Here is a 56083-nt window from a genome sequence, read left to right as displayed (position 1 = left end):
ACGGTGACAGGTGAGCATCGAGGCGATCAACTGGGCGCTCAACCACGCTCCCATCCCCGCCGACCGCAAGGACGGGTCGACGCTGGCGATCACTCTGATCGCGCTCGCTAACCACGCCGGCCCTGATGGCCGTGACGCGTTCCCTTCGGTCGAGCGGATGATGCGCTACACCCGCCTATCCCGACGGACCGTCCAGCGCTCGCTGCGGTCGCTGGAAGAGCTGGGCCTGGTCCGCAAAGGCAACACCCGCGTGCGGGACGCCCACATCGAGGAAGCCAACTCGCGGCCACAGGTCTACAACCTCGTCCTGTCCGCCCGGCAGTCCACAGGTTCCGAGGACGGGCGCCAGGATGACGCCCCATCGACCAGCGAGGGGCGTCAGCAGAGGCCCTTGGGGGCGTCAGCATCAACCGGTCGGGGCGTCAACACGACGCCCGAAACATCCTTTAACCGTCCAAGAAACCGTCCGTTGTCGAGCGCGCCCGCTGGGCCCTCGACGGCACAGCCGGAATGCGGACAATGCGACGCCCGTCCCGGCGACCCAATCTCCGCCCGCGTGATCTGGACCGACATAGACCACACGAACTCGACTCCTTGCCCTCGCTGCGCTCCACGGCGGTTCGGAGGCACCCGATGAGCACCGCCATTCCGATGCCCGACCCAAGCGATGACGAGATGGAGCGCGCAGTGGCGCAGGTGGAGAAGTACGTAGCTGGTCAAGCCTCGATCGCCGAGGTCGCAGTCACCAAGCGAGTCCGAGAGCTGCGTGCCGAAGTCGACGAAGCCCACGCCTTGCTGACGCTCCAGGCTGACAACGCACCGCTAATGGTCGACACCGATCGCGTTCGGCGTACTCGGAAGCGCGCCGCAGAGGCGGCCCGGCTGCATGCTCTCGCCCAAAACCCGGCCGCACGAGCCTGGCAGGCAGCACGAGTTCGCCTCTCGTTGACCGCTGTCGCGCTGACCGCTCTCGTTGGTGCGCTCGGTTGGTCCACGACCGGGGTACACCACACGCTCACCCGCACCATGATCGAGCGGGACGCTGCTTGGTGGGGAGCATGGGCGGTCGAGCCGATGATCTCGGCCGTTCTGCTGGTCGTGGTGGCGGCCAAGGCGTACCTCGCAGCACATGGCCATACGTTGAAGCACCGACACTTGACCGCGGTGGAGATCGGCGCCCTGGCGGTGACACTGACGCTCAACATCTGGCCATACGCCCCGTGGCAGGGCGACCGCTTCGAGCCAATGCAGCTCCTGGCTCATGCCATCGGCCCGTTGGTCGCTATCGGCGCCGTCACCGTCATGCCAATCATCTGGACCGCGTTCGCCAGCCTCGATCACGGCCTCCTCACCGTAGGACCTACTCCTGCCGGGTACAGGCAAAACATTCCTGACGGGCCGTCCATGACCAAGCAGCCTACCGATGTTCGTACTGCCCTACTGGTGAAGCACGCACGACAGCTGATCGCCGATGGAAGGCTGCCCATCACGCCGTCTGCCACCCGCCTGCGAGCGGCCTTGCAATGTGGCACGGACATCGCTCGTGCGGTCCGTGATGCCCTTCGTTCAGAGGGCACAACGTGACCAAGCAATGGAGGCGAGCGTGGCACCACAGCGTCAGATTGCTCGCCGACCCCAACGCGGCGCTGCGCTCTTAGCTGAAAAACCCGACTTTCGGATCGCTCATCGTGCCAACGAGCATCGCTCTGTCGAGAAAGCGATTGAATTCCTCGCACGCCGTCTCAGGGAGTAGGGCGCAGCTGTGGCATGCCGCGAGGTTGCAGGACTCCGGTCCCTGTCCCGAATCCCCGACATCCATACACACCGGATCTGACGCGCACCAGGCTGCGTTCTCCCGGGCCGCGCGCAACACAGGTTCCAAGCGACCAGGCTCTCCCATACGAACCAACCCACCCATAGTTCCCTCAGAGTCTCCGGACGCCGTATAGACGAGCAATCCGGCCATGGCATCGGGGGCCTGTGATACGAAAAGCCGCTCACGGAGCGCGGCGGAGCTGTACCCGCACTCAAACACCAACTGATTAACCAGCAGGTGCGCGAAGGTGTGGATCATTATCATCCGAGCCGTCAGCGGCCCCGTTCGCGTGTCGCCACGCACGGCGGCCGTACTCTGCTGAACGAGCTTCGCGACCCGCCTGGCGACGCTGGGTCGTGACTCCCATTCTGCGAGCTTTTCGGCGTCAAACTCTAAATAGATCCCCTCCCCATAGACCTCGTAGGCCGGCAGCCACTGGTCGGAGTAGTCAACCGGCTTGGCGCGCAGCATCGCCTTGCCTGCCTCGCGCGTCGGTGGTCGGGGATAGACCCTGGAAAATCCCCAAAGCACACGGGTCTCGCGGAGGCGGTCGACAAGTGTGACACGGTCCAGCCACTCGTCGAGGTCGTCGTCATAGGCGTCGCGGTCAACGGTGCTGATGCGCAGCGACTCATTCGAGCTTTTTGCGCGCAGCATCTGAAACTCTGGGCGGCGAAACTCCTGCTCTCCAATGTCCGCGCCGTCCGTGTGGCCCTCGGCCGCCTTCTCCCGTTCAAGCTCACGGAGCGCTGCTCGGATGTCGTCGTCGGACATGCCCGCGCTCTGTGGACCGGCGTACTTCCTCACCATCTCTGGAGTCACTTCCTGGCCCACGTCCAGAAGCGCGCTCACGACAGAGCCGACGGTTGGCTGGTGCAGCACGTCGAGTGCATCCTGGACGCCCGTCGTGTGCTGAGGGAGATAGATCGAGCTGGCCACCTGCGCGAAGTAGACGTTGGATGCTCCCCGCAGACTCGCCCGAATCGGTGCACCGCAGGCTTGCGAGCTGTGGGCACCATGCCATGGCATGAGTCCCTGACACGGGAACTGTTCTCCAGGCTGGAGATTGCTGGTAAGGCGGGACGAGCCGTCCGGGTTGACCATCGTTACGTCTCGCAGGGTTCGTGGCTTGACTCCACAGTCGCATTCAACGCGCTGCCCCTCGAGTGTTCCGCCTCCGGTCGATATGAGCTTCAACTCGCCGCGACAGGTGGGGCCGACATCCCGGTGAACCCATTCACGCCACGGGAAGTCCGTAATGTGCCCGTTCTCACAAATAGCTACGAACGATACCTGCACCATAAGGCTCTCATACTTCTGGTTCGCATGGACCTGCGCGTCGCACGCCGGTTTCTCCTGCAGCGAAAGTGGATGTTGCGTAAGCCTTTTACAGCCAGAGAAAGGACAGAAGCTCCATGTCGGAAAACGGAGAAATGGCACCGTGAGGCCAACGTTGACCGGATGAGTCCCAGACGATTCACGCACGCGAAAGTCCGGCGGTAGACGAAACTTACTGACCTTCAACCGCTGCTGCAGACGCCACTCGCTCAGCTCGAACTCCGACAGATCCAGATCACTGTGCTCCGGCTTAGCGAACCAGTGATCCAGTCCAGCACCAATCACCGACGTGCCGTTCGCGAGGACACTCATCGATCCGACGCCAAAAGGTGCGATGAGCTGGGAGCGCCGGATGGCCCCTTCCATCGCCCGCCTCATTGGTCAACACCGCCGTCCGAGTCACTGCCAGGCCTGTAGGCGTAGCACGACGTCACTTCGATCCTGCAGTTCGCGTCAACATTTCGCATGGATGTGGGTATCTCCCACGTTCGTCCGCGCACCTTCTCCTCTACTGACGTGCCTGGATAGCGGATGAGGCCGTTGCTGGGGTCGCCATACTCAGGGTTAGCATCCCACTTGGTCCGTTCCCAGTGCTCCCACTGACCAATTCGCCTCTGAAGGATCTTGTCGAGATCGCTGAGGTCGACTCCGTCGAGGCATTGAGCGCGCTGTCGCAGTAATTCGGCAGCCTCGTTGATCACGTCGATCGGCACCGGATAGGGCTTGAGGTTCTGGGGCCCTCGCTGCCGTACATACGCCACCAGCGCTGCGTGGACCGCCCTCTCCAGCACGGGAAGCGCGAACGGTGTCACGCTGGTCGGTTCAACCTGGGCATACAGCCGCTCGTGGTAGGTGCGGAAGCGCTCATAATGCGAGCGGTCACGTGGCTTGGCGGCACCATAGAGCGTCACCACAAGCCCCGGACGTTCCTCCCACCGCCTACCGACCCGACCGGTTACCTGAATGTACTGAGAAGTGGTCTTCGGCTGGCCGACCACCGTCATCAGCGATAGGCGATCAATGTCGATACCAACCTCGATGATGTTGGAGGCGAGGCACACGTCGACACACCCCTGTTCTCCGAGGCGGATCTCCAGGTCCGCAATGGCCCGCGGTACCTCATCGTTCCTCAGCCGGCTCGTCAGTTCGAGCGGACGACGAGGCCACCGCTGCCGCGTTCGGTCGAGACCGTCGCGATTGTTGACGCCACCTAGATACGTCGGAATATCGGCCTGGAACAATGTCAGTGTGTTGCCCAGCTCTCGCAAACTGTTGAAAAACGTCAGGCACGTCCACCATGGATCGCGCTCGTCATGGGTCAGTTCCATGGGCGCCTGAAGAAGCGCCGATGCAGTCCGCACCTGCGCGGTCTGCATGGATCCCAGCCCTGGACCATGAACACCGACGTACTTGCGACCGCGTCGCAAGCTTCCGTCCTCATTTCGTGCCCACGTCGCGAAGAAGGAGTTATCTGCCGTCAAGCCGTGTGGCGGAAAAAGTCGGGTCTCTTTGCGTCCATAGAGGTTCCGGACCTGTTCTCTATATCGGCGGATGGTCGCGGTCGAAGCCACGATCTTCGGCTTTCCCGAGGAAAGCCCGCTCTCCGTACAGAGGTTTTCGATCACAGCCTCGTATAGCCCGGACATCGACCCAAGCGGACCCGAGATAAGGTGCAGCTCATCCTGGATGATCAGCCCTGGAGGCGATGCAGCGCGCCGACCGTCGCTATCGATGCCGAACAGCGCTCGCGCTTCAGGCTTCCAGGCAAGCAGTGCAAACTTGTCAATCGTCCCGATGACGAGAGTTGGTCGTGCTGCGTATAGGTCATCGTCCACGACGTGAACCGGCAGTGGCTTCCGGGAGAAGCGACAGGTGACATCCGAGCACTGGAAGCGCACGCTTCGACCGATCTTGCGGTAGCCTGATACGGCGTACTTCTTTCGGCGGCCGGCCTGCTGATCTCGGATCGCGCCGAATGCCGCATTGCACCAGGGGCAGCGCAGTAGGAGGAAAGGGTTCTCACCGCCTCCTGACAGCCTCTCGAGCTTTGCGGTGGCCTCCTTGCGGTTGTTCGGAGTACTGGCACTTCCTACCCAGATCCCGATGGAAAACTCACTGTCGCCGAGCTCTGGTGTGCGCTCTCTGAGCTCCTCTATAGCACACATAAGTGCTGACGCCCTGAGGAACTGCTGGGTGGTGAGAAGCCTCAGGGTGTAGCGCATGAGGACTTCTGTACCGACATCGCCGTTGTCGCGCAGGCGCCGCAGAAACATGCTAAACGCCGCGACGGCCAGGTAGGCCTCGGTCTTTCCACCGCCAGTAGGGAAGAAGATCAGCTCGACGGTGTCCCTGTGCTCGCTGCCGCGGTCGGACACCGACTCCAAGACTGCGAGAAAAAAGGCAATCTGGAACGGCCTCCAGAAACCGCGGTCACTGTCTGGCTCCGACGTCGGCGGGCTGCCCGCGAAGACGAAGTTCCCGTCCGGGTCGAGCTCCGCCTTCCGGATCGAGCTACTCGATCGCGCCTGCTGGGTGAGCATCGCTCGATTGGCGAGCTGGAAAGCCTTCCTCACTTGAGGAGCCGCTTGCACCATCTGCCAGCCCACCCGCATCCGTTGCAGGGCTACTTCGCACTCGATCAGGTGGCTGCGTGCAGTCTCCCTCATCTGCTGAGGCAATGTCGCGATCTCCGCACGCCGGCTGGCTATCCACGACTCGTACGCGTCTAGAAGGCCACCGATTTGCCGACGAGCATCCTGCATACGACAGTCGTCCGCGAGCACGCGCATGTCAACAGTCAGATCATCGCCAGCCGGACTTTTGATCACCGATGTGATACTGGGTGCTTCGAATGTCGGCAGGACCGCTGCCTCAACCCAGGCGACACCGTTGCCGTCGATGTCGCCGCCCCAGTCCGCAGCACAGCCGTGTCCGACCGCGTACATCTCGTGGTGACGGTAAAGCATTGCAATGCTTGCCTTTTCTGGGTCATCGGAGAAGTCGTCCCCGGCTGACCTGTAGGGCAAGATCACCGCCCCGTCCTGGGCAACGACCTTGAACTTACTCTGGAACAGGCTGGCAAGATCTTTCCGTCCTGGGGTTCGGTTCTCGACGTAGAACGTGACGAGGCGGTCGCCGGTGTCATCATCCATCGGCCTGCTGTACGCGGCGACGCCAATGTTGAGGCCTTCGTCGCCCGACCGCTCACCTGCCGAGGTGTCTTCATGGACCGTCCGCCGACCAGAGTGCGCAGTGAGATCAGCAGCTGTGAAAACCGCACGAGCTGTGACCCGCTCGCGCCGGTACCAAGATCGCTCAGCCGTGCCGATGCTGACCGGCAGCTCTCTGTAGCGCCCGAACGCGCCCACGACTTCCACACGGCTGCCCGCAGGAAGCCTGACCCTGCAGGTAACTCCCATTGAACTAGGCCTGTAGGTGTTGGCGCTACCCAGGTCGAAGTCGTCGTCGTCGGCCGACTTGGTGTTCGCGCTCTGCAATGAATCCGCAATGCTGGCGCTCAGCTTTGCGAAGTCTGTTTCGGGCATGCGCTTGTCATCCGGAATCTCGTCCTCGCCAACCTGGTCCTCGTCCTCACGTGTGCCGTTCCCTGCGGACGGCTGCGCGTTGAATAGGACTCCAACTCCGTAGCGTGTGGCAGGCCCCGCCTCGGTGAGGATTTCCTCGCCGGTTGACTGGTCGTGCCACGGACCACGCGCCTGCTCCCAGCTGGCGAACCGGAGCGCGGCCGATGTGTCGAGTGGCTTCCCGGCCGGTTTCGGGCCGACGAGCTCGGCAACCAGCGCTGCCTCGACTCGATCTCGGGATTGAACGAAGTCAGGCATCGGTGGCTCCTCTCGTGATGAGATCTACGATCGTCGGCCCTACGCTGCGACTCACAAGGAGGCAGAGAGGACCCGTGCTCCGAGTCATGGCGATGTAAAGGAGGTCTTGCGACGAGCGCCCTTCCAGACTCTCGATGTCCGTGATGATCACAGCAGGGGCGTCAAGTCCTTTAAAGGCTTGCACTGTGCAGTACCGCACGCGTTGGGGCGTCGCATCCCCGAAAGGAGCCAGCCGCCGGGCAAGGGCAACATCCTGACTGCTTGCTGCAGCACCATTTGCCTTGGCCGACAGGATGACGATGTCATCAGCTTCATAGCCATCCTGGTAGAGTCTCTTCAACTGAGTCAGCAAGAGCCGTTCCTGGTCGCTCGCGCTCGCGTAGAGCAAGAACGCAACGTTGACCCCGTCATCGGGCCGGCGGAACCCCTGATACCCCGGCTCCAGGCCAGCGAGGATTGCCGCCATGCGGCCGACCCGCGGCGTATTTCGACAGTTGCGTCCGAGAAGTGCTTCGACCATACCTGCGGCACGCGAGCGCAAACCAACCCGTCCGGCGGTGTTTCCGAAGATCGCTTGGCGCTCGAAGTCACCGAACATGCGCCACGTCCCGGACGACAGACCACCTTTCAACGTGAGATCAAGAACGTCGAGGTAGCCCGGATCCATAAGGTCCTGCGCCTCATCGACGAGGAGTACATCGGTCGGCGGAGCGGTACTGTCAAGCATTGCCTCGAGCGCCAGCTCTGGAAGTTCTTGACTCCACCACGTCGCAGGTGCGTCGTCGGCAGGGCGTGCGCCCGCTTCCCGGCGCATGAGAGCATGCAACGTTTCGACTCGAACGCCTTCCGGGACGACCCCCTTCAGCCATTCGGACAAAAGCCTGTTGTAGCAGATGAGCAGGACCGATCTGCCTCGGACGACGTTTCTCCGCGCCTCCTCAAGTGCAAGGAATGTCTTGCCAGTACCAGCTGCGCCCGTGAACAACACTCGGGGTTCGCGTTCCATGGTGTCCAACGCGTCGTACTGGTCCTCAGTAAAGCGGAGTACGTGCTGTGCGCGTCTGCTCCGCAGTGATTCGACGGAAGCTGCGAGTTCGAACTCAGGCCTTAGGGTGTGAACTACTCTGTCGCACGTTCGCTGGTCCGGGCCTTCTAGTCGGATGCCCCTTGCTTTTTGCACGAGGTGCAAACGCCCTTTTGTCAGGACCTCGACGACCGTGGCGGCGATAGGGCGTGCCACGTGATCCTGGTCGAGCAGTTGCCAGTCGTGCCATTCCACGCTGGGCGGCAGTTGTGCACGACAGTTGGTGAACCAGACCGCGCATAGCACCGGCACGTTTGCAAGGCTGGGGTCGGACTTACGGAGAAAGTCCATGATGCTTCGCATCTGGTCATCTGCCTGTTTGAACGGGCTGCGTGGAGTCGGCCGTTGGCGGCCGAGGAGCCAGTTGCCGTCGACGTCCCGTGCGATCCGCTTGTGGGCCTTAACCTCTATGCATAAGACACCGAGCTGTGGCACGACGACGACGAAGTCGACTTCGCCGCAAACCTGACTCGGATGATCAGCAAGTTCAAGCGAGTGGAGTACGGTCCAGTCGTCGGTGTCTGGCGCGCTCTGGAATCGCTCGAAGAGTCGAAGTTCACCTGGACTGGACATCTCCTGGTCAAAGATCGAGGGGATCATGCGAGCCATTCGGCACCTCTGAGCTTCAGGGCAGTACGTAGGACGGCCGCCGGCACTGTAGTCACGTCGGGCGAGACTGCCACGACTTTGAACAGCGTGATCTGAAGTGAGCTGACACCGCTGCCCACTGAGAGAGTCACCGAGTTCTCGGTCTCCAGTCTGCGTACGACGGTGTCGTCAACGCTGGCTCCTAGTTCCTTGACTAGCTGCTGGCCAGCCTTGTGGTGAGCGGAGTAAAGCTTCCTGGCCGCGCTAATGCACGACTGGATGCTGTCGATGCCGAGATACGCCAGCAGTGTTCCGAAAACCGGCTGGCGCGGACTAATGCAGTTCCTGCCAGCCCAGTACGAGGCGTAGGCGTGGGTGAGTCGAGGCATGTCGAGCGCGCGTTGGAGGGTGGGCAGTGCGCCTTCTGCGAGGCGCCGGCGCAGGGCGCTCTTCCAGAGCTCCTGCAGCCTGCGCACACCCTCTTCCTCGTTACCGAGAATGGCGCGGATCCTGGGCAACAAGGTGTCGCGCTCACTAAACCCCTTGCGTAGCATCACAATGCTTCCTGCGCCGAGGTCAGAGGCCGGAAGCTGCCGGACCCAGTGACCAGCTGCCCCGCCTGGGTCGATGCCGCGGATGGTGCCGGCGTCAGCGTCCAAGTAAAAGCCGTATCCACCAGCCAGCACGACCAGTCTCGCTGGGACGTCGTCGGAAGGATCGTTGTCCCTGGGCTTGCCTCCAACTGGCTCCACCACCGACCAATCAACCGTTTCCTCCGGCGGTCTGATGCTGTCCGATGCAATATCGGTGGCGCTCTGCGCGGGTAACGTAAATTGCATTCCGGTGGCTTCAGCCGATGAGAACAGCCCATAGGCTCTGGCCCTATCCCGCAGCCAGGCGTGGTGAACCAGCCTGAGCTCAACGCACCGCGGAGCTGTAAAGAGCTCGTCGGCGTACCACGACGAGATGCCGACGACTACCGCTCGACTCCACACTGGCCCGTTCAAGAACTGGCGAGGCCCTAGGAACACAACCCCTGGAAGTCGCGGCCCTAGTACCCGCTGGGCTTCCTGCCGGGCAGATAGCCCGGACGAGACGACACAGACACCTCCACTTGCGCCCTGTGCAGCGGAGATGACCAACTCGCCGAGCCTGTCCTGCGTATGGTCCAGTCCTTTGACTACCTCGACCACGCGCCGCAACAGTTCCAACAGAGCCGGGTCCACCCGCTCTTCAAGGCATCGAGCCTGGTTACGCAGAACGCCCAACGCCAGGTTCAGGCCTTGCGATCCGCCTGGTGGGCCAAGTGGCCGGGTAAGCAGAAGCCACCGCAGCGCGACGGCGGCATTCCTCGCCTCTGCCCACACAGGTGGCCGACCACGATCATCCACGCGGGTAACAAACGTCGAGACAATCGCACAAACCTTGCGCACGATTGGATCATCGACAACGAGCCTGCCGACCCCAAGACCCGCAGCTGCATGGTATTTGGCTACCGCACTCGCCAGCCTGCTCATGCGGGCTCCCCGAATGCGACAACTTCCACCGTCGGCGATGGGGTCCAGTCGATCTCGCGCAAATCCAACCGCAACGCGCTGCGTCGCTGGTTAAGCACAGCCTCTGCCGCAGCGGCCGCCGAGGAGTCGCTGCGATGCACGAGCGCGAGCACAACGTCGGCGTCGTGGATGTTACCGACCCAGCGGTTCACCGCCGCAGCACCGTCAAGGATGAGCAGGCGTCGCCCCTTCTCCGCAGCCGGGAGAGGCCAATCGAATGACTGCGTCCCACAGATCACGCTGTGCCAGCCTCGTGCCTTGTACATGTCGAACGGTCTGAGGATCTCGTAGACAGGGCCGAGCCGAGCGCCGTCACCGGGCCTGGCGACGCGCAGCTTTAGCTCCTCCTCTAGGTCGCCGGTCGGGCCCATAACCACACAGGCGGTTCGTCCTTCCGTGGCGAACAGTTCAGGCCGCGCGGAGGGCACCATGTTGCGGATCAAGGCGGCGTCATAGGCAATGTCGTACTTACGTTCTCGATAGTCATGGGATGCCCACGGGGCCAAAGTGATGTCGGCGCAGTGTGATGGCTTCAATGACTTCCGACCGAACCTCAGGTTGCCTCTGGGGTCCGTGCCCATCACCGGACCGACTTCGACCTTCCCCCCGCCAGACATGACAGCTCGCACCATTGTGCGCGGCGGCAGGGCGGCCAAGCGGCGGAAGTTTTCTTCGCCGCCAGGAAGAACCCGGTCTCGATACGAGACGCGCACCATGCCAAGCGCAGCCATGACGGCTGCGTACTCGCGTGTCGGCGTTGTGACCGCTACGACTACCTTGCGAAACCTGCTTGGTACGTAGCCAGCGATGGTTCTTGCCATTCGTGCCCCGAGCATCTGCCATGAGTCCATCCACGTCGGCGAGGGCTGCTCGTTTCCCGACTCATCGCAGATGGTGAGAAGGGACCTGGCGGCACGCTCCACCGTCTGGCCCGCCTCCTCCCTGCCTATACGACGGCTCCCACGGGCAGCGACGGCTTGGGAGCTCCGCAAACCGCGAACACCAGCGAGGTCATAGTCAAGCAAACCGCTCACCTCCGAGTGATCGCCAACGACCCGGAGTTCGCTACACCAATTACAGCCACTACAACTGCACTTGATCACCCTGTGAAGCCATACGAAAGATCAATGACAGCGAGACCAGCCGATATTGCCACGAAAATCACCCATTTGGCCGAGCGGCACGCCCGTAAGCCGTAGACTCAGCACACGATGTATCTGCACTAATCGATGCCGAAACGATACAAGTCCAGGCTTGCTTATTCCACGCCTCCTGCAGCCGAAGGTCATAGGGCCCGCAGTCTGACTCCACAGTGCGGAAGGCGGCGCCGAGGTGACGCCGTCTACCGCACACCCGCCCTCTGAGAGCACAGGCAGCGGCCACATAAGCTGCCCTAGGATCGTGGCCGCACCCGCACGGCTGTGGAGGTTGATCAATTGTCTCGCCCCCGCGAGAGCTGGGCGTCGAGCGACGCCATCCGGCGGACGATGCTGGGCTGCCGGAGCAGGGACACCAGGCCAGAGAAGGCCATCCGTTCCTTGCTGCATGCGAAGGGCTTGAGGTTCCGCGTATGCACTCGGCCCGTTGCTCAGGTACGCCGTACTGCTGACATCGTATTCACAAAGGCACGAGTCGCGGTCTTCGTAGATGGCTGTTTCTGGCATGGCTGCCCGCAGCACTACCGTGTCCCGCGGACCAACACTACCTACTGGACGAACAAAATCTCCGGCAACCAGATGCGGGATCAGGAGACCGACTCGATACTGCAAAATGCAGGCTGGACAGTCGTTCGCGTCTGGGAGCACGAGGAGCCTCCCATCGCCGCTGCCACCGTAGTGCGCACCGTGGCAGATGCACGCGACCGCGGTACCTCCGGTTCGCAGACTTCATGAACAGCGATTTTAAATCGGAGAGCAATCGCGTATACTTCGGCGACGCACACGCCTTCGCCTGCGGTTCATGGCGAGACTTGAGGAGAAACGTTGGCCCCCTTGCGCGCTGTTTCCCTATTCTCCGGATGCGGCGGCTTCTGTGAAGGGGTGCGCCTAGCCGGGTTTGAGGTCCGTGCCGCCGTCGAGTTGGACCGGTACGCAGTGGAGACCTACCGGCACAACTTCCCCGATGTTCCGCTCTTCCACGGCGATGCCTGCGACTTTCTGCGCGACGACTCGCTTGCGTGGCAGCAGGAGCGGTCACGCTTCCGCCACCTTATCGACACGCCGACGGACCTCATCTTCGGCGGACCGCCCTGTCAGGGATTCAGCCAGATCGGACCGAGGGCGGTCGACGATCCTCGCAACACCCTCTATCTGGAGTTCGTCAGAGTCCTGACTACGTTACAGCCCAAGGTGTTCCTGATGGAGAACGTTCCGAACATGCTGCTACTAGCCGGTGGCCGCTTCAAGGACGACGTGTTGGCAGCACTTTCCTTGGCTGGTTATTCAAACGCGGGCGTGGCGGTCGTCGCCGCGAGCGACTACGGAGTCGCGCAATTGCGTCGTCGTGCGATCTTTTTCGGCGTACACGACACACACGACCTCGGCATGGACGCGCACGACTTTCTTGTCAAGAGCCTAGAGTGCGAGCGCGCGCCAACGCCGACGGTGGGTCAGCTGCTAAGAGACCTGCCTGCAGACGTATCAGAAGACGACGGGCCGCTCCCATACCCGTCAGGAAGACGGGTCACCAGGGCGGGGCGGGAATATCGGCTTGACCGTGACGGCCTGCGTTACTCCCGTGAGCGCAAGGTGGAAGCTCTAGGCGAGCTGCCAGCACTCCTCTACAACCATCACACCAAAGGAATGCTGGCCCGCCGCCGTGAACTGATTGAGGGCCTGAAACCTGGCGCCAACGGCAAAACTCTAGAGCCAGAGATTTGGTCGGGTACACGTGCGGAGAAGTGGCGCCGCCTCCACCCTGACAAACCATCGCATACAATCCTCGCGCAGATGCACAGGGACATGTCCGAGTGGGTTCATCCGTGGCTACCCCGCTGGATCACTGTACGCGAAGCAGCGCGCCTGCAATCGTTCCACGACGGGTTCGTGTTTAAATCGAGCGAGTGGCAGATGCTCAAGCAGGTAGGTAACGCCGTCCCACCGCTCATGGCACGTGCGCTAGCCGCTGTAGCGACTGGTGCAATATCCCGCTTGAATAGCGGGGAGGCGCAGGGCAACCGGAAGCCGCGCCCTCGGCAACCACCTAAAAGGTTTTCGACCCCGACCAACAGCTAATAGCATCCAATACCAAAGGATGACCAGCAGCATAAAACGCCTGATTACCCGGGCGAACGAAATTCGCCTATACCCTTAAGTGCGCCTAGATCAGACCTGAACAACGAATCCTTTCACAGCGGTCACCGCGAACACAGCCTGCACAATCCGTGTTCGCGGCGCCCTTCTTGTTGTCGGGCCGCTTTACCCAAGAACTGGCCAAAAGCTCAGCAGGCACACCAGGGCGAAATGCTGGCGCTGATCACGTCGAAACAGTCAGGCTGGTCCAACGCTTCGCGATGACCAAGCCCATGTCGAGTTGGTCGTGAGGCTGATTAGCTGGGTAGGCCATGATTGTGGATTCAGCGGTACGGACGTTGCCCCACGCGCGAATCTGATCGCACAGCCGCTTCGCGAGCTGCTGAGCGGCTGGCCCGTGGCCGATCGCGCCGAGCTCCGCGCCGCCATCGACCCGGCAGTAAGTTAGGTAAGCCAGCGAGCTGCCCTCGACAAGAGCAGGGCTGCGATCACGGATCGCTGGATTGCAGAGGTTCTCAGCGACCGCGGTGGCGTCGGCGGCAATTCGGCAGGTACCCGGCTCCGCCCCCGTCATACGCAGCCAGATGGCATCGAAGGGCTCTTCTCCTCCAACGGTGACGCCGGACCAGACAGGCGTTTTGGGCTGGCTGAGCACGCCGTAGAGGTCAGCGAGGGGGATGTCCTGGTCGGAATCCCAATACAGGGTTACGTGCCCGGCGGCGTCGAGGTTGCCGGACACCTCGTTGTCCTGGCCGATCATGGGCACGAAGCCGCACAACCGCACCGAGTCCGAGCGCAACACCTCCCCGTCGCGAACGAAGGCGACACTGCGTGTCTGACCTCGCCAACGCAGCGGCACAATGAGCCGGCCGCCGGGCTTGAGCTGGTCGCGCCAGGCGGCCGGGATGTCGAACGCGCCGACAGTGACGACGATCCGGTCGTAGGAAGCGTTCTCGGATGCCCCGAGCGAACCGTCCCTGGTGATCACCTCCACCTGCGGGAAGTCGTTCTCGTCGAGCGCTCGCCGAGCCTCCGCAGTGACTTCGGGGTCGATGTCGACAGTCGTAACGTGACCAGCCGGGCCAGCGAGCTCTGCCAGGAGGGCGGCGTTGTAGCCGGTTCCGGCGCCGATCTCGAGGACGTTGTGGCCGGGCTGGACGTCGAGCTGGTCGAGCTGCATGGCGACCACGGTGGGCACGGAGGCGCAGCTGAGCGGAGTGCCGTCGTCATCGCGCTTGGTGATCACTGCGACGTTGGCGTACGCGTCCTCGGTGGTCGCCTCCGGGACGAAGAGGTGACGGGGAATGGTGCGGAGCACCTGTTCCACCGCGGGGGTTCGGGCGTGGCCGGCCTTCTTGATGCGGTCGACCATGGCGGCGCGCAGCGCCTCGGGCGTGGTGTCGGTGGTGGCGTTCATCGTTTCCTTCTGTGCGGGCGGCCGGATGGTAGCGGGTTGCGATTGGTCAAGAGCGGGTTCTGAGCTGCGGGTCAGCCCTCCAGCAGCAGGCAGGCATCCCATCGGGTGACGAGGTCTGAGGTTGTAGTCGCGTGCAGTGCGAGCAGCACTCCGGCGGCGCCTTCCAGCAGGCCGGGCTCGGCGGATTGGCCGTAGTAGTTCAGGTGCTTGGTCAACCGTGAATGCAGTGCGGGTACCTGCTCGGTGAGGCGATCGTCGATGGCATCGGCGGCCGTGCGGCGGGTGGCCTGCAGAAGCCCGGCCCAGCCATGACAGAGCGACAGATCGCTCAGCAGCGCGAGTTGTTTCTCGTCGCTGATACATCCGGCGAGGGCATCTTCGGCTGCGCGCTGCCGTGTTGAGTTGTCGAGCGCGATCGCCGCGAGTTGTTGTGCCCGTGCGAGTCCTGGGGTGCCGTAGCACCAGGACGGGCGTTGTGGTCCCGATTGCCGCAGCGTCTGGTCGTGCCATTCGGCGCGGGAGATCATGCCCGGCCACCAGGCGTCGTAGCCGGTGCCATTGCGCCAGCGGTCGAGCCAGCGGGTGATGTGGCTGATCGCCTCGGTCTGTCCGGCAACCGCAATTCCTCGCCTGCGTGCGGTTGCCAGCAGCGCCAGCGGCCCGGCAACTCCGTGCGCGATCCCGAAGTTGGCGTGGCCGCCAGGCCAGTCCTTGGAAGGCTGCCCGCTGGGACTGTCCTCGCTCCACCATCCAGGCAGGTGCTCGCCGTTGGTGGTGATCGGCTCGGTGAGCCGCACCAGGTAGGCGAGGACATCACGCAGCAGCTCGGGGTGACGGTCTCGGTGTAGCAGCCCGACGCCGAGGCCAGTGAGTCCGCTCATCAGGTCGAACTCTCGAAGCCGTGGAAGCTGTCCGCGGTCGATGCGGTCGTGTGCCTGGCACAGCCGGTGGCGCGTGATCGCGGCGATGTGCTCGTCGAGTACGCGAAGAACTTCGGCGTAGGCGGGTTGCCGCGCCGAGTGCAGAGTGAACGCGACAGCAGGTACTCCTCGGAAGAGCCCCGCAGTGTCAGGGTCGGCGGTCACTGAGTCGCGGATCATGGCACGAGCCCACTGGTGAGCCACGCTCCAGTCACCCGCACCTGTGTGCACGTTCTCCAGGTGCAGCAGGGTGATTCCGGCTGCACCAGTGGACAACGACTGGCCCCAGCCCGGCGCGGCGTCGCCCGGTGGAAGGTCGAGTTCAGCGAGGTTCATCGGCTGGTCTCCGGCTGACGGGCGTGGACGGCCTGCGCGAGGTGCCGTGCCATGCGCCGCGTTGCCTTATCAGCGTCACGGTCGATGCCGGCTGCACGGTTGTGGTGCATGTGCAACAAAGATTCCAAAACGGCGTCGGTATCGGTGTCGGCTGATAGTTGCGTCCGGTACGCGGCAAGCGCGGCGGCGCGTCGTGCCCAGGTCTCGGCGACTTGTCCGGTCCATCCAGGCCGGTCGTCGACATCGCCCTGGACGAGGCGGATCGCGTCCGAGAGCACGGCGCGGTCAGCTGGGACCGTGCCTGGAAGGACGGGCCGGGTGCGAAGCCAGGTCATCGCGGCGGTCTGGTCACCGAAGAACCCGGCCACGATGTCCACCAGACCGAGTAGAAGTCCGACGGCGGTACCAGCACCCAGGATCGAGTCGTGCCTCAACTGAGCGGCCACAGCGGCAGAGTCGGCGGCGAACACGTTCTCAGCGGCGGTCATCTTCGCGCCGCAACCGTAGCGGCCGATCTCCGGCAGGTAGGTGTCGGCAGCTAGGCGGCCGGCGACGCCGTCAACGCGGAGTTGCTGTCCCCAGTCGCCGAGCGCAGCCAGGCTGCGGGCATAGGCGTCACGATCAGAGGTGGCCAGGCGGAGGCGAATGTGGTCGGTTTCATGCGGGCTGCGGTAGCGCACGAACCACCAGCGGGTCTCGGAGCCAATCGCCTGTAGAAGGTGTGGGATCCGGTCGGCGATGATCTCGTTGATTCGGTCGGGGTGGGTGAAGACCTTGGCATAGAGCCAGGTGCTGTTCACTGCCCCTGGCGGCTGGCCGTGGCCGCCGTTGGTCAGCACGGGCCTGCTCGCAACCGGTGGCGATGGTGTCTGCGGCTGGGTGGAGAACAGGGGCACGGCGATCTCGTGAACGTGGCCGCCCGCCCATCCGAACGCCTCCGCGGGGGCAGCTTCGAGCAGCATGGCGTGGCCGTGCTTGCGTAGGTGGGTGTGAAGAATCGCCACGTGGGCTGGTTCATCAAGAGTGAGTCGCAAGGAGCGGTCGGCGTCGCGTAGTTCCACCGTGGCAGGGCATCGCCACCGGCGACGCCACTGACCGAGGCGCGCCGTCCACTGGTCATCGTCGAGGCTGGTGGGAAGGTCTGTGGCGTCGAGCCGCCAACGGGCAGGGCTGAGTACCGCGCGGCCGTGCCGTACACGCGGCAGCACCGGCAGTTGCTGAGCGTGCGAGCCCCAGTCGAACTCGTGCCACGTGGCTCCCAGCGCGCGGGTGAGATTGGCGAGGAATCGGGCCAGTGGCGGCGCCTGCTTGTCCAGGGCGAGTGCATGAAAGACCTGGGGCTCGATCAGCCTCCCCATGGAGAGACTGACCAGGTGCAGCCCGTCGCGGGTCGCAATGATCGCAAGGTCGCCGGGTGCGATCACCCGTTGTTCGGGGTGCTGTGCCCGGTGTTCTCCCAGGGACAGCAGGTGAGGCAGATAGGCAGGGACCCGGCAGACGTTCTCACCAGTCGCGTAGATCGGCGGGAACGACAACTGCACCGGCAGCGCGCCGCTGACGCTGGCAGGAGCGTCCGCGTACAGGTGCTCCAGCCCGCAGTCGGACGCGATGGTGGCGAAGCGCGAGGTGAACGTTCCAGCTGACCGGGCGGGTGCGACGGTGAAGGTGTATTCCCCGCGGCGCAGAGCGTCCGCGCTGGCTGCGTGCACGCGGGCTGCGAGCTCGACGTGTGCAGGGATCCGCCGCTGCGTGGCAGGGTCGCCCACGGTGAGCGCGGTGATGGTGTCCTCGGTGAGGACGATCTCGCCGGTACCATCGGCCCACGCGGTCCAAGAAAGTGCGAGAAGCTTCTGCTCGCGTTCGGACGAACCTTCAGATGGCGGCTGCAGGACACTGCCGGGATAGGTGTGTGGCAGGCCAAGTCCTGCATCCGGGTCGACAACGTCGGCCAGCGGCACGAGAGCACCGGTGCCGAAGCGTTCGCAGAACGCGATGTAGAAGTCTCGCCAGACCGGGTTCCCGGTCGGCTGGTTCGACAGGCGCGCCAGCACGCTGGCAGCCTGCTCGACCTCGTGCGCAAGCTGTTCGGGAAGCCGTACTTCGGCGTCCAAGCGGAGGTCGAGAGACAGTGGGACGCGCCCGGCCGTCGACAGTGTCCGCATCCGTCCGGTCAATGCCTCCCGCAGGTCGCGCTGCGCCGCCTGGTCTGTGCCGGGTTGGTTGTGGCTGCGCAGGTCTTCCTGCACTCGCTCCAGCTCGACGAGGATCGCTGTTATAGAAGGAATCGCGCCGGCGTTGGCGGTGCGCAGGCGATCAACCAGGTAGCTAAGGGAGTCGGTGACGGTCAGCGGCGCTCGCAGGTTGGTGGTGAGAAAACCTTGGCCCACAAGAGTTGTGAGCATGGCGCTGATGGTGTCGAGCTCTACATCCGGAAACTCTGCGGCCAGCTTGTCAATGAGGTCAGCAACGTGGATGGGTGTGCTTGCAGCATTCTGGACCGCTTGCAGGGCACGGGTGTTGCGTGCGGTCGCCGTTTTGGGGCCCTGCGGGACTTCCAATCGCCCGCCACGAGTGGTCGCGAGATTGGTGAACGCGACGTCGAGCTGGCGCAGCAACTCCGGGCACGCTTCAAGTCGGTCGATGAGATCTGCGAGCCACACCGCATCGACGCGAGCGAAGACGTGGTGTTCTGAACCCCATCGACTCTCAGTGGCTGGTCCACCAACAGCGACCGGCGCGACTCCCGCGAACAAGCCGAACGGGGTGTGGCGACCAGTGATGCGTAGCAGGTAGCGGATCACGGACAGGGTGACGCGCCGAACCTGCTTGGACTCAATGGTGTCGGTCAGCAGCTGAGCGGCAAGGCCTGGGCTCGCATGGCCGATCGCGTCGGCGAGTTCGGTGTGCGTCGACATCTCCAGCAGCCATTCGCGGCACGCCTGGGTGTCGGACAGGTCTGGCCACTGTGCGGGCAGTTGGTGAAGCGGGACTGCCGCGGCGCGAAGCAAGGCAATTCCGCGGTGCCTGTAGGTCCACGCGCTCTTCCGAGTACTCATCCTGTCCTCGCGTTCGTCATCCGGTGGCGAAGCTGGGGCACGGACAGCGCGGCCCGTGCCCCGGCTCAGGTGCAGTCAGGTCAGACGGCGCTGATGCACGAGGACGCGCACGTCGGATCGCAGCCGTCGCTCGTGTCGCAGGCGGATGCCACGCCTGGAGTGGCCGTGGTGGTGATCCGCAGGTCGAGGTCGAAGTCCGAGTCGGCGACGGTGTCGATGGTTGGTGCAGACATCAGTGGTTCCTCCATGTACCTGCTTGCTTGTCAAGCAGGGGTTTCCCTTGATACGAAACGGTTGCGGCGGCACTACAGCCGGTCACAGTGGTGGGACTTCGCCTCCTTGCGGGGTATGGACATCGGTGGCTCAGTTCCTCCCGGCGTCGTGCCCAATACAGGGCAGGTAGCCGCCGGTGACGGGATCGCGAACATCGGTCTCGTCGCGATCGCAGCCAGATCGAATGCAGCGCGGGACCACTCCGTGAGGCAGGTACTTCCACACGAACCAGTGGCCGGCTCTGCACGGCCAGCACACCGGGCAGTGCGGCCAGGCCGGTTGCATCACGTCGGGTATTGGAGGTCGGACGGCGAACTTGCAGGCGGCGAATTGGACAGTCCTGCCGTCTCGCGTGACCAGCGTGCGCGGAAACACCCGGTCCACTAGGTGCAGATAGTGCTGGAACCAGCCAGCGGCGATCTTCGAACCGTTGCTGTTCGCTTGTTGATTACCCACGGCTGACAGGACGACCGTCTGCTCAACGTCTTCGGCCGCGGCGATCATGACGCGAGCTCGTTGCACTGGCCTGTGCGACGCCTGCCAGCGGCCGCCCTGTCTTCCGGATCCTCGTAATCCCAACCCAGCGGCATGTCCTCGTGGCTGGTGCACAACGACCCATGCACGCTGTGGTCCCACCTGACAGGGAAAGAGTGCTGGTGCGGCCAGATGCCCTCGTAGTACTGCACGGTCCCGGCCTGACGCACGTCCCCGTTGCGGTTACGGACAAGTACACGTGTGCCGGGGCGGGGACGGCCTTGGGTACCTTCCGCATGGGTGTCCCACCACTGAGTCGGGTGTTCACCCAACTGGCCAGGTTGAGGCCTCTCGCTCATGGCCGCTCCCTTGTGGACGAGTTCGGACACGTTGCCCGTGCAAGCGAGGTGTCACACGGCGTCATCGCAGACGCTAGGTACGCCCAGCGGTGTGAACCGGGAGGATTTCTCTGGGGTCCTCACCTGCGCGGATGCGAGGGTGGACGCCATGCGAGGAATGACCGACGGCATGACGATCGGGGAACGCGTCGCGTTCTACCGGCAGCGGCGGGGCCTGACTCAGGTCGTCCTGGCCGGGCTCGTGGGTCGCACCGAGGACTGGCTGCGAAAGGTTGAGCACAACGTGCTCCCGCTGGACCGACTCTCGGTGCTGCGCCGCCTTGCCTACGCGCTCGACGTCGCCCTCGGCGATCTGATCGGCGAACCGGTACTGATGGCCTGGGCGGACGAGCCCGGTCGGCGGACTGTCCCCGCACTCAGGGTGGCGCTCATGGACCACCGCCAGTTCCTGACCGGGTCGCGGCCAGGAGATCCGATCCGGCTGGACACTCTGGCCCTCAACATCGACGAGCAGTGGAGCGACTACCAGAACTCTCGCTACGCCCGGCTCACCCAGCGCCTGCCACTCCTGATCACCGATGCCCAGGCTGCCTGTCAGCACTACGGCACCACCAGCGACGACGGGCTCCGCGCGCACGCGCTCGCGGCTGCTGCCCACCAGTTGGCCACCGCGTTGCTGACCAAGCTCGGCGAAGCCGATCTCGCGGCGATCTCTGCGAGCCGTGGCCTTGCCGCCGCCAACACCAGCGGCGACATTTTGATGATCGGCTCGCTGTATCGGTCGGTGGCACACGCGCTGTTGTCCATCGGCGAGTTCGAGCAGGCCATCGCACTGACCCGAGCCGCCGCAGACCACCTCGAGCCCGGCCTCGGCAATGCGACCCCGGAGTACCTCTCGGTCTACGGAATGCTGCACCTGGCCGGCGCGGTCGCCTCATCCCGCCGAGATGACCGCGCCGACACCACGGCATTCCTCACCGAGGCCGACCAGGCCGCAAACAGACTCGGCCGAGACGCGAACTACCTGTGGACCGCGTTCGGCCCCACCAACGTCAAGATCCACCGGGTCACCGCCGCGATGGAACTCGGGGACGTTCAAGTCGCGGTCGACCTCGGTCCCCGCGTCGACACCCGCCGTCTTCCGACCGAACGGCGCGTCCGCCACGCCATCGAGACCGCTCGCGCCTACGTCCGGTGGAACCGCGTTGACGAAGCACTCGCTGTGCTCCTTGCCGCTGAGCAGGACGCACCTGAACAAGTCCGGTACCACCGGCTGTCCCGCATCCTCGTCCGCGAGATGATCAGACTGCCCCGTCCCGCCACCCGCGCCGTAGAACTGGCTTACCGGATGGGTGTTCGCGGCACCGACCCTCGTCAGCCGTAAGGTGCCTCGACATGGCGACCACCATGCTTCCCCCAGACTTGCGCGCGGATGTCGAGACCTTGTGGGGCTACCACGACATGGGTCATGAACCTCGACGCTGCGACGTTGGCATCGGACTGGGCAGTCACGACCTCGGTGTCGCCACTCATACCGCCGAGCTTTATCACCAGGGCATGTTTCCGCGCATTGTGTTCACCGGCGCCAATGCACCCACCACGATCGAACGATTCCCTCGCGGTGAAGCCGTTCATTACCGCGAACACGCCATCAGCCTTGGCGTACCCGCCGAGGTGATCAGCATCGAGACCCAGGCCACCAACACCAGCCAGAACCTCACCAACAGTCGACAGATCCTTGCCGAGGCGGGAGTCCGACCCGAGTCGGTCATGCTGATCTCCCGGCCCTACCAGCAGCGACGAGCCTATGCGACCTGCCGCAAAGTGTGGCCTGAGATCAACGTCGTGTGCTCGTCCCAACCGCTACCGCTCGACGAGTACGTCGCCGGTATCGGCGACGTCGACCGCGTGATCAACATGTTGGTCGGCGACACCCAGCGCATCACCGAGTACGCCCGACGAGGATTCGCCATCGAGCAGGACATGCCCGACAACGTGGACGACGCGTTCCAGAGGCTCGTTGCGGCCGGCTACACCAGTCGGCTGATCTAACTGCCGCTGACGCGCAACCGCCACTTCGACACTCGATCACCGCGCCCGACCGCGATCCGAGCCTCGCGGTTGTTCATGTCCTCCGATCGTGGGGCGACCTGCCCTGGGCTGCTGGTTCAGGCGCCTGCCCAGGGCAGGCCTCTCGGATGAAGGCATCTGCGAGGACCCGAGTTGCGCTGTGGAGGAACGCTGCACCTGGACAATGCTGTGCGAGTTCAAGAAACTGGCAGCCTGACGCGCCTCAGCAGCTTGCCGCAGCTGTCCTGCCTGCTCGCGCCATGCCGCGATCTCGGCTACAAGTGCAACAAGAGCGAGCACGAGGGCTACCGCTCCCGGGCCAGTTCGAGCGCGCCTGGACAACACACCTGCCTTGAGCAGTGAGCGCGCCGCTCGGCGCAACTCGACGGCAACGTCCTGCCAACGCACGGGCTGAACGCGATGCGGCGCTACAGCGACCCACTCATAGGCTTCCACCGCATCACTCAACGGTCCCGATACTGGCCCGTCGATTGCCTTCGACACCGCGATGACCATGTCGGCCGCCGCATGAGCGATGTCGTCGCCGACACTCCCAGCCGACGTGTCTTCGGCGTCAACGAGCGCCTTCATGTGGCGGTGGGCGCTGTGCGTCGCCTCCGCAGCCATGTCCAGTACATGAGCGTTGCGCGACAAACCTGTCGTGTCGTTCAAATCGGCCGGCCCGCGGGTGCTGGCCCATCTGTGCATCAACTTCGGCGCGGACAGATCGTGGGCGAGTCGGCTGCCGCCGAACCAGACTCGGCCGTCTTCCGAGCTCGCGCTCAAGTCCGCGAACAACGCCACGCGGTAGCCGGTCAACCGGTTCTCCGAATCCCAGCGTGCGTGCACAGACACCAGCGGCTCGCGCTCAAGCAGCGCGATGAACTCCGCCGCGGTGGAAGCTTCAGCCGCTACACCACGGACCACCAGGCGCAGAAAGTCACGGCTAGGTCGAGGCTGTGGCCCGCGGGCTGCCTTCTCGACCTCGGCGCGTGATGGACGCACTGCCGCTGTTTTGTTCACCGGCGAGGTTGGGGTAAGGCCAAGACGCTGTTCGACGTCCAAACACCACTGTCGCCAACGAGGCCAGTCTCGGTAGGTGTCGGCAACGGTGCCGTCGCCTCGGACCAGGTTCACCGCGAGGTGGATGTGGTCGTTACCGTCCTTGCTCAGGCCGTGGTGCACTGCGACCCATCGGCAGCTGGCCCGGCCCTCACCGTCGGGGCTAAACCCCAGTCGGGCGACAGCGTCCTCCGCGATTTCACGCCAGCGGCCGTCGCCGAGTTCTCCGTCTTGGCGCGGGATCGACAACGCGACGTGGTAGACGTGCCCACCAGGCAGCATCACGCCGTGTCCCGTCATCGGCGCATCGATCTCACGGGCCAAGCGAGCCATCCAGCCTCGGCGTCGAGCCGCAAAGATCCCGCCAGAGAGCCATTCGGGATCCCACGACGTCACGAGGTGCGGGTTGGTGTGCTCGTTCTGCTTCCCCGGACCGAAGAGGTACCGCAGGAGTCCGTACGTGTCTGCTCCGTACTTGCCTTTCGCCGGCGCCTTGGCGATCACGTCTTCGGATCCCGTGACGAGTCGGCAGGGTCGATTGCAGCGAGGATCGTTCGGAGCTCTTCCAAGGTCGCGGTGAAGTAGGCCAGCGCTGCTGGAAGCCCGCCTGGTACTTGCCCCGTGCTGTTGGTCCGTGCGGCCATCTGGTTGAGGTTGGTACCGATCCGGATGAGCCTTGTCTCGACGGTGTCGAGTCGTTCCGCCCACCAACGTTGTTCGCGCAAACTCCAACCGTCAGCTGACTCACGCAGTGCCGATTCGACCAGGTACCGCGGAATCGACAACCTTGCGAGCGCGGCCTGGATCACGAGACGGCTGTAGGTCGTCATGGTGGCGCGGACGTGGATGCTGACAGGTGAGCCACCCTGTACCCGCCGCTGCCGCCGCTTCTTGTTGTGCGTCATCAGTTCCCCCGAGATGATGCGCGGCGTGTCCCCAGCACGCCGCTGGTGCTGCCACGACTTCTTGTCATGGCAAGGGATCCGGTTACCGGATTTCTAACTTGCTGACCGCGGCTGGTTGCAGTGTTCGGCCTCCGAAGCGCGCACCAAGGGATCGAAGGGAGCGGCACTCTCGGCACCGCTCCGTTCGCGCTCTTCCGCACCCCCTTCTAGCCTGATCCGCCACACCCAACCGCCACCGAAGGTGGCTTTCTGCGAGCGAACCTTGGCCTTCGACTTCGCACGTTTCAGCGTGTCCTTGGAGAAACCGGCCTGGTCCCCGTTGGACAACACGTCGGCAACTGCGGCCTCGCCTCCGCAGTCGACGAGGTACTCGGTGAGCCACGCGGCGGCGTCCGCACGGTCGTCACCGTCGTCGTGTGCGGGATGTTGGAGAAGGTCGGCGACCGATGTCGCCGACTCTCCCAACCAGTGAATCCTGCCGACGGTGGCCTCGCCTCCGTCGTCAGCGGAGACCGAAACCGCCTCGGTGCCGTATGCAAGCGACGGGACAGTTGGGACCGACACGATGTTGGATTTGATGACCGAGAGGACGAAGTTGTCCTCGTCCGCTCCGCACGCCAACACGTGTCGGACAACCTGCGTGTACGCGCCAGCGCCGCCGATGGCGTCGACTGGATCGACGCCTGCCGTTGCCTTCCGGAAGTGTCCGACTCCCAGAATCGCCGCGCCCGTGTGGTGCGCCAGCAGCTTCAGCTTCTCCAGCTGCGGGCGCACTACTGAGTTGTCGTTGAGTTGGCCGGACAAGGACGAGTTGAGCGCATCCAGCACGAGCAAGACCGGCTGCCATGCCGCGATCGCTTCACGTGCTGCGTCCAGGTCGAGGTTGACGATCAGCGGTGTCCCGTCGACCGATTCGCCGTAGACGACGTCGACTAGGTGTAGGTAGTCCGGATCTCCGCCGGCTGCGACGAAGCGGGCCTTCAGAGTGGACGGTGAGTCCTCAGTGGTCGAGTAGAGGACATGGTGCGACTGGCCTTTGAAGGCGCCGTCCAGCTGTCCCGTGGTCAGTTTGGCGGCGAGGTCCACGACAACGGTGCTCTTCCCGAGCCCTGGTTTGCCGACCAACAAGGACACCTCGCCAACAGGCAGGTAGTCGTTCCACACGTACCGCGTCTGCACGATCTCGACGTCGCGAATCGCTCGCACCCGCAAGCGCCGGCTCGGCGGTTCATCTGTCATGACCGGTCCCCCGAACGTGGCCATCGCGTCAGTCCGTTGCCGACAGCTTGCGGATGATCGACTCGGTGTATGCGACGTAACGGCTCCCGAACCTGTCCACTCGTGCGGGGAACTCTCCGCGCGCAACAAGTTCGTAGGAGTAGCTGCGACTCAGGCCGAATGCCTCTCCAGCTGTCGGCACATCGACGGTCGGCGGCCACTCTGCTTTGATTTCCGCCAAGGTCGGGCGCTTCTTGTGCTGTCGCCTAGTCATCGCGCTCCCCCAGCCGCTCGCGCTCGACCAGACGAACCAGGAGGCTGTGGTACGCAAAGATGTTGCGTCCACGAGGCAACCGATCACCTGTTTCCCAGCGGTGCACAGTGGACGCCGTGACCTCACAGTCCTGGGCGACCAGCGCCTGACTGAGACCGGCAACGACGCGTAGCTGACGCGCCCTCCCGGTCCTGATCCATTCACGAAGCTCTGCGGATCGCTCCGCCAGAGCCATTCCCCCGATAGCCATGCCATGCACGATAGACTCAAAGACATTGACTATGCCACCACGATGGCATAGCTTGTAGTCGTCCGGTTACCGACGATGAGGGAGGTCGTATCGTTCTGCCGTGCCTCGCCTGCCGAAGAACTTCCAGATCGCCTGGGTCACCATCGACGAACTGGCTCCCCGCGGCTATCTGTCCACAGGGTCGAACACCGCGATACCGAACCGCTTCGAGGCCAAATTCCAGCTGGAGAATCCACCGGCGGCGGTGGTCCTTGAAGTGTTCGTCGGGGCTGACCTTCGCCCCGTTGCGATCTCGGTGAAGGTCCAGGCGAACACCAAGACTCCGGTCACGACGTCAGTGATGAGGCAGATCCTCATCGACCAACTCGTGCAGAGGGCCGTGGAGGAAGCCACGGTGCCGGCCTCTACGCGGGAGCAGTGGCTCGCCACGCTTCCGCCTGGCGCCGTGCAACCGACGGACCGCAGTGAGGCCGCACCGAGTGCAGATCAACGCGCTCGCACCCAAGCAGATGACGATGCCCGGCGCGCCGCATTGATCTACGCGGAGGCCGTGTCCAGGGGCAACAGGGCGCCTGCCGTAGCGGTCGCCAACGTCATGAACCGTTCACGCACGCAGGTCGCTCGGTACATCCGCCGAGCTCGCGAGCTAGGAATTCTTCCCCCTCTGGGCGAGACCGAGGGGGACTGATCGCCAAGGGGAAACATGGGGGATCCGATCAAGAAGATCGAGCTGAAAGACGGGACCACCAGGTACCGGTTCGTGATCGACGTCGGGCGTGATCCCGACGGCAAGCGCAAGCAGCTGACCAAGACCTATGACACCCGGAAGGAAGCGCGCGCCGAGTACGCGAAGATCAAGCACCAGACCGACGAGGGAACGTTTGTCGGGCCGGACAAGATGACCGTCACGGAGTGGCTCGACATCTGGCTGACGTCGGCGACGATCGATGTCGAGAAGGCCACGGCGTCGAACTACGCCGACGCGCTTCTGCCAGTGCGGGAACGACTTGGCCATCGGCGCCTTCAACAACTCAGCGAAGAAGACGTGGACGGCCTGGTGAGCTGGATGCTCACTTCCGGTCGCAAGCGTGGCGGCAAAGTCGGCAGTGGACTCGGCGTCCGGTCGGTCCAGCTGACTCTCGGCCGCTTCAGGGCCGCGCTGAACATCGCGGTGCGACGGAAGTTGGTCGTGCGCAACGTCGCCCAGTACACCCAGATTCCCCGCGAGGCACGCCGGAAGGCAGAAGCGGCTACAGCTGAGCGAGTGCCCTGGAGTGAGACGGAGGTGAGACAGTTCCTCGCCGCGATCCGGGACCACAGACTGCACGCCCCGGTCCTGCTTTCGCTGATCGGGATGCGCCCGGCTGAAGTGTGCGGACTCCGCTGGTCAGCCGTTGATCTCGAAGCCGAGACGTTGTCCGTGGAGCTCACCAGGACGCTCGTCGACGGCGAAGTCGAGGAGAAAGGGCCGAAGTCCGAGAAGGGCAAGCGCAGGTTGCCACTACCCAAGCCGCTGCACGCCGCTTTGAAGGCCATCAAAGCCCGCCAGGCGCGCGAGGCGATGAAGGCAGGCGACGCCTACGACCGCTCAGGGTTCGTACTCGTCGACGAGCTGGGTGCGGCGTGGAAGACGGACAAGTTCAGACGGGCGATCTACAAGCTGATGGCTCAGGCGAAGGTCCGGAAGGTCCGGCCTTACGACGCCCGGCACGCCTGCCTGACCTATCTGGCCACCTCCGGCGTCCCGGACGTCATTGTCAGCGCTTGGGCGGGACACGCTGACCTGAGCTTCACCAAGCGGGTCTACATCCACCCCAACGCCGAGCACCTGAAAGAAGCCGCGAACCAACTGGATGAGTTGCTCGGCTGAGAAGCAGTACAAGCGTTCGTGAGAAATTGTGAGATGACGGCCCTAAAAACGCAGTCAGGGCCTTGTCTCACCGTAGTGATCCAAGGCCCTGACCTGGGCTTTCGCCATACTTCGACCGTCGGGACGACAGGATTTGAACCTGCGACCCCTTGACCCCCAGTCAAGTGCGCTACCAAACTGCGCCACGTCCCGGCCACACTTCCGGTTCCCCGGCGTGCATGAGAAATCCTACAACACTGCGGACAGAGATCAAAAACGACCCCCGAAACAGGCCCCGAGCTGCGGAAATACGGCGGGGACCCGAAGTTCGGGTCCCCGCGTCCCTCGGTCCGACCGATCCCCCGATCCTCGACCGACACCTGAACTATGCGGTGGCAGCGTCTCGGGCGCCACCTCCGAAAGTTGAGTCTTGTCCGTCAACCTTCGACTTACCGGGCGGTAGGACTGCGCTGACGCTGAAGCCGCCGTCTGCTCGGTATGAGGTGGTGAGGGTGCCGCCTGCCAGGCGTACTCGTTCTGAGAGGCCGTGCAGGCCCGCGCCTCCTCCGTCTGCCAGGGACGGTAGGTCGCCTGGGCCGTTCACGACTGCTACTCGGACTGGGGAGGCTCGGTCCACCGTCACTGTCACCGTGGCGCCTGGGGCGTGTTTCGTCACGTTGGTGAGGGACTCTTGGACTACTCGGAAGAGGGCTCTGGAGACTGCTGGGGAGAGAGGGGTGTCGCCTGTTTCCGTCAGCGTGACGGAGACGCCTGCGACTCGGGCTCGGTCCACCAGTTCTTGCAGGGACGGGTAGGTCGTGTCGGAGTTCAGGAGGCCCAGGGCTGCTCGCATCTCGGACAGCGATTCCTTTGCCAGCGCTCGTAGGCGTAGTGCTGTCTCGCGGACTGCTGGGTCTGGTGCGGTGGCGGCGAGGGCTGCGGACTCCACTGCGATGAGGGTGGCGTGGTGGCCTACTGCGTCGTGGATCTCGCGGGCTATTCGGGCTCGTTCCGCGGCTCGGGCCGAGGTTTCCTGGGCCTCTAGTTCCGCTGCTCTTGCTCTGCGGGTTTCGTACAGGGACTGGGTCAGTTCCTTGCGGGTGGTCAAGAGGGCGCCCAGTGCTGTGGGGGCTGCTGCCAGGCCGAAGGCGAAAGCGGTGGCCAGGAGCAGGGGGCCGAGCGGGATTGTCTCCGTCAGCAGGACCGGGGCTATCGAGGCGACTGTCATCAGCAGTACCCAGAAGACCTGGACCGGGATCGACTTCTCCTTGCTGCCCAAGCGGTACTGGGCCACCAGGGCGGGGGCCCAGCCCAGGCCGCCGGCTACCGCGGGGACGCACAGGAGGGACGCCAGCCACGGCCAGCGCAGGCGGAGGGACAGGAGCAGGGAGGCGGCTATCGCTGTCCAGAGGGACCAGGGGAACGGGCGGTCCTGGGTTAGGAGGACGACGCCTGTGGTGATGCCTACGGTAAGGATTTCGCGCAGGGCCGGTTTCACCACACACCGACCTGGTGCGCGACCAGAGCCGCCTGCACCCGGTTTTCCACGCCCAGCTTGGTGAGGACGGTGGAGACGTAGCTCTTCACCGTCGCTTCGGAGAGGCAGAGTTGCTCGGCGATGGAGTGGTTCGAGCGGCCGGCCGCCACCAGTTCCAGGACCTGGCGTTCGCGGGCCGACAACGAGTCCAGTTGCCGGTTCGCGCGGAAGCCTCGCAGGCGTGGGAGCAGGCGGGCGGTGATGCGCGGGTCCAGGACTGCTCCGCCTGCTGCGAGGTCTACTACGGCGCGTACTAGGGCTTCTGGTTCGGCGTCCTTGAGCAGGAAGCCCTGGGCGCCTAGGTCCAGGGCTGTTGCCACGTAGTCGTCCAGGTCGAACGTGGTGAGCACCGCGATCGCGGGCGGGGTGGCCCAGGTTCGCAGGCGGCGGACCGCCTCCAGGCCGTCGACGCCTGGCATCTGGACGTCCACCAGCACCACGTCCGGCAGGTGGGCGAGGACTTGCTCGACCAGTTCGGCGCCGTCGGCTGCTTCGCCGACGACCTCCACTCGTCCGTCTGCTTCGAGCAGGACTTTGAGGCCCCGCCGCAGCAGGGCCTCGTCGTCGGCTAGCACCACGCGTACGGCCACCAACCCAACCAACCGCACCCCATGGCAAAGGGCAACCAGATCGGCCGGGTCGTCACCCGGAGAAACTACTTCTTGGAGGCGCCGGCCTTCTTCTTCTCGCGCACGCGCACGGAGATGCGGACCGGGCTGCCCTCGAAGCCGAACTCCTCGCGCAGCCTGCGCTCGATGAACCGGCGGTACGAAGCCTCGAGGAAGCCCGTCGTGAACAGCACGAACGTTGGCGGGCGGGTCGAGGCCTGCGTCGCGAACAGGACCTTGGGCTGCTTGCCGCTGCGCACGGGCGGCGGGGTCGCGGAGATCAGTTCGGTCAGCCACTGGTTCAGGCGGCCGGTCGGAACGCGGGTGTCCCACGAGTTCAGGGCGGTGCGCAGGGCGGGGGCGAGCTTGTGCACGGCGCGGCCGGTCAGGGCCGAGATGTTGACCTTGTCCGCCCACGGCACGCGCACCAGGCCGCGCTCGAGTTCGCGCACCATCTCGTTGCGGCGGTCCTCGTCGACCAGGTCCCACTTGTTGAACGCCAGCACGCACGCGCGGCCGGACTCGACCACCATCGTCAGCACCCGGAGATCCTGCTCGGCCAACGGCTCGTGCGCGTCCAGCAGCACGACCGCGACCTCGGCGGTCTCGATCGCGGACTTGGTGCGCAGCGACGCGTAGTATTCGGCGCCGCCGGAGAACTTCACGCGCTTGCGCAGGCCGGCGGTGTCGACGAAACGCCAGATCTCGCCGTCGAGCTCCACCAGCGAGTCGACCGGGTCGACGGTGGTGCCCGCGACGGAGTCGACGACCGAGCGGTCCTCGCCCGTGAGGCGGTTCAGCAGCGACGACTTGCCGACGTTCGGCTTGCCGACCAGCGCCACGCGGCGGGGACCGCCGTGGCGGCCGCCGAAGTCGTCGCGCGGGCTCTCGGGCAGCCTCTCGAGGATCACGTCGAGCAGGTCACCGGAGCCGCGGCCGTGCAGGCCGGACACCGGGAACGGCTCGCCGAGCCCCAGCGACCACAGCGACGCGATGTCGGCCATCAGCCGGTCGTCGTCCACCTTGGACGCGCAGAGGATCACGGGCTTCTTCGACCGGCGCAGGACCTTCGCGACGGCCTCCTCGGTGGACGTGGCGCCCACCGAGCCGTCCACGACCAGCAGGATCACGTCGGCGGTCGCCATCGCGAGCTCGGCCTGCGCGGCCACGGAGGCCTGCAGCCCGACCGCGTCCGGCTCCCAGCCGCCCGTGTCGACCACGGTGAACTTGCGGCCGTTCCACAGCGCGTCGTACGCGACTCGGTCGCGCGTCACGCCCGGTACGTCCTGCACCACGGCCTCTCGCCGGCCGATGATGCGGTTGACCAGTGTGGACTTGCCCACGTTCGGCCGTCCCACCACCGCGAGCACCGGCTGTGGCGGCGCGGCTTCCTCACCGCCAGAGCCGTCGAGGTCGTCGAAGGCTGACCAGTCGGCCTCGTCCTCCCAGGTGCCGTCCAGGTCCGTCATCGTCTTCCCTCACTCATACGAAGTCCATCAAGTTCGGCGACCAGTGTCGCCAGGCGATCGCGCACCTGCTCGGTGGCAACGCCGAGGGCCGCCCGGCCCTTCCCCTCGGGAAGGTGGAACGGCTCACCGATCAGCACGTCGACCTCGGGGCGCCAGCCCTTGGCCTGGTAGGTCCCGCGGCAGGCGATCGGCAGCACCATCGCGGCGGAGGTCTTGGCGAGCCACGCGGCGCCGTTCTGCGCGCTCGCCACGGAGCCCTCACCGCGCGTTCCCTCGGGGAAGATCCCGATCACGCCACCGGCTTTGAGCACGGACAACGCGCTGGTCAGCGCAGTGCGGTCGGCCTCTCCCCGTTTGACGGGGATCTGCCCGATCTTGGCCAGGAGGTAGCCGGCGACGCCCTTGAACATCTCCTGCTTGATCAGGAAAGTCACGCGCCGGGGCAGCACCCCGAACAGGATCGGACCGTCGGCCATCGAGCTGTGGTTCGCGACGACGACCACGCCGCCGCTCAAGGGTACGCGGTCGCGGCCGTGCACCCGAATCCGGAACTGCCAGGCGTAGGGGACCCGCCCGATCCAGCGGCCGAGGTCGAACAGCCAGGGCACCGTCCCCTCGGGAACGCTCACCCGGTCACCCTCAGCCCACGGCGGTCCACGAGCTCCAGCAACGCCTGCACGGTGCCCACGAGGTCGAGGTCGGTGTTGTCGAGCTCCACCGCGTCGTCGGCCGCCCTCAACGGCGACACCGCGCGCGACGAGTCGTACTTGTCGCGGCGCTGCACGTCGGCGAGCGCGGCGTCCACAGTGGACTGACGTCCTGCGGCGTTGTCCTGCTTGGTCCTGCGCGCGGCCCGCGCGTCCGCCGACGCCGTCAGGTAGACCTTCAGCGGGGCGTCGGGCGACACGACGGTGCCGATGTCACGGCCCTCGACGACGATGCCGCCGACGTGGTCGACGGCGTCCGCGATGATCGCCCGCTGCTGGGCGACCAGCAGCTCGCGCACGTGTGCGGTCGCGGAGACGGGTGACACCGCCAGCGACACCTCGGGTCCGCGGATCTCGGCCGACACGTCGTCGCCGTCGAGCGTGATGCCCGGCCTGCGCGGGTCCGTGCCGACCACGAGCACCGCGTTGTCGACGACCGCGGCGACCTTGACCTCGTCCGCCGGGTCGACGCCCGCGCGCAGCACCGCCAGCGCGACCGCCCGGTACATCGAGCCGGTGTCGAGGTAGCGCGCGTCCAGCGCCGTCGCGAGCCGCTTCGCCACAGTGGACTTGCCGGTGCCGGCCGGTCCGTCGAGAGCGACCACACCGCGCAACTGACCCTGGCCCACTGCAGCTCCCTCCGAGACACCCACGGCCACATTGTGCCTGGTGCGGACGCTCACACCGCAGGCGGGACAGTCCACGACGGTTCCAGCCCCGCTTGATCGGCACGGCACGGCGGTATCGATCGGTGGAATCGGCAACAGGCGCGAACCCTCCCGGCCGATCTGGTGTGCGCACCACCGAAATTCTTGGAGGACTGAGTGACCACCGCTGAACAGCGCACCGACGTCGAGGCGTTGCTGCGCCGCACGCTCGCCGCGCACAAGTCGATGTTCCTCGCCACGGCCGGTTCGGACGGCTCGTGGGTGGGCGGCGTCTACTTCGCCGAGAACGGGCTGCACACGCTTGAGCTCGTGCTGGAGGAGCGCGGCCGGACGCTCAAGGCGATCAAGGAGAACCCCGAGGTGGCGCTGGTCGTGTCGACCGGGTCGCCCATGGAGCCGTTCCTGCAGGCCCGCGGCACGGCCGTGGTGGTCGACGGGGCCGAGGACGAGGCCGTGCGGCAGCGGCTCGCGGCGAAGGTGCCCGAGGTCGGGCCGTTCCTCGCCACGCCCATCCGCGCGGTGAAGGTGTCCGTGCCGACGTGGCGCGTCACGGACATCGCCAACGGGTGGCTGCCCGGCAAGGACTTCAGCGCCTGAGGTCGCCGAAGCCCCGCTCGTCCGGGCGGGGCTCCGCCAGCTGCTGGAACTCCTCCTCGGAGATCGGCAGCGACCTCCCGCCGGGCGCACCGGCAGTCCACCTCCAGCCGTCCGGCGTCCACAGCTCGTACTCGGGCTCGTACGGGTTCGGCAGTTTCCTGGCCAGGTGCAGGACCTTGCCGAAGTCGTAGACGTCGTCCCCACCGACGATCGCCTGGTAGTCGTGGCTCCGGCCGCGAAACCTCTCCGACCTCGCCGAGAGAACACAGACGTAGCGCGCGCTGCCGAAACCGCGCTCGCCGAGCTCCTCGACCACCCAGTGCGGCTGCAACCGCCCGTCACCGTCGGCGGGACGACGAATCAGCGAGTGCGCTCGGTCGAGAGCCACGAAGTCGTTGAGGCGGTCGAACACCGCGAAGCAGTGGCGACCGTCCGCCGGTCCGGCTCGCCGCCGGGCCGCGAGGAGGACGATGATCGCCGCCAGCTCGCCACGCTCGGACGGCAGCAGCGTAGTAGCGGTACTCGGCCAGATAAGGGCTGGAACACGCGATCCCCTCAGTGATCACTCCATGTCAGCGGGCAGAACCGGCGTCCGGAACGCACACTCGGACCGCGCGGCGACGCGTACCGGCCGGAGACGACCATGAGCCGCGAGGAGGCGCGCGACTACCACTCGACGCAGATCAGGACGTTCGCCGGCACCCACGCGGACTTGGTCACCGCCATGACCCTGACCAACGTCCCCGAGGCCACCGGCATCGCCGACGCCGCCCGGGAAGCGAACGTCCCAGTCGTCCTCTCGTTCACCGTCGAGACGGACGGCAGGCTGCCGAGCGGGGACGCGCTGGGCGACGCGATCGAGGCCGTCGACCGCGACACGAACGGCTACCCGGCCTACTACATGGTCAACTGCGCGCATCCCACGCACATCGCGCCGGCGCTCGACCCCGAGGCGGAGTGGGCGGAACGCCTGAGAGGCATCAGGGCCAACGCGTCGAAGCTCAGCCAGGCCGAGCTCGACGAGGCCGAAGTGCTGGACCGGGGCGATCCCGCGGAGTTCGCGGACGACCACCGGAGGCTCAGAGCGCGTTTCCCGCAGCTGACCGTGCTGGGCGGCTGTTGCGGCACGGACCACCGGCACATCGACGCGATCAGCAGAACTCTCAGTGGTTGAGGTCGGTCCTCAGCGCCGCCGCCCCGCGCAGGTAGACGTGCTTCACCGACGACCGCGGCAGATCGGTCTCGACGTGCGCCAGCAACCTGATCACGCGCGGCATCGAGCCCGGCACCGCGATCTCGGTCGCGGACAGCAGCGGCACGTCCGAGAGACCGGCCAGGCGCGCGGCGTAGGCGGGGAACTCGGAGACCAGGTCTGGTGTCGCGGTGAGCACGACGCTGATCAGGTCGTCGGACGTCAACGCGTTGCACGTCAGCACCTCGCGCACCAGCTCTGCCGTGGCCTCCAGCAGCAGGTCCCTCGAGTCCGCGTCGATCTGCGTGGCTCCCCTGATCGCTCGCACCGCCATGCGATCGACCCTAGCAGCGGTCCTCAGTGGACTTCAGCGGTCGACGACGATGTTGGGGAACTTGAGGGTGAGGTCGAGCAGGTTCACGACGTAGGCGCCCCAGCCTCCTCCGAGCAGCACCAGGCGCCGCTGTCCCAGTGACGACGCCGTCTCGATCAGCACGTGCAGGCCGCTCGACCCGATGAACGTCAGGGCGGTGAAGTCGACCACCACGTCCCCGTCGCCGGACGAGCAGGCGAGCGCGAGTTCGGCGCGCAGCAGGCCACTGGTGCTCAGGTCGACCTCGCCGGCGAGCGTCACCATCGCGCCGTGGCGACGTACCTCCAACATGACTGACTGGGGTTCCATCGTGGGTGCCTCACGAGTCGGGAGACAGCAGATCGCGCACCGCCGCCAGCACACGGAGCGGGTGTGCGGGCTTCGGCAGATATGCATCGGCGACGTGAGCGGACGGCTCGATCGCCGAAACGGCTACAACCGGTACGCCGAACGTTCGCGCCGCCGCCGCGAACCTGGTCCCCTCACCATGAGACGTGAGCAGGTCGACGATCGCCAGGGCCGGTGGACTCTGAAGAGACTCCTCGGCTGCCGCGATGGTCGTCACGAGCGCGACCTCGTAGCCCTCGGCGTGCAGGAACGCGGCCAGCGACTGACCGGAGAACCGGTCGCCGTCCACGAGCAGCACGCGCGGGCGTCCCGGAGGCGCGGGCAGGTCCGGGACGCCCGCACGCGACCAGACCCGCACGAGCGCTCGCACGACCGTGCCGGGCCAGGTCGGTTTGCCGGGCCGCACCTGCACCTCGTCGGCGATGCCGAACAGCAGGCGCAGACCCAGCGGACGGGTGCCGTTGCCGGCGTCGAGGGCGAACACGCCGTCGTCCTCGATGGTCAGCAGCACGGCGTGGTCACGTGGTTCCCACGTCACCCCGACGATGGACGCCCCCGCGCGCCGCACCGCGTTGTCCGCCGCCTCGGACACCGCGAGCAGCACGTCCCGCGCGTCGTCGCCGTGCAGCCCCGACTCACCGGCGAGGTCGCGCACGAAGGCCCGGATCTCCGGCAACGACCCTGGTGTCGCCGGGAACCACCGGGTCCGCGCTTCCATCACGCGGCGAGTGACGGGACCGCCAGCAACGGCGTGATCAGCTCCCGCAGCGTGGTCGCACGGCGTCTGCCCGCCTCGGCGTGCAACGGTTCGAGCCTCTTGCGCGTGCGGGCGGACATCATGTCGCCGGTCTGCGCGACGGCAAGTCCCGCCGTCACCGCCGCCTCGTCCGCGTCCCCTTCCACGAGGTGGTTCAGCGACAACGCGATCAGTGCGAACGTCCGGCTGCGCGCCATGTCGTCGCGGTACCCCGTCACGGCCTGGTGCAACGCCATGATGGCCGGCCGTGCGAACCCGCGGTCGACGGTGCGTGCGAGAGAGGTGTAGACGGCACCGGTAATGCCGTAGAGGTCGTGCACGTCGAAGAACGCCGCCCACGGCGCCGCGCGCTCGACGTCTGACCGTGCGAACTCGTCGTGCGCACGTCCCAGCGACGCCAGGGCGGCCAACCGGTCCCCCATCTCCGCGTGGCACCAGGCCCGGTTCGCGGCCAGGATCGCGTTCGTGTGGTGGCTGTTCGCGACGATCCCCGCGAGCCGGAACATGCCGAGTGCCTCGGCGGGTCCACCGTGGTGCAGGTGGACCCGCCCCATCCGGTAGCGGATGCCGGCCACCAGGTCCTCGTCCTGGGCGAAGGTCAGGGCGAGGAGGAAGTGGCGGTGCGCGGACCCGCCGAGTCCCGCGTCGAAGGCGGTCCACCCGGCGAGGGCGTGCAGTTCCGCGATGGCGCACCGGAAGTCGCGGCGCACGGCGGCACTGGCCGAGTGCGCGAAAGCCTTGTCACACCACGACAACAGTGCCTGCACCTGCGTCCGGCACGACCCGCCGCCGTAGCGGTAGTCGACCGCGCGCAACGCCGACGTCATCGCCCGCAGGTGCCTGACGTGCACGAGCCCGATCCGGGACTGCGGCGGCGGCAGCGAGGGTGACGCTTCGTGGTGCATGGGGACGATTTTCGGGCGCGTGCCGACACTCGACCAGTGCCGAACGAACCCGCCGGGCAGGGCCCTACGGTGACAGGTCGGCCAGCAGAAGTCCGCTACGCGGCTTTGGGGTGAAATAGGTGCTCTTGCGCGGCATCTTGGTGCCCGCCAGCACCTCCTTCAGCGGTACCGGCGCGATCAGCAGCACCGCCTCGGCCTCCACTGACGGGTCCACGACCGCTCGAACGCACGGACTCTCCGGGTCGAGCCCGAGCGCCCGGCCCAGCAGCAGCGACTCCACGACGGCGTGGTCGATCCCTTGTCCCGCAGGCAGTTCGACCCGCAGCACCGCGTCCGGGCAGCGCACCACGACCACACCCGGTTCCGGATCGACGACGTACGGCAACGACGACACCGCAAGCCCCGCCCGTTCCCACGCGGTCACCAGATCGGACGTGGTCAGCCCGCTGCCGGTGATCGCGCGGTGGATCGGCCCGACCCGCAGCCCCGGCCCGGACGTGACGAGCGCGAGCAACCCTTCGAGCCCCGCCTCCCGCGCCGCCGCGACCCGGTGGTTGCCGTCCGCGACGAGCAGCGGATGCGCGCCCGCCGCCTCGAGGAACCGCTCCTGCGACTCCCCCGGCCCGACGAGCCACACCCAGTGCCGCCGCCCACCCGAGTCCACGAGTGACACCGCCGGCTCCTCGGTCATGCCGAGCACCAGGTCCGTGAGCCCGTCGTGCGGGGTGATCGGGATGAGCATCGCCGCGCTCGTCGCGATGCCCAGCGACGCCAGCACCTGCCCGCGTTCGGCGACCACGTCCGGGTAGACGTCCTCGGTGTGCTCGATCCCGTCCGGGTCGACCAGGCACAGCAGACCGCACGCCGTCCCGTCCGGTCCGTCCACGCGGTACGGCGCCACCACGTCGTGGACCTCGGTGTACGCCCTCCTGATCAGCGCCGCGAGCTCGGTCCTGGCGTGGGGCAGCGCGTCGAGCAACCCGGTGCCCGCGGCCAGCGCGGCGGGCGTGCGGTGGGGGTGCTGGACGGCCAGCAACGTGCCGTGCGGGGCTCTCGCGAGCGCCCCGATCACTTGGCCGGGTTCGGCGAACTCGTCGACGTCGGGGCCGGGCACGCGTTCCCGTACCACCCAGCCGCGACGCACGGGGCGTACACGCAATGACATGCACGTATCATGATCTGTGTGAACGTAGAGATCACGCCCCTGCCGGGCATCGGGACGCGTCAGGACTTCACGATCCGCGCCGGACGTCGCGTAGGCGTGATCACCTACCGGGACGGCCGGTTCGAGCTGATCCTGTCCAAAGCGACGGATCCGGACTCCTGCGCCGCCTCGATACCCCTCTCCCCGGAAGAGGCGAACACGCTCGCGGGCCTGCTCGGCGCGCCGCAGCTCGTCGCCCACCTGCGCGAGGAGCACCGCGACATCACGGGCATCACGACCCGTCAGCTGCCGGTCACCGCCTTCGCGAACCACACTCTCGGCGAGACGGCTCTGCGCACGAGGACCGGTGCGTCCATCGTGGCCGTGGTGCGCTCGGGCAACGCTCATCCGTCGCCCGGCCCCGACTTCATCTTCGAAAACGGCGACCTCGCGGTCGTCGTCGGCACCGCGGAGGGCCTCGACGCCGCCGCTGAGATCTTCCACGGCGGTTAAAGACTGTGCATGAGACAACGATTGCCATGATCCAGCTCGGCGCGGTGTTCTTCGGCCTCGGCCTGCTGGGTCGTGTAGCTCGCCGTGCCGGAATCTCCCCTATCCCGCTCTACCTGATCGGCGGACTCGCCTTCGGCGAAGGCGGTTTGGTCCCCTTGCAGGGCATCGAGGAGTTCACCCACCTCGCCAGCGAGATCGGTGTGGTGCTCCTGCTCCTGCTGCTCGGCCTGGAGTACTCGGCGTCCGAGCTCACCACCGGGCTGAAGAAGTCCTGGATGGCCGGAGTGCTCGACCTGGTGCTGAACGCGGCACCGGGCGCGATAGCGGCGTACCTGCTCGGCTGGGGCACGGTCGGCGCGCTGGCGATGGCCGGCGTCACGTACATCTCGTCGTCGGGCATCGTCGCGAAGGTGCTCGGCGACCTGGGTCGGCTGGGTAACCGCGAGACGCCGGTCGTGCTGTCCGTGCTCGTGTTCGAAGACCTCGCGATGGCCGTGTACCTGCCGGTGCTGACGGCCGTCCTCGCGGGCGTGAGCTTCATCGGCGGGCTCACGTCGGTCGGCATCTCGTTGCTCGCGATCACCGTGGTCCTGGTGGTGGCGTTGAAGTACGGCCGGTTCATCTCGGCCATTGTGGACAGTCCCGACCACGAGGTGTTCCTGCTCAAGCTGCTCGGCTCGGCGTTGCTCGTCGCGGGCATCGCCTCGCAGCTGCAGGTGTCCGCCGCGGTCGGCGCGTTCCTGCTCGGCATCGCGATCTCCGGGTCGACGGCCGAGAACGCGACGCGCCTGCTCGAGCCGCTGCGCGACCTGTTCGCGGCGATGTTCTTCGTGGTGTTCGGGCTCAACACCGACCCGCGCTCGATCCCGCCCGTGCTCGGCATCGCCGTGGCGCTGGCCGCCGTCACGACCGCGACGAAGGTCTTCACGGGCTGGTGGGCGGCGAAACGCCAGGGCATCGGCAAGATGGGCCGCATGCGTGCGGGCGTGGCGCTCGTGGCGCGCGGCGAGTTCTCCATCGTCATCGCCGGGCTGGCCGTGGCGTCCGGTCAGGTGCACAACGACCTGGCGGCGCTGGCCACCGCGTACGTGCTGCTGATGGCGATCCTCGGGCCCATCGCGGCGAAGTACGTTGAGCCAATCGGTGAATTCTTTCAGCGCAGACGGCAAATGGCCTGAAACAACTGCCCCGATGTGACGACTCTCTAGTGAGGGCTAGATGGAGAGTAGGGGCGAACAGTCATGACCGAACCCGCGGAAGTGGAGACCACCGGCCGGTTCCTGGTGCTGTTGCAGGAAGACGCCGTCGAAGAGGGCTTGGCCGAGCTCGGCGCGATCGCCGGGTTCAACCCGAACACCGGTGAGATCGGCTCGGACACGCTGCAGGTGTTCCCTGAGCTCGGCGTCGCCGTGGTGTCCGGGGACCCGAACCTGCTGCGCGAGCTGAACGGCGCCGCGGAGGGTCCCGGCGCGGTGCAGATCGTCGAACCGGAACGCGTCGTGCACGTGTTCGCGGCACCGGCCGAGGAAGAGGCGCCGGAGGCCACGGCCGACGAATCCGTGCTGACCTGGGGGCTGCAGGCGGTCGGCGCGGACGTCAGCACGGCCACCGGCAAGGGCATCAAGATCGCGGTCCTGGACACCGGCTGGGAGAAGAACCACCCGGACTTCGCGGGCCGCACCATCACCACGAAGTCGTTCATCACCGGCGAGGACGTGCAGGACGGCCACGGCCACGGCACGCACTGCATCGGCACGTCGGCGGGCCCGCGCAAGCCCGGCACGCTGCCCGGTTACGGCGTCGCGCACGAGGCCGAGATCTTCGCGGGCAAGGTCCTGTCGAACGCGGGCTCCGGCTCCGACGGCGGCATCCTCGCGGGCATCGACTGGGCGGTGGCGAACGGCTGCGCGATCATCTCGATGTCGCTGGGAGCCGACGTCCCGATGAACACGCCCTACTCGCAGATCTACGAGACCGTCGCCCAGCGCGCGATGGCCAAGGGCACGCTGATCATCGCGGCGGCGGGCAACGCCTCCTCCCGCCCGGCCCGCACCGCGCCGGTGGGCCACCCGGCCCGCTGCCCCAGCATCATCGCGGTGGCGGCGATCGACGTGAACCGGGCGATCGCGTCGTTCTCCTCGGGCTCGGCGGACAAGATCGGCCAGATCGACGTCTGCGCACCGGGAGTCGACGTCTACTCGTCGTTCAAGCTCCCCCAGAAGTACTCACGCCTGCGCGGCACGTCGATGGCGACCCCGCACGTGGCCGGTGTGGCAGTCCTGATCGCGGAGAAGACCGGCGCCCGAGGCTACGAACTGTGGGCCCGCCTGGCCGGCACCGCGCTGCGCCTGCCGTTGCCGTCCACCGACATCGGCAGCGGACTCGTCCAGGCGCCATGACCGCTTCGGTGGACCAGGTGATGGTCTCCGTGACGGAGGGCAGCCTCCCGCAGGTCCTCGACGACCTGCGGGAGGCGGGCCTGGTGGTCGACACGGTCCTGGAGGCCCTGGGCGTGGTCACCGGCACAGCCGAGGTCAGGGCCATCCCGGCCCTGCAGGCGGTGCCCGGCGTCATAGACGTCGAACGACAGTGGCGCGTGCAGCTCCCGCCGTACTGACTAGGCTCTCTCCCGACCCCATCGACGGCTGATCGAACATGTGTTCTATGCTGTGCGCGGGGTCACGTCGTTGCGGAGAGAGGAAACCTGATCGTGTCGGACACGCTCACCGAGGTGCAGGCAGTCGAGGAGACCGTCGTGGAGGAGACTCCGGCGTCGGCCCCAGTGGCCGAGAAGGCCGAGGCGCCGAAGCCGGTGGAAGCGCCGAAGGCCGAGGCTCCCAAGGTCGAAGCCCCCAAGGCGGAGAAGCCGAAGGCAGGCCGCCCGAAGAGCACGGCGAAGAAGACCCGCACCGTGGAGCTCACGCTCACGGTGACCGGCACCGCCGAGGGCGAATGGCAGGCCGACCTGGTCCACGGCACGCAGCGCGTCGTGTCGGGCCTGGTCATCCCGGCCATCGCCGTCGCCAAGGCGGCCAAGGAACTGCACGTGGACATCGCCGAGGGCATCGAGTCGGTGCTCGAGGCGGCGCGCGACCAGCACCGCACCCGCATGGAGGAGCTGGAGGCCGAGCTGGCCAGGGTGAAGGCCCAGCTGGCAGAGCTCTCCGAGTAAGTCAGCAGACGCAAGAGGGCGGCCCGCGCAAGCGAGCCGCCCTCTTGCACGTCCGCGACAACGCGGAGCACGCTCACGCAGGGGTCCCCTTGAGTTTCAGGCCCCCCGCGACCCAACGTATAAGGCAGCACCGACAAGATCGGCAAGCCGAATCGCACGCGAAGCCGAAGGCGAGCCGTCCTTACCGCAAGGCAAGGGCGGTGGGGTCCCATCACGAGTCGCGCCATAGCTCTTGCTGCATGTGTGAAGGGGTGTCAACTCGACACGCTTTTCGTCGAGTTGACACCCCTTCACACATGTGGCCCGCTCTTGGCTCGGCTCGTGATGGGACCCCACCGCCAACGCACCGAGCTACGCAACAGGCAGCCGCCCAACTCAACAGGCGTGCCATCTACCCGCAGGCGGCGCTACCCCCTGATCAGATTGCCGGGGTCTGGGGCAGAGCCCCAGGGGAAGCACGCAACAGCAAGCTCGCCGCCCGCAAGGTGACCACCCACAAAGTCGCGCCCACGCGCCTACCGCGAAGGATCCAAGACCAACTTCCCAGCAGTCCGACGAGCCCGAAGATCCTCATGGGCCTGCCGAACCTCCCCAAGCCCGTACTCCCCACCGGGAACAGCCTTCAACGACCCATCCACAACAAGCTGGAACAACTCAGCCATGGCCCGATGAGCCAAAGTCCCGTGCTCAGCATCCCGAACCTTCAACGCGTGAGGCAGCCACATACCCGCAACGGCCGTGGAGTGCACCAACAACGCCCCGAGGTCAACCGGCTTGGGCCTCTCCCGCGAGGCCATGCCATAAAACGCAAGCCGCCCAAACGGAGCCAACGCAACCAACGACTGGTCAGTGACAGCCCCTCCGGTCATGTCCAGCACGACGTCGACCCGCCGCCCACTGTTGGCTTCCTTCAACGCGGCGGTCATGTCGGCAGCACGGGAGTCGATGGCGACATCGGCCCCGAGATCAAGCGCCAGCTTCCGCTTCTCCTCAGAGGAAGCGGTGGCGATCACTCGCCCAGCCCCCCACAACTTGGCCAGTTGCACGGCGATCGTCCCCACACCACCAGCGGCGGCGTGGACGACGACCGACTCACCGGCCTCCATGTGCGTCGACTTCCGCAGCAGCAGCCAAGCGGTGGCGCCCTGAACGATCAACGACAACGCAGTCAGGTCGTCGACACCGTCAGGAACGTCGAAGGTGGTCAGAGCAGGCGCCACAGCCTTCTCCGCATACCCACCGGAGTTCTTGGTCAGCGCGACGACCCGACGCCCGTCCTCAGTCAGCCCCACGACCTCGCCACCGGGAACCAGCGGCAACTCCATCTTCGCCAGGTAGGAGTTCTCGGCCTGATGCGTGTCCGCGTAGTTCAGCCCGGCACGCGAGACGTTGATCAGCACCTCGCCCTCGCCCGCGACGGGGTCGGGCAGCTCCACCTGCTGGAGCACCTCGGGCCCGCCGAACTCGGTGATCTGGATGGCACGCACGGTCAGTTCTCCTCAAGCGCGATGGAAACGGGGTCCTTGCGGGCGGCCTCGATGCGCGAGCCGTCAGCGGCACGAGGCCCGGGCGGGTTGCGGAACCCGAACGGCTCCGACGTACGGCCTGCCTGCACGAACCAGGCCTCGCCGGTCCCCGAACCCTCCACGATGGACATGAAGGCGTCCACCACGGCGGACACCGGGATGATCGGCATGCCGATCTCCTCCAGCGTCGAGCGCAGCGGAACGATGATGTTGGTGTCGGCGAACCCCGGGCACAGCGCGTTCACGCGCACGTCGGGATAGGCACCACCGAGCGAGCGCACGAGGCCGACGACGGCGGCCTTGTTCGCGCCGTAGACGGGATCGCCCGGCATCGCCATGAGGCCGGCCATGGACGCCGTGGCGATGATCTGGCCGCCACGCTTGCGCACCTCGGGCAACGCGTGGTGCGCGCCGTAGACGACGCCGTCGAGGTTGATGGCCATCGCGCGCCGGTACACGTCGACGTCGAAGTCGTCGCCGAGCGAGCACCCGGTGCCGATGCCGGCGTTCAGGAACGCGATGTCGAGCCCGCCGAACTCGCTCACGGCGAGGGCGACGGCCTCGGCGGAGTCCGAAGGCACCGTCACATCGCAGCGCACGAACACGCCACCGATCTCATCGGCGACGGCTTTGCCCTGGTCGGCGTCCACATCAGCCACGACGACGCGCACGCCGTGCGATGCCAGCCGCCGGGCGGACGCGGCGCCGATGCCGTTGGATCCGCCGGTGATGAGCGCGACCTTGCCGGTGAAGTCCACGGGCATCTGCCTCCTCGAATTGCCACATTCCGACCAGTCGGTATGGTCGTCCGCACAGACCTGGACGTCAAGCGGACTGATAGGTACGTTACTAAGCGCTTGCTTAGCCCACCATCCCCTCACCGAAGGAGGACCCGTGGCCGACAGGGTTGCGATCGTCACCGGCGCGGCTCGTGGCATCGGTGCCGCGGTCGCGCAGCGCCTCGCCGCGGACGGCCTGGCCGTCGCGTTGCTCGACCTCGACGAGCAGGGCGTGCTCGACGGCGCCGACAAGATCATCGCGAGTGGTGGGCGCGCCATCGGCCTCAAGGTCGACGTGGCGGACGAGGAGCAGGTCAACGCCGCGGTGGCGAAGGTCGCCGAGGACCTCGGCGCTCCGACCGTGCTGATCAACAACGCCGGCGTGCTGCGCGACAACCTGCTGTTCAAGATGACCTCCGCGGACTGGGACACGGTCATGAACGTGCACCTGCGCGGCGCGTTCCTGATGAGCAAGGCGGTGCAGGCGTTCCAGACCAAGGTCGGCTTCGGCCGCATCGTCAACCTCAGCTCCACCTCGGCCCTCGGCAACCGCGGCCAGGCCAACTACTCCGCCGCCAAGGCCGGTCTGCAGGGTTTCACGAAGACCCTCGCGATCGAGCTCGGCAAGTTCGGCGTCACGGTCAACGCGATCGCGCCCGGTTTCATCGCCACCGAGATGACCAAGGCGACGGCCGAGCGCATGAAGATCCCGTTCGAGGACTTCCTCACCGGTGCCGCGCAGGCGATCCCGGTCGCGCGCGTCGGCCAGCCGGAGGACATCGCGCACACCGCGTCGTTCCTCGTCAGCGAGGGTGCCGGCTTCGTGTCCGGCCAGGTCATCTACGTCGCCGGCGGACCGAAGGACTGAGGACTCCCACCATGCGCGCTTTCGAGAACATCGACGAGCTGGTCGCCGCCAAGGGCGAGCACCTCGGGTTCGGCGAGTGGCACGAGGTCACGCAGGAGCAGGTCAACCTGTTCGCCGACGCGACGCTGGACCACCAGTGGATCCACATCGACGTCGAGAAAGCGAAGAAGGGCCCGTTCGGCGGACCGGTCGCGCACGGCTACCTGACGCTGTCGCTGGTGCCGTACCTGGTGCGGGACGTCTACACGGTCAAGAACATCAAGATGGGCGTGAACTACGGCAGCAACAAGGTCCGCTTCCCGCAGCCGGTGCTGGTCGGCGCCAGGGTGCGCGGCGGGGTCGAGCTGCTGGACGTCACGGACATCTCGCTGGGCAAGCAGCTCGTGACCAAGGTCGTCATCGAGATCGAGGGCAGCGACAAGCCCGCGTGCGTCGCCGAGATCGTCAGCGTGATCGTGCCGTGAGGCTGTGGATCAGCAGGTCCGCGTAGTGCTCCGCCAGCCGCCCGGCCGGGATGTCCCCGTCCGGGCGGTACCACGTGCCGAGCTGGTGCAACGACCCGAAGAAGTAGTACGTGGCGACGTCGGCGGGCACGTCGTCGCGGAACGTCCCGTTCCGCTGTCCCTCCTCGACCAGGCCGCGGAACTTCTCGTGGTAGCGCCGCCGCTCCGACCGGACCTCCCGCTGCTTCTCCTCCGAGAGGTGGTTCATCGAGCGGAAGAACACCTTCGCGGCGTCGAAGTCGTCGACGCTCGTGACGATCACGTCGACGGCGGCCTCGCGCAGCCGTTCCTCGACCGGCCCGGTGCTCGACGCGATCTTCTCCAGGTGTTCGGTCTGCAAGCGCAGCAACCGCCCGTAGATCTCGTGCAGCAGGTCGTCCTTCGACCCGAAGTAGTGGTACATCGCGCCTTTGGTGACACCGGCGTGCTCCACGATCTCCTGCACGGCGACGCGCTCGTACCCCTTGTCCGCGAACAGGCGGGTGGCGGCGTCGATCAGTCTTTCAGGCACGGTCACGTCCGGAGCGTACCTCCCGGCCAAGGAGAATCCAGGCAATGATCAGACGCTGGACCGTGGTCGTCGATCGCGACGACCTCACCGAAACCGAAGTGCTGCACGACGAACTGCCCGAGTCGTCCGACCTGTCCGACTGCGAGGTGCTGCTCCGCGTCAGCCACGTGGGCCTCACCGCCAACAACGTCACCTACGGTGTGATCGGCGACGTCATCGGCTACTGGAACTTCTTCCCGGCCGGTGGCCCCTGCCAGGGCGTGATCCCCCTCTGGGGCTTCGCCGACGTCGTCGACTCCACAGTGGACGCTCTGCCCGCGGGCACCCGCGTCTACGGCTACCTGCCGATGGCCAGCCATCTCGTCGTGCGAGCCAAGCTGACCTCGGCCGGTTTCGTCGACACGAGCGACCACCGCGCCGAGCTGCCGGCCGTCTACAACAGCTACCTCGTCACCGACCGGGACCCCGCCTACGACGAGCGGCTGGAGGACCTCCAGGTCCTGTACCGGCCGCTGTTCCTCACGTCGTTCCTGCTGGCCGACCGGCTGGTGGACAACGACTTCCACGGCGCCCGCACGGTCGTGATCTCCTCGGCGTCCAGCAAGACGGCCTTCGGCACCGCTCACTGCCTCAAGGACAAGGGCGTCCGGCTGGTGGGCCTCACCTCGCCCCGCAACGTGGAATTCACGAAGAGCCTGGGTCTCTACGACACCGTGCTCCCCTACGGCGCTTCGGTGGACGTCGAACCTTCGGTGTACCTGGACTTCAGCGGGTCGGCCGACGTGCGGTCGGCACTGCACGACCGGCTCGGCTCCGGCCTGGTCAAGGACGTCTCGATCGGCCTCACGCACCAGGCCGCCGCGCAGGACGCGCGCTCCGAGTTCTTCTTCGCCCCGGACCAGCTGCGCAAGCGCACCACCGACTGGGGCTCCGACGGGCTGGCCCAGCGGTTCGGCGAGGCCTGGCGGGGCTTCACCGCTCAGGCCGGTGACCGGGTCGCCGTCGTCCGGCACAGCGGGCCGGAGGAACTGGTCGACGTCTGGCAAGCCGTGCTGGCGGGCAAGGCGAACCCCAACACGGCCGACGTGATCAGCTTCTGAACTGTTCCTCGCCCTTCACCATCGCGAGGAACGCATCCCAGGCGGGCGCCGCGACAGTGGCGTCCGCCCGGCCCTTGGAGTCACGAACACGAGCGGCGGGGCCGTCCAGGGCGATCTCCACGCAGTCGCTGTTCTCTGCGCCATTGCTGCGGCTGCTCTTGCGCCACACAACAGACACGACTATCCCTACCTCTCGGCAGCCAGCCTCCCGACCCACTCGGCGGACTCGTCTGGAGTCAGCGCCAGCTTCGAGAGGTGTTTGAAGACCAGCTTACTGGCCTTGACCTGTTCACCATCCTCGACGTGCGCGGCTCCAGCGGGGTGCTCGACGTAGAGCACTGTCATGTCACCGGGGTAGGCGAAGTCCAGCAAGAGGAACGATCCGTTGAACCCATCGTTCAGACCTGCGGCGTTCGGCAGGACCTGCACCGACACGTTGGGTCGCGCACCTATGTCGCTGATGTGCAGCAACTGTTCGCGGTCAGCCTGCGGGAAGGCCGCCTCGGCAATGATCGCGTGGTACTGGAGCCCCTCGGCCAGCCGGCCCTGTCGTCGAAGCCGGACCGCGACCTGGTTCTCGATCCACTTCCGCGAGCGCTGAACCTGCCATCCCCGGAACACCGCTCGCATGTAACTTTCGGTCTGCAGGAGACCAGGGATGTATCCCAGAGAGAACGTACTTACTCGAGTGGCGTCGTGCTCCAGGCTGATGTAGCCGTGATTCTCGATGCCGTACGGGTGCCACCAGCCCTTCTCGCTGGCGCGTTCCCACATCTCGATGTACGGCGCTTCCTCCGCGACGAGCACGCCGTACAGGTCGAGCATCGCCCGCAAGCCGTGGTACTCCGGCAACTGGCCGTTCTCAATGCGGCTCAGCTTCTGGTAGTTGTACCGGAGCCGGTACGCCGCCTCGCGCTGGCTCAGCCCGCTCCGTTCGCGCAGCCTCTTCAACGCATCACCGAGGCGCACCTGCCGGAACGTGGGGTCGGACATACCCCAAACGTTACGGACGAGATCTGACATTCGTGAATCACGGTGGCGAGGTCTGGTGAGGACCGTCCACGTCATGGAGTACGTCCACAACATCCAGTACCACCGGCGCAGCCAGAACGGCCGGCTCACCCTCGCCTACGTCGAGTCCGTGACAGATCATGGTTGGTACATAAAGAAAGAAGCAGACTGGAAGTCCCGCTACACGGTCGCCTGCGCGACCGAGTACCTGACGCGCGTGTCAGCGGACGCGGGCACGTTCGCCATCACGGTGTGGAGAGACGCCATCCGCGTCTGCACGATCGGAATCGACTGGAATCCTCCGAACAGGTGATCTCACCGCCGGAGCAGCCCGGCCAGCAGGCCCGCGATGTTGTGGGCGTCGTCGTGACCGCGGTGGTGCGTGCCGTCGAGTCTCTGCCCGGCGAGCCGCACCGCCTCGGCCATGCCGACCTCCCGCGGCAGGGCGTGCACGAGGGCGAACAGGGTCTTCACGTTGAGGTGCCGCGGCCCGAACGGGTACCGGACCCCGAAGTCGGCGCACTGCCGTTCGAACATCTTCCGGTCGTAGTCGCCGTACGAGGCCCACACCCGGCGGTCCGAGCGGAACTCCTTGCGCAGCACCGCGCACGCCTCGGCGAACGAGACGCCGCCGGCGACCTGGTCGGCGGTCAGCGTCGTCAGTTCGGTGCAGAAAGCGCTGACCGACGACCGCGAGGGCGCCACCAGCACCGACCTGCGCTCGCCACGGATCCCGGTTGCCACCGCGAGCGGGCAGATCCCGATCTCGATGATCTCCGAGACCTCTCCGGGAGGCGGCGTGCCCTCCCAGCACGTCGACTCCACGTCGACCACCAGCACCTCGTCCAAAGCGATCACGTGGTGATCGTCCCCCGCCCGTCTACTGGAACACGACGACGGGCAGCACGACGATCTCTCCGGTCGCGGCGTTCCACGACTGGACCTTGCCCAGGCAGCGGGCGTTGAACTGGCCCGGCGGCAACGTGTCGCGCAGGCTCGCGCGGTCGCACTCCACCCGCACCCGGTGCGCGCCCACCGGCGCCAGCAGCACCGCCGGGTCGTCGCCGTCGCCGACCTCGAAACGGCCGTGCAGCGACACGTAGTCGCGGATGTCGTTGAGGCGCCGGGCCCTTCCTCGGCGCCAGGCCTCGTCCGCGGTGATCGTGGCCGTTGTCAGGTCGACCTCGACCACGCCGTGGCCCGCGCGCAGGCCCGCCAGGACCACGCCGATGACGTCGATCTCCGTGGCCGGTTTCTCGTAGGTGTCGGTGTTCTGCTCGACGACCGAGCCGTCGACGCCGATGCCGAACTCGCTCGGGCCGACCTGCAGCTTGCCGTTCTTGGTGACAGTGATCTGCTTGACGAACTGGCGGGTGACGGCGTCGTCGTACCGGCCGATCTTGCAGAGGTTGATCATGCGTTGGCCGTGCACGTAGAACAGCAGTCCGGGCACCTCGGGTCCCTGGTCTCGGCGGCGCACCCACCGCCAGGCGAGCACGACGACCACGACCAGCGCGATCAGCGTCGCGGCCCACAGCGTGATCCAGCCCCACGAGACGGACCACCAGAGCGCTCTATCGACAGCCACGGATCTCCCTCACCGCCTCCAGCAACGACTTCGCGCCGGCCTCCACGAGACGGCCGCCGCTCGCCTGCGCCACCCTGTCCAGCTCCGCGGTGGAGGCCTCGCCGAACCGGATCGGGAACACCGGCACCTCTCCCCTGCCGACCCGCAGGAACTCGTCCACGGACGGGCCGGCGTTGTTCTCGCCGTCCGTCATCAGCACCACCGCCGTCTCCCCGCGAGCCAGCTGCAACGCGCGCTCCAAGGCGGCCCAGATCGCGGTGTTGTCGCGCAGGTCCTCGGACGCGACGACGGCCAGCAGCGCGTCGAGGTCCTCGCGGCCGCGCACGGTGATCGAACGCTCCTCCAGGACTGTGCCCGCGAACCGGATGATCGTCACGGTCTCGCCGACGTAGAAGCGGTCGAACCCGTTGAGCGACGCGAACGCCTCCCGCAGCCCGGCGAGACGAGCACCGGCCATCGACGTCGAGTAGTCCAGCACGAAGACCACCTGGCGGCCGTCGCCCGCGCGGTCGTGGAACAGCAGCAGCCTGTCGATCACCTCGGGGCTGTCCGGGAAATAGAGCGCGGTGCCGAGGTCCGCGCGCAGCTTCTCGTCGCGCACCACGGAAGGCTCGACGGGGCGGCGCCAGGTGCGGTCGGCGATCATCTGCTGCGCGGCCGGCGATCGCAGCCACTCCACGACGCGGTCGTAGGCTGCTCGGTGCGCGGGTTCGACGAGCATCAGCGGGTAGTCCGACAGCACGATGCCGTCACGCGGGTAGACGATCTCCAGCGGTTCGGCCAGGCGCCCGGAAGCGTTCAGGGACAACAGCTCCGACTCGTGCGCGACCAGTCCGTCCACATCGGACCGGCGGACGAACTCGCCGACGGGGTCGGGCACGTCGAACGCCCGGCCCGCGAGGAACCCCTGCAGTCGGTCACAACTGACGTCCTCGGGTCGCAGTGGCGCGCCCGTGCCCGCGGCCGCCGTCGCGACACCGATCAACGCGGCCATGCCGCCGCCGGACACCCGTGGATCGGCCATGCCGTAGCGGAACTGTCCCAGCGCGGCCCGGTCCGCGACGTCCGCCCACGTCGGCCGCTCACCCAGCGCGGAACGGCTGCCGCGCTTCACGCCGAGCACCACCGGGGACGTCATGACGCTCGACGCCAGCTCAGGCTCGGCGCCCCGCAGCCGCAGGAACCTGGCGGTGGACAGCCACGCCAGGTCAAATCCGGCGAGCGATCTGCTGGCCTCGACCGTGCCCCGGTGCTCCACCACCAGCTCGACCCCGGTGGCACGCCGCAGCTCCGCCAGCACCGGGCCGAGGTCGGCCAGTTCCGTGCTGGCCAGCACCTTCAGGCGGACCGGCGGCGGTGTGCTCGACGTGCACGCGGTGACCAGGAGCAGCAGAACCGCTGCCAGCACCCTCACTTGCACTCGCCGACGACGTCGAGCATCCGCTCGAACAGCTCCGCCTTGGGCAGTTGCACCCGGCCCGCCTCACCGGCCGGCGGTGTCGGCAGCCCGCGGCCGGTGATGTAGGTGCCGAAGTCGTCGGCGGACTCCCCGTTCCAGCTCAGCGAGTGGAAACCCAGCTCGACCGCGCGCCGGCGCAGGTCCGGGTCGTTCATCATCAGCTCGCCGATCCGGTCGCCCTCCGGCGTGAACGAGATCAGCTCGGGTGTGCTCTGGTGCTGCTTCTCCGGGTAGAGCAGCACGCGTTCGGAGTCGATGCTCTTCTGCCGCAACTGGTACGCGATGTACTGGTGCTCGTAGATCACCGCGATGACGGCGTGCGTGCGCCCCTCCGGCACGAAGTACTTCGGGGCCATGTCCTCGCCGGCCTGGCCCTGCGCGTCGACGTGCGGTTTGACCTGGAGCGCCAGCTTCTCCGCGGCCTCGACGGTCTGCGGCGGTTCTTCCCCGAACGCGGTGGCGAAGAACCCGACGAGCGTCGCGCCCGAGTAGGCCTTGCACGGGTCCGGCGACTGCGCGATCACCCGGTTGCCGTTGCCCACACCGAGGTCGTTCCACTTCTTCGCGCCCAGGTCCTTGAACTTGGTCATGTCGAGGTTGTAGTAGAGCGGCTTCTCGTCCGAGCCGTGTGGTGTCGCGGCCCCCGCCCTCGTCAGCGCCTCGGCGTACTCGCGGAACGTGGCGAGCACGACCGGGGTGAAGAACGGCCGGTACGGCACGACGTGCTTGCCCGCCCGGCGCGACTTCACGTGCTCGTTCGCCACGTGCCCCGACGGGAACACGAAGTGGTAGGAGTCGAGATCGGGCTTGTCCGCCAGGTCGCGCGAGCCGATCGGCGTCACGTGCACCTGGTAGCCGCGTGCCATCAGGATGCGCTTGACCTGCTCGTCCTGGAAGAAGTCGCGCTTCGACGCGAACAGCGCCCGCACCACGGTGACAGAGCGGAACGGGCCGGTGACGTGCCCCGAAACGAGCAACACCACCAGCCCGGCCACGAACACCGCCAACGGCGGGACGAACCACAGCAGGAACCGTCTTCGCGGGTCGGCGACCTTGAACTCGGGCTCCCGCACGGCTCCCCCTGGAGTCAGACGATCACGGCACCACCGTCGACGACGAGCGTCTCGCCGGTAACGTAACCGCCCGCCGGGGAGGCCAGGAAGAGAACGGCTGCGGCTAGTTCTTCCGGATCACCGATTCGCCCGGATGGCAGAGAGGCCTGGATCTTCTCCAGGTAGCCCGGCGGGTACTGGTCGGTCATCTCCGAGGAGAAGAAACCGGGGCAGATCGCGTTGACGCGGATGCCCTTGCGCCCGGTCCACTGCTGCGCCAGGTCCCGCGTCAGGCCGAGCAGGCCGGCCTTGGACGCCGAGTACGCGGCCTGGGGAATACCGCCGGTCACGAGGCCGAGCACGCTGGAGATGTTGATGATCGAGCCGCCGGACTTCATCACGGAGGCAGCGGCCTGCGCCATCCAGTAGGCACCGTTGAGGTTCACGTCGATGACGCCGCGGAACTCCTCCGGCGTCTCCCGCGACGCCGGCACCGCCGACGCGACACCGGCGTTGTTCACGAGCACCGCCACCGTGCCGAACTCCGCCGCCGCTCGAGCGACCTCACGGCAGTCCTCGGGCTTGGACACGTCGGCCTGCACGACCAGGGCACGCCGGCCGGTGGCCTCGACCAGAGCGGCCGTGTCCTTCAGCTTGTCCGCACGACGAGCGGCGAGCACGATGTCCGCGCCGGCCTCCGCGAGGCCCTTGGCGAACGCGACACCGAGGCCCGAGGACGCGCCGGTGACGATCGCGACCTTGCCGTCGAGGCGGAACTTGTCCAGGATTCCCATCTTCGCCAGAGGCCCTTCAGCTCAGTCTTTCCAGGATGATCGCCATGCCCTGACCGCCGCCGACGCACATGGTCTCCAGACCGAACTGGGCGTCGCGGGCCTGCATGCCGTTGATCAGCGTCGTCATGATCCGCGCACCGGTCGAGCCGAACGGGTGGCCCAGCGCGATGGCGCCGCCGTGCACGTTCAGCTTGTCGATGTCGATGCCCAGCGCGCGCTGCGATCCGAGCACCTGGACGGCGAACGCCTCGTTGATCTCCACCAGGTCGATGTCCGAAATGGACAGACCGGCGTGGCCGAGCGCCTGCTTCGTGGCGTCGACCGGGCCGAGGCCCATGATCTCCGGCGACAGGCCCGAGACGCCCGTGGACACGATGCGCGCCAACGGGGTCAGGCCGAGCTCGCGGGCCCGCACGTCGCTCATGATCACGACGGCCGCGGCGCCGTCGTTGAGGGGACAGCAGTTGCCGGCCGTGATGGTGCCCTCGGGCCGGAACGACGGCTTGAGCGCCGAAACAGCCTCGTAGGTGACCCCGGAACGCGGTCCGTCGTCAGTCGACACGACGGTTCCGTCGGGCAGGGTCACCGGCGTGATCTCGCGGGCGAAGAACCCGTCCGCGATCGCCTTCTCCGCGAGGTTCTGCGACCGCACGCCGAACTCGTCCTGGTCGTGCCGCGAGATGCCCATCTGCGTGGCGACGTTCTCGGCCGTCTGGCCCATGGAGATGTAGTAGTCGGGCAGATCGCCGTCGAGCCGCGGGTCGGTCCACGGCGCGTTGGACGCGGCCGTGGCCAGGGTCCGTTGCTGCGCCGCGTCGAACAGCGGGTTGAACGAGGGCGCGCCCGAGTGCATGTACCGGGAGACGCATTCGACGCCGGCCGAGATGAACCCCGTGCCCTCGCCCGCCCTGATGGCGTGGAAGGCCATCCGCGCGGTCTGCACGGACGACGCGCAGAAGCGGTTGACGGTCGTGCCGGGGAGGTTGTCGTGGCCCAGCTGCACGGCCACGCGGCGCGCGATGTTCTGGCCGTGCTCGTCCTGCGGCTCGGCACACCCGAGGTGCAGGTCGGTGATCTCGGACGCCGGGATGTCGCCCAGCGCCGCCGAGATCACCTGCGCGGCCAGGTCGTCCGGCCGCAGCGAGACGAGGGAACCCTTGCGGGCACGGCCGATCGGCGACCGGGCCGTGGAGACGATGACTGCCTCAGCCATGGAAAACCTCCTACAGGCCCAGGTCGCGGCCGATGAGTTCCTTCATGATCTCGTTGGACCCCGCCCAGATCTTCGTGACGCGGGCGTCCATCCACGCGCGGGCGACGCGGTACTCGGTCATGTAGCCGTAGCCGCCGTGCAGCTGCACGCAGGCGTCGATGACCTCGTTCTCGATGTCGGCGCTCCAGTACTTCGCCTGCGCCGCCTCGACCGAGCTCAGTTCACCGCGAACGTGCTGCATGGTCAGGGTGTCGATGAACGCCTGCGAGACGTCCAGCTTCGTGCGCAGCTCCGCGAGCAGGAACTTGTTGTGCTGGAACTTGCCGATCGCCTGGCCGAAGGCCTTGCGCTCCTTGACGTACTCCAGCGTCTCCTCGAAGACGCCCTGCGCGTGCGCCAGGTTCGAGATGGCGCCGCCGATCCGCTCCTGCGGCAGGCGCTCCATCATGTAGATGAAGCCCTGGCCCTCCTCGCCGATGACGTGCTCCTGCGAGAGCCGCACGTCGGAGAAGAACAGCTCCGCGGTGTCGGACGGGTGCTGGCCGACCTTGTCGAGCTTGCGGCCGCGCTCGAAGCCGGGCATGCCGTTCTCGACGGCGAACAGCGTGATGCCGCGCGCGCCCTTGGACGGGTCGGTGCGGGCCGCGACGACGATCATGTCGGCGGTGTAGCCGTTGGTGATGAACGTCTTGGAGCCGTTGAGGATCCAGTCGTCACCGTCACGCACGGCGTTGGTCTTCAGCGCGGCGAGGTCGGAGCCGCCGGACGGCTCGGTCATCGCGATGCCGGTCTTGATCTCGCCGGTGCACATGCCGGGCAGCCAGCGCTGCTTCTGCTCCTCGGTGCACAGGTCGACGAGGTAGGGCGCGACGACGTCGCCGTGGATGCCCAGCGACGAGGCGACCGCGGCGTTGACCCGGCACAGCTCCTCGGCGAACACCGTGTTGAAGCGGTAGTCGTTCGCGCCGCTGCCGCCGTACTCCTCGGGGATCTCGAGGCCCAGCAGGCCCTGGCGACCGGCCTCGAGCCACACGTCCCGGTCGATCACCCGCTGCTCGATGAACTTCTCGACGTTCGGCGTGATCGTGCGCTCGACGAACGCCTTCGCCGACTCCCGGAACGCGGCGTGATCCTCGTTGAACAGCGTCCGCTGCACGACTACCTCCATACTAAGCGGTTGCTTAGAGCTAAGCGCCCGCTTAGCGTGCAGTACGATCCATCACCTGTCAACACGCGAGGAGCGGCCCGATGACGACGACCGGACTGGACGGGTTCTCACTGCTCGACGAGACCTGGCGCGCCGTGACCCCGGACGCCGCCCGCCGGATGCTCATCGCCGCCGTCCAGGCGTTCGCAGGCAAGGGATATCACGCCACGACGACCCGTGACATCGCCTCTCTGGCCGGAATGTCCCCCGCGGCCGTGTACATCCACTACCGGTCCAAAGAGGAACTGCTCTTCAACATCTCGCTCGTCGGCCACGAGACGTCGCTGGCACTGCTGTCGAGCATCCAGGGCGACGGCGCGGTGCAGCGGCTGAAGAACGCGGTGGCGGCGTTCGCGGGATGGCACGCGGAGTTCCACACGACGGCGCGGGTGGTGCAGTACGAGCTCGGCGCGCTCTCCCCGGAACACCACGCGGAGGTGGCGGAGCTGCGCCGGCAGATCGAACAGCGGATGCGGTCCTACATCGCGGACGGTGTCGAGGAGGGCGTGTTCGACGTCCCCGACCTCAAGGGCGCGACCCTGGC

At 66.5% G+C, this 56083-nt stretch carries 58 protein-coding genes, 1 tRNA gene and 1 pseudogene (2 of these 60 cut by a window edge); 21 read left to right on the top strand and 39 right to left on the bottom strand.

The annotated features are described in order from the left end of the window. The 3 genes in view from DFR72_RS30425 to DFR72_RS30415 are tightly spaced (each overlapping or abutting the next) and all read left to right on the top strand, a layout consistent with a single transcriptional unit that may run on beyond the window. Positions 1–14, top strand: the final stretch of a protein-coding gene (locus tag DFR72_RS30425; protein WP_090069444.1) for a hypothetical protein. It extends 292 nt beyond the left edge of the window; the window shows 14 of its 306 coding nt (coding positions 293–306); its start codon lies off the left edge, out of view; it ends in the stop codon at positions 12–14. Further along, positions 11–637 carry a helix-turn-helix domain-containing protein gene (locus tag DFR72_RS30420; RefSeq protein WP_090069442.1) on the top strand — a complete coding sequence of 209 codons (627 nt, stop codon included), beginning with the start codon at positions 11–13 and terminating at the stop codon, positions 635–637. The genes DFR72_RS30425 and DFR72_RS30420 overlap by 4 nt, the downstream gene beginning before the upstream one ends. Continuing rightward, positions 634–1584 carry a hypothetical protein gene (locus DFR72_RS30415; RefSeq protein ID WP_090069440.1) on the top strand — a complete coding sequence of 317 codons (951 nt, stop codon included), beginning with the start codon at positions 634–636 and terminating at the stop codon, positions 1582–1584. Before DFR72_RS30420 ends, DFR72_RS30415 begins: the two co-directional genes overlap by 4 nt. Before the next feature lie 70 nt (positions 1585–1654). On the opposite strand, the gene drmB is transcribed toward DFR72_RS30415, so the two are convergent. From drmB to DFR72_RS30390, 5 genes are all read right to left on the bottom strand, one after another. Further along, positions 1655–3520: a DUF1998 domain-containing protein gene (gene drmB, locus DFR72_RS30410; protein WP_211335584.1), complete on the bottom strand. Its 1866-nt coding sequence runs from the start codon at positions 3518–3520 to the stop codon at positions 1655–1657. A gap of 8 nt (positions 3521–3528) precedes the next feature. Further along, a complete protein-coding gene (locus tag DFR72_RS30405) occupies positions 3529–6996 on the bottom strand; it encodes a helicase-related protein (RefSeq protein ID WP_090069438.1) in 3468 nt (1155 codons plus the stop codon). Then, a complete protein-coding gene (locus DFR72_RS30400) occupies positions 6989–8680 on the bottom strand; it encodes a nuclease-related domain-containing DEAD/DEAH box helicase (protein WP_170176456.1) in 1692 nt (563 codons plus the stop codon). Before DFR72_RS30400 ends, DFR72_RS30405 begins: the two co-directional genes overlap by 8 nt. Then, complete coding sequence (locus tag DFR72_RS45085; protein WP_143086860.1) at positions 8677–9861, bottom strand: hypothetical protein; 1185 nt, start codon at positions 9859–9861, stop codon at positions 8677–8679. Before DFR72_RS45085 ends, DFR72_RS30400 begins: the two co-directional genes overlap by 4 nt. A 320-nt stretch (positions 9862–10181) precedes the next feature. Then, complete coding sequence (locus DFR72_RS30390) at positions 10182–10955, bottom strand: hypothetical protein (RefSeq protein ID WP_143086859.1); 774 nt, start codon at positions 10953–10955, stop codon at positions 10182–10184. Positions 10956–11645: 690 nt separating this feature from the next. On the opposite strand from DFR72_RS30390, the gene DFR72_RS30385 reads away from it, so the two are divergent. Together DFR72_RS30385 and DFR72_RS30380 are read left to right on the top strand one after the other, a co-directional pair. After that, complete coding sequence (locus DFR72_RS30385) at positions 11646–12116, top strand: very short patch repair endonuclease (protein WP_256239459.1); 471 nt, start codon at positions 11646–11648, stop codon at positions 12114–12116. Positions 12117–12206: 90 nt separating this feature from the next. Continuing rightward, on the top strand, positions 12207–13457 hold the full coding sequence (locus DFR72_RS30380; RefSeq protein ID WP_342768687.1) for a DNA cytosine methyltransferase: 1251 nt from the start codon (positions 12207–12209) through the stop codon (positions 13455–13457). 241 nt (positions 13458–13698) lie between these two features. Here DFR72_RS30380 and fxlM read toward each other — a convergent pair whose 3' ends face one another. The 5 genes from fxlM to DFR72_RS45080 form a co-directional block, all read right to left on the bottom strand. Then, the gene (fxlM, locus tag DFR72_RS30375; RefSeq protein ID WP_090069430.1) at positions 13699–14892 is read right to left on the bottom strand and encodes a methyltransferase, FxLD system; all 1194 of its coding nucleotides are present in this window, start codon (positions 14890–14892) and stop codon (positions 13699–13701) included. A gap of 71 nt (positions 14893–14963) precedes the next feature. Then, a complete protein-coding gene (locus tag DFR72_RS30370) occupies positions 14964–16148 on the bottom strand; it encodes a lanthionine synthetase C family protein (protein ID WP_090069428.1) in 1185 nt (394 codons plus the stop codon). Further along, the gene (locus DFR72_RS30365; protein WP_211335583.1) at positions 16145–19156 is read right to left on the bottom strand and encodes a lantibiotic dehydratase; all 3012 of its coding nucleotides are present in this window, start codon (positions 19154–19156) and stop codon (positions 16145–16147) included. The genes DFR72_RS30370 and DFR72_RS30365 overlap by 4 nt, the downstream gene beginning before the upstream one ends. A gap of 128 nt (positions 19157–19284) precedes the next feature. Continuing rightward, on the bottom strand, positions 19285–19437 hold the full coding sequence (fxlA, locus tag DFR72_RS30360) for an FxLD family lanthipeptide (RefSeq protein WP_211335582.1): 153 nt from the start codon (positions 19435–19437) through the stop codon (positions 19285–19287). 130 nt (positions 19438–19567) lie between these two features. After that, complete coding sequence (locus tag DFR72_RS45080; protein WP_143086858.1) at positions 19568–19981, bottom strand: hypothetical protein; 414 nt, start codon at positions 19979–19981, stop codon at positions 19568–19570. Positions 19982–20347: 366 nt separating this feature from the next. On the opposite strand from DFR72_RS45080, the gene DFR72_RS30350 reads away from it, so the two are divergent. Both DFR72_RS30350 and DFR72_RS30345 read left to right on the top strand, forming a co-directional pair. Then, on the top strand, positions 20348–21694 hold the full coding sequence (locus DFR72_RS30350; RefSeq protein WP_245983661.1) for a helix-turn-helix domain-containing protein: 1347 nt from the start codon (positions 20348–20350) through the stop codon (positions 21692–21694). A gap of 11 nt (positions 21695–21705) precedes the next feature. After that, a complete protein-coding gene (locus DFR72_RS30345; RefSeq protein WP_090069420.1) occupies positions 21706–22362 on the top strand; it encodes a YdcF family protein in 657 nt (218 codons plus the stop codon). Positions 22363–22398: 36 nt separating this feature from the next. Here DFR72_RS30345 and DFR72_RS30340 read toward each other — a convergent pair whose 3' ends face one another. From DFR72_RS30340 to DFR72_RS47965, 5 genes are all read right to left on the bottom strand, one after another. Next, the gene (locus tag DFR72_RS30340) at positions 22399–23946 is read right to left on the bottom strand and encodes a relaxase/mobilization nuclease domain-containing protein (RefSeq protein WP_090069417.1); all 1548 of its coding nucleotides are present in this window, start codon (positions 23944–23946) and stop codon (positions 22399–22401) included. Then, on the bottom strand, positions 23943–24347 hold the full coding sequence (locus DFR72_RS30335; protein WP_090069415.1) for a MobC domain-containing protein: 405 nt from the start codon (positions 24345–24347) through the stop codon (positions 23943–23945). Before DFR72_RS30335 ends, DFR72_RS30340 begins: the two co-directional genes overlap by 4 nt. A gap of 93 nt (positions 24348–24440) precedes the next feature. After that, positions 24441–25586, bottom strand: coding sequence for an AAA family ATPase (locus DFR72_RS30330; RefSeq protein ID WP_170176455.1), 1146 nt, complete (start codon positions 25584–25586; stop codon positions 24441–24443). A gap of 28 nt (positions 25587–25614) precedes the next feature. Beyond that, entirely contained in the window at positions 25615–25839 is a 225-nt protein-coding gene (locus DFR72_RS30325) for a helix-turn-helix transcriptional regulator (protein WP_090069411.1), read from the bottom strand. Then, on the bottom strand, positions 25832–26074 hold the full coding sequence (locus DFR72_RS47965; RefSeq protein ID WP_369679977.1) for a helix-turn-helix domain-containing protein: 243 nt from the start codon (positions 26072–26074) through the stop codon (positions 25832–25834). The genes DFR72_RS30325 and DFR72_RS47965 overlap by 8 nt, the downstream gene beginning before the upstream one ends. 115 nt (positions 26075–26189) lie before the next feature. Between DFR72_RS47965 and DFR72_RS30315 the strand changes: the two genes are divergently transcribed. Further along, complete coding sequence (locus DFR72_RS30315) at positions 26190–26777, top strand: hypothetical protein (RefSeq protein WP_090069408.1); 588 nt, start codon at positions 26190–26192, stop codon at positions 26775–26777. Positions 26778–26849: 72 nt separating this feature from the next. After that, positions 26850–27959 carry a tyrosine-type recombinase/integrase gene (locus DFR72_RS30310; RefSeq protein ID WP_245983649.1) on the top strand — a complete coding sequence of 370 codons (1110 nt, stop codon included), beginning with the start codon at positions 26850–26852 and terminating at the stop codon, positions 27957–27959. Between the two features lie 118 nt (positions 27960–28077). On the opposite strand, the gene DFR72_RS30305 is transcribed toward DFR72_RS30310, so the two are convergent. The 6 genes from DFR72_RS30305 to cmk form a co-directional block, all read right to left on the bottom strand. Continuing rightward, positions 28078–28151 (bottom strand) — tRNA-Pro (locus DFR72_RS30305). Between the two features lie 172 nt (positions 28152–28323). After that, positions 28324–29166 carry a sensor histidine kinase gene (locus DFR72_RS30300; RefSeq protein WP_245983659.1) on the bottom strand — a complete coding sequence of 281 codons (843 nt, stop codon included), beginning with the start codon at positions 29164–29166 and terminating at the stop codon, positions 28324–28326. A 266-nt stretch (positions 29167–29432) separates the two neighbouring features. Next, on the bottom strand, positions 29433–30065 hold the full coding sequence (locus DFR72_RS30295; protein WP_170176454.1) for a response regulator: 633 nt from the start codon (positions 30063–30065) through the stop codon (positions 29433–29435). Between the two features lie 65 nt (positions 30066–30130). Continuing rightward, a complete protein-coding gene (gene der, locus DFR72_RS30290; protein ID WP_090069403.1) occupies positions 30131–31552 on the bottom strand; it encodes a ribosome biogenesis GTPase Der in 1422 nt (473 codons plus the stop codon). Next, positions 31549–32181: a lysophospholipid acyltransferase family protein gene (locus tag DFR72_RS30285; RefSeq protein WP_090069401.1), complete on the bottom strand. Its 633-nt coding sequence runs from the start codon at positions 32179–32181 to the stop codon at positions 31549–31551. The genes der and DFR72_RS30285 overlap by 4 nt, the downstream gene beginning before the upstream one ends. Continuing rightward, positions 32178–32864 (bottom strand): (d)CMP kinase, encoded by a 687-nt coding sequence (cmk, locus tag DFR72_RS30280; RefSeq protein ID WP_090069615.1) that lies wholly within the window; start codon positions 32862–32864, stop codon positions 32178–32180. The genes DFR72_RS30285 and cmk overlap by 4 nt, the downstream gene beginning before the upstream one ends. Positions 32865–33083: 219 nt before the next feature. Between cmk and DFR72_RS30275 the strand changes: the two genes are divergently transcribed. After that, positions 33084–33524 (top strand): pyridoxamine 5'-phosphate oxidase family protein, encoded by a 441-nt coding sequence (locus DFR72_RS30275; RefSeq protein ID WP_090069399.1) that lies wholly within the window; start codon positions 33084–33086, stop codon positions 33522–33524. Here DFR72_RS30275 and DFR72_RS30270 read toward each other — a convergent pair. Continuing rightward, a complete protein-coding gene (locus tag DFR72_RS30270; protein ID WP_090069397.1) occupies positions 33514–33936 on the bottom strand; it encodes a hypothetical protein in 423 nt (140 codons plus the stop codon). The two genes, DFR72_RS30275 and DFR72_RS30270, sit on opposite strands and share 11 nt — an antisense overlap. Positions 33937–34140: 204 nt before the next feature. Here DFR72_RS30270 and DFR72_RS30265 point away from each other — a divergent pair. Then, positions 34141–34698 (top strand): annotated as a pseudogene (locus DFR72_RS30265) (homocysteine S-methyltransferase family protein); the annotation flags it as partial. Here DFR72_RS30265 and aroH read toward each other — a convergent pair. From aroH to DFR72_RS30240, 5 genes are all read right to left on the bottom strand, one after another. After that, complete coding sequence (gene aroH / locus DFR72_RS30260; protein ID WP_090069393.1) at positions 34688–35050, bottom strand: chorismate mutase; 363 nt, start codon at positions 35048–35050, stop codon at positions 34688–34690. The pseudogene DFR72_RS30265 and the gene aroH sit on opposite strands and share 11 nt — an antisense overlap. 33 nt (positions 35051–35083) lie before the next feature. Then, entirely contained in the window at positions 35084–35380 is a 297-nt protein-coding gene (locus tag DFR72_RS30255) for an STAS domain-containing protein (RefSeq protein WP_170176453.1), read from the bottom strand. 28 nt (positions 35381–35408) lie between these two features. Continuing rightward, positions 35409–36155, bottom strand: a complete 747-nt coding sequence (locus DFR72_RS30250) for an ATP-binding protein (protein ID WP_114773799.1) — start codon at positions 36153–36155, stop codon at positions 35409–35411. Next, positions 36155–37099 carry an NsdA family TPR-like regulatory protein gene (locus DFR72_RS30245; RefSeq protein WP_090069388.1) on the bottom strand — a complete coding sequence of 315 codons (945 nt, stop codon included), beginning with the start codon at positions 37097–37099 and terminating at the stop codon, positions 36155–36157. The genes DFR72_RS30250 and DFR72_RS30245 overlap by 1 nt, the downstream gene beginning before the upstream one ends. 64 nt (positions 37100–37163) lie before the next feature. Continuing rightward, complete coding sequence (locus DFR72_RS30240) at positions 37164–38264, bottom strand: DUF1015 family protein (protein ID WP_090069387.1); 1101 nt, start codon at positions 38262–38264, stop codon at positions 37164–37166. A gap of 18 nt (positions 38265–38282) precedes the next feature. On the opposite strand from DFR72_RS30240, the gene DFR72_RS30235 reads away from it, so the two are divergent. From DFR72_RS30235 to DFR72_RS30215, 5 genes are all read left to right on the top strand, one after another. Then, on the top strand, positions 38283–38756 hold the full coding sequence (locus DFR72_RS30235; protein WP_090069613.1) for a cation:proton antiporter regulatory subunit: 474 nt from the start codon (positions 38283–38285) through the stop codon (positions 38754–38756). 26 nt (positions 38757–38782) lie between these two features. Next, positions 38783–39934: a cation:proton antiporter gene (locus DFR72_RS30230; RefSeq protein WP_425459922.1), complete on the top strand. Its 1152-nt coding sequence runs from the start codon at positions 38783–38785 to the stop codon at positions 39932–39934. Positions 39935–39997: 63 nt separating this feature from the next. After that, positions 39998–41155: a S8 family peptidase gene (locus DFR72_RS30225; protein ID WP_090069383.1), complete on the top strand. Its 1158-nt coding sequence runs from the start codon at positions 39998–40000 to the stop codon at positions 41153–41155. Further along, entirely contained in the window at positions 41152–41373 is a 222-nt protein-coding gene (locus tag DFR72_RS30220) for a hypothetical protein (RefSeq protein ID WP_245983648.1), read from the top strand. The genes DFR72_RS30225 and DFR72_RS30220 overlap by 4 nt, the downstream gene beginning before the upstream one ends. Positions 41374–41466: 93 nt before the next feature. After that, the gene (locus DFR72_RS30215) at positions 41467–41928 is read left to right on the top strand and encodes a DUF6319 family protein (RefSeq protein ID WP_245983645.1); all 462 of its coding nucleotides are present in this window, start codon (positions 41467–41469) and stop codon (positions 41926–41928) included. Positions 41929–42443: 515 nt separating this feature from the next. Here the strand turns inward: DFR72_RS30215 and DFR72_RS30210 are convergent. Together DFR72_RS30210 and DFR72_RS30205 are read right to left on the bottom strand one after the other, a co-directional pair. Next, complete coding sequence (locus DFR72_RS30210) at positions 42444–43415, bottom strand: quinone oxidoreductase family protein (protein WP_090069381.1); 972 nt, start codon at positions 43413–43415, stop codon at positions 42444–42446. 2 nt (positions 43416–43417) lie between these two features. Further along, positions 43418–44218, bottom strand: coding sequence for an SDR family NAD(P)-dependent oxidoreductase (locus DFR72_RS30205; RefSeq protein WP_090069379.1), 801 nt, complete (start codon positions 44216–44218; stop codon positions 43418–43420). A 130-nt stretch (positions 44219–44348) separates the two neighbouring features. Here DFR72_RS30205 and DFR72_RS30200 point away from each other — a divergent pair, with 130 nt between their 5' ends. Together DFR72_RS30200 and DFR72_RS30195 are read left to right on the top strand one after the other, a co-directional pair. Next, positions 44349–45101: an SDR family oxidoreductase gene (locus DFR72_RS30200; RefSeq protein ID WP_245983643.1), complete on the top strand. Its 753-nt coding sequence runs from the start codon at positions 44349–44351 to the stop codon at positions 45099–45101. Positions 45102–45112: 11 nt separating this feature from the next. Beyond that, on the top strand, positions 45113–45565 hold the full coding sequence (locus DFR72_RS30195; RefSeq protein WP_090069375.1) for a MaoC family dehydratase: 453 nt from the start codon (positions 45113–45115) through the stop codon (positions 45563–45565). On the opposite strand, the gene DFR72_RS30190 is transcribed toward DFR72_RS30195, so the two are convergent. Beyond that, positions 45546–46121, bottom strand: coding sequence for a TetR/AcrR family transcriptional regulator (locus tag DFR72_RS30190; protein WP_245983640.1), 576 nt, complete (start codon positions 46119–46121; stop codon positions 45546–45548). The two genes, DFR72_RS30195 and DFR72_RS30190, sit on opposite strands and share 20 nt — an antisense overlap. Before the next feature lie 38 nt (positions 46122–46159). Between DFR72_RS30190 and DFR72_RS30185 the strand changes: the two genes are divergently transcribed. Beyond that, the gene (locus DFR72_RS30185) at positions 46160–47215 is read left to right on the top strand and encodes a DUF2855 family protein (RefSeq protein WP_090069371.1); all 1056 of its coding nucleotides are present in this window, start codon (positions 46160–46162) and stop codon (positions 47213–47215) included. Here the strand turns inward: DFR72_RS30185 and DFR72_RS30180 are convergent. Both DFR72_RS30180 and DFR72_RS30175 read right to left on the bottom strand, forming a co-directional pair. Next, positions 47205–47393: a DUF397 domain-containing protein gene (locus DFR72_RS30180; RefSeq protein ID WP_342768686.1), complete on the bottom strand. Its 189-nt coding sequence runs from the start codon at positions 47391–47393 to the stop codon at positions 47205–47207. The two genes, DFR72_RS30185 and DFR72_RS30180, sit on opposite strands and share 11 nt — an antisense overlap. Before the next feature lie 8 nt (positions 47394–47401). Next, complete coding sequence (locus DFR72_RS30175) at positions 47402–48238, bottom strand: helix-turn-helix domain-containing protein (protein WP_245983638.1); 837 nt, start codon at positions 48236–48238, stop codon at positions 47402–47404. Between the two features lie 25 nt (positions 48239–48263). On the opposite strand from DFR72_RS30175, the gene DFR72_RS30170 reads away from it, so the two are divergent. After that, positions 48264–48539 (top strand): hypothetical protein, encoded by a 276-nt coding sequence (locus tag DFR72_RS30170; protein ID WP_090069367.1) that lies wholly within the window; start codon positions 48264–48266, stop codon positions 48537–48539. 2 nt (positions 48540–48541) lie between these two features. Here the strand turns inward: DFR72_RS30170 and DFR72_RS30165 are convergent, their stop codons facing one another. From DFR72_RS30165 to DFR72_RS30135, 7 genes are read right to left on the bottom strand one after another with little or no spacing between them, the layout of a single operon-like run. Next, positions 48542–49084, bottom strand: a complete 543-nt coding sequence (locus tag DFR72_RS30165; RefSeq protein ID WP_090069365.1) for a 3'-5' exonuclease — start codon at positions 49082–49084, stop codon at positions 48542–48544. A 22-nt stretch (positions 49085–49106) separates the two neighbouring features. Then, positions 49107–49814, bottom strand: coding sequence for a hypothetical protein (locus DFR72_RS30160; RefSeq protein ID WP_090069363.1), 708 nt, complete (start codon positions 49812–49814; stop codon positions 49107–49109). Then, complete coding sequence (locus DFR72_RS30155) at positions 49801–51228, bottom strand: vWA domain-containing protein (protein WP_090069361.1); 1428 nt, start codon at positions 51226–51228, stop codon at positions 49801–49803. Before DFR72_RS30155 ends, DFR72_RS30160 begins: the two co-directional genes overlap by 14 nt. Beyond that, a complete protein-coding gene (locus tag DFR72_RS30150; protein WP_090069359.1) occupies positions 51225–52346 on the bottom strand; it encodes a hypothetical protein in 1122 nt (373 codons plus the stop codon). The genes DFR72_RS30155 and DFR72_RS30150 overlap by 4 nt, the downstream gene beginning before the upstream one ends. Before the next feature lie 14 nt (positions 52347–52360). Next, a complete protein-coding gene (locus tag DFR72_RS30145) occupies positions 52361–53119 on the bottom strand; it encodes an SDR family NAD(P)-dependent oxidoreductase (RefSeq protein ID WP_090069357.1) in 759 nt (252 codons plus the stop codon). 16 nt (positions 53120–53135) lie between these two features. After that, positions 53136–54332: an acetyl-CoA C-acetyltransferase gene (locus DFR72_RS30140; RefSeq protein WP_090069356.1), complete on the bottom strand. Its 1197-nt coding sequence runs from the start codon at positions 54330–54332 to the stop codon at positions 53136–53138. 10 nt (positions 54333–54342) lie between these two features. Further along, a complete protein-coding gene (locus DFR72_RS30135) occupies positions 54343–55488 on the bottom strand; it encodes an acyl-CoA dehydrogenase family protein (protein WP_090069354.1) in 1146 nt (381 codons plus the stop codon). Positions 55489–55580: 92 nt separating this feature from the next. Here DFR72_RS30135 and DFR72_RS30130 point away from each other — a divergent pair, with 92 nt between their 5' ends. Further along, positions 55581–56083: the 5' portion of a TetR/AcrR family transcriptional regulator gene (locus tag DFR72_RS30130; protein WP_090069353.1), read on the top strand. The gene runs 118 nt beyond the window's last position; only the first 503 of its 621 coding nucleotides appear in the window; it begins with the start codon at positions 55581–55583; its stop codon lies beyond the right edge, outside the window.

The organism is Lentzea flaviverrucosa (assembly GCF_003350445.1).
Lineage (GTDB): Bacteria > Actinomycetota > Actinomycetes > Mycobacteriales > Pseudonocardiaceae > Lentzea > Lentzea californiensis.
The sequence above is the reverse complement of the archived record's forward strand: the minus strand, read 5'-3'. Positions and strand labels throughout refer to the sequence as shown.

Bases quoted from the DNA above. Each gene is read 5' to 3' on its own strand.
- DFR72_RS30335 (WP_090069415.1), bottom strand. From the start codon at position 24,347: ATGACGCACAACAAGAAGCGGCGGCAGCGGCGGGTACAGGGTGGCTCA.
- DFR72_RS47965 (WP_369679977.1), bottom strand. From the start codon at position 26,074: ATGGCTCTGGCGGAGCGATCCGCAGAGCTTCGTGAATGGATCAGGACC.
- DFR72_RS30345 (WP_090069420.1), top strand. From the start codon at position 21,706: ATGGCGACCACCATGCTTCCCCCAGACTTGCGCGCGGATGTCGAGACC.
- DFR72_RS30415 (WP_090069440.1), top strand. From the start codon at position 634: ATGAGCACCGCCATTCCGATGCCCGACCCAAGCGATGACGAGATGGAG.
- DFR72_RS30195 (WP_090069375.1), top strand. From the start codon at position 45,113: ATGCGCGCTTTCGAGAACATCGACGAGCTGGTCGCCGCCAAGGGCGAG.
- DFR72_RS30145 (WP_090069357.1), bottom strand. From the start codon at position 53,119: ATGGGAATCCTGGACAAGTTCCGCCTCGACGGCAAGGTCGCGATCGTC.
- DFR72_RS30250 (WP_114773799.1), bottom strand. From the start codon at position 36,155: ATGGAAGCGCGGACCCGGTGGTTCCCGGCGACACCAGGGTCGTTGCCG.
- DFR72_RS30370 (WP_090069428.1), bottom strand. From the start codon at position 16,148: ATGAACCTCGCTGAACTCGACCTTCCACCGGGCGACGCCGCGCCGGGC.
- drmB (WP_211335584.1), bottom strand. From the start codon at position 3,520: ATGGAAGGGGCCATCCGGCGCTCCCAGCTCATCGCACCTTTTGGCGTC.
- DFR72_RS30185 (WP_090069371.1), top strand. From the start codon at position 46,160: ATGATCAGACGCTGGACCGTGGTCGTCGATCGCGACGACCTCACCGAA.
- DFR72_RS30140 (WP_090069356.1), bottom strand. From the start codon at position 54,332: ATGGCTGAGGCAGTCATCGTCTCCACGGCCCGGTCGCCGATCGGCCGT.
- DFR72_RS45080 (WP_143086858.1), bottom strand. From the start codon at position 19,981: ATGATCGCCGCGGCCGAAGACGTTGAGCAGACGGTCGTCCTGTCAGCC.
- DFR72_RS30330 (WP_170176455.1), bottom strand. From the start codon at position 25,586: ATGACAGATGAACCGCCGAGCCGGCGCTTGCGGGTGCGAGCGATTCGC.
- DFR72_RS30400 (WP_170176456.1), bottom strand. From the start codon at position 8,680: ATGATCCCCTCGATCTTTGACCAGGAGATGTCCAGTCCAGGTGAACTT.
- fxlM (WP_090069430.1), bottom strand. From the start codon at position 14,892: ATGAACGCCACCACCGACACCACGCCCGAGGCGCTGCGCGCCGCCATG.
- DFR72_RS30300 (WP_245983659.1), bottom strand. From the start codon at position 29,166: ATGACAGTCGCCTCGATAGCCCCGGTCCTGCTGACGGAGACAATCCCG.
- DFR72_RS30230 (WP_425459922.1), top strand. From the start codon at position 38,783: ATGATCCAGCTCGGCGCGGTGTTCTTCGGCCTCGGCCTGCTGGGTCGT.
- fxlA (WP_211335582.1), bottom strand. From the start codon at position 19,437: ATGTCTGCACCAACCATCGACACCGTCGCCGACTCGGACTTCGACCTC.
- DFR72_RS30220 (WP_245983648.1), top strand. From the start codon at position 41,152: ATGACCGCTTCGGTGGACCAGGTGATGGTCTCCGTGACGGAGGGCAGC.
- aroH (WP_090069393.1), bottom strand. From the start codon at position 35,050: ATGGCGGTGCGAGCGATCAGGGGAGCCACGCAGATCGACGCGGACTCG.
- DFR72_RS30325 (WP_090069411.1), bottom strand. From the start codon at position 25,839: ATGACTAGGCGACAGCACAAGAAGCGCCCGACCTTGGCGGAAATCAAA.
- der (WP_090069403.1), bottom strand. From the start codon at position 31,552: ATGACGGACCTGGACGGCACCTGGGAGGACGAGGCCGACTGGTCAGCC.
- DFR72_RS30240 (WP_090069387.1), bottom strand. From the start codon at position 38,264: ATGTCATTGCGTGTACGCCCCGTGCGTCGCGGCTGGGTGGTACGGGAA.
- DFR72_RS30245 (WP_090069388.1), bottom strand. From the start codon at position 37,099: ATGCACCACGAAGCGTCACCCTCGCTGCCGCCGCCGCAGTCCCGGATC.
- DFR72_RS30205 (WP_090069379.1), bottom strand. From the start codon at position 44,218: ATGCCCGTGGACTTCACCGGCAAGGTCGCGCTCATCACCGGCGGATCC.
- DFR72_RS30225 (WP_090069383.1), top strand. From the start codon at position 39,998: ATGACCGAACCCGCGGAAGTGGAGACCACCGGCCGGTTCCTGGTGCTG.
- DFR72_RS30255 (WP_170176453.1), bottom strand. From the start codon at position 35,380: ATGTTGGAGGTACGTCGCCACGGCGCGATGGTGACGCTCGCCGGCGAG.
- DFR72_RS30390 (WP_143086859.1), bottom strand. From the start codon at position 10,955: ATGGCTGCGCTTGGCATGGTGCGCGTCTCGTATCGAGACCGGGTTCTT.
- DFR72_RS30175 (WP_245983638.1), bottom strand. From the start codon at position 48,238: ATGTCAGATCTCGTCCGTAACGTTTGGGGTATGTCCGACCCCACGTTC.
- DFR72_RS30405 (WP_090069438.1), bottom strand. From the start codon at position 6,996: ATGCCTGACTTCGTTCAATCCCGAGATCGAGTCGAGGCAGCGCTGGTT.